The sequence below is a fragment of the Exiguobacterium sp. s64 genome (assembly GCF_018618035.1).
GTDB lineage: Bacteria > Bacillota > Bacilli > Exiguobacteriales > Exiguobacteriaceae > Exiguobacterium > Exiguobacterium mexicanum_A.
In genome coordinates, this window is record NZ_JACSLH010000002.1 from 398,893 (window position 1) to 456,129 (window position 57,237).

A 57,237-nucleotide genomic window follows, 5' to 3' on the forward strand; every position below is an offset into this window, starting at 1 on the left:
GCGTACGAGTAACGAATGAGCGGGACCATGTCATCCCCGTGCCCGCCGAGCACGAATCCAGAGACGTCCTTCACGGAGATATTCAACTCCGCAGCGACGAACGTCCGGAACCGGGCCGTATCAAGCACACCGGATTGACCGATCACGCGCTCTTTCGGGAAGCCTGACTCTTTGAAGGCGGCATACGTCATCGCATCGACCGGGTTCGTCAAGACGATGATAATCGCATTCGGTGAGTAGCGGGCCACTTCTTTCGTGACCGCCCGCATCACTTTGGCGTTCGTCGAGACGAGGTCGTCCCGGCTCATGCCAGGCTTGCGCGCGATTCCCGCTGTGATGACGACGATATCCGAATCCGCCGTGTCGGCGTAATCCGACGTCCCCGTGATCCACGAGTCAAACCCTTGAATCGGCGCCGTCTCTTGCATATCGAGCGCTTTTCCTTTCGTCGGGTTCTCGTTCTCTTTGATATCGAGCAGCACGACGTTACCGAGTTCTTTTTGAGCCAAATACAGTGCCGTCGTGGCCCCCGTGAATCCGCTACCGATCACCGAGATTTTATTGCGACGAATCATTGTGCTCTCCCCCTTGGTTTAGCTGATGTCTTACAAGTTTTTAATTAATTCATCCGCAAACTCTGAACACTTCACTTCTGTCGCGCCGTCCATAAGGCGGGCGAAATCGTATGTGACGACTTTCGAGGCAATCGTCTTCTCCATCGAGTTGATGATGAGGTCAGCCGCTTCGTTCCAGTTCATATGACGAAGCATCATTTCACCAGACAAGATGACTGATGACGGGTTGACCTTGTCGAGGCCGGCATATTTTGGTGCCGTACCGTGTGTCGCTTCAAAGATCGCATGGCCCGTCACGTAGTTGATGTTCGCTCCTGGCGCGATCCCGATTCCGCCGACTTGGGCAGCGAGTGCATCCGAGATGTAGTCCCCGTTCAAGTTCATCGTTGCCACGACATCGAATTCACGTGGACGTGTCAAAATCTGTTGCAAGAAGATATCGGCGATCGAATCTTTTACGATGATTTTGCCTTCCGCTTCTGCTTTCGATTGAGCTTCGTTTGCAGCCGCTTCGCCTGACTCTTCTTTGATGCGGTCGTACTGTGCCCATGTGAAGACTTTGTCGCCGTATTCTTCTTCTGCGAGCTCATAACCCCAGTTTTTGAAGGCGCCTTCTGTGAACTTCATGATGTTCCCTTTATGGACGAGCGTGAGCGATTTACGGTTGTTCGCGATCGCGTACTCGAGAGCCGCGCGAACAAGGCGTTTTGTTCCTTCAGACGAGATCGGTTTGATGCCGATTCCAGACGTTTCTGGGAAACGGATTTTGTTGACGTTCATCTCTTCTTTTAAGAATGAGATCAATTTTTTCACTTCGTCGCTGCCTGACGCGTACTCAATCCCAGCGTAGATATCTTCTGTGTTCTCACGGAAAATGACCATGTCTGTATCTTCTGGGCGCTTGACCGGTGATGGGACGCCTGTGAAGTAACGGACCGGACGCAAGCACGTGTACAAGTCAAGTTCTTGACGGAGTGCTACGTTGAGTGAACGAATTCCGCCGCCGACCGGTGTCGTCAATGGACCTTTGATGGCAATCAAATATTCACGGATTTGATCAAGTGTCTCGTTTGGAAGCCATTCGCCTTTTTGGTTGAAGGCCTTCTCCCCAGCGTACACTTCCATCCATTCGATTTTCTTCTCGCCGCCGTATGCTTTTTCGACAGCCGCATCAAAGACGCGCACCGATGCGTTCCAGATGTCTGGTCCTGTGCCGTCACCGATGATAAATGGAATCGTCGGTACGTTCGGTACGTTTAATACACCGTTTTCAACTGTGATTTTTTCGTTTTGTGTCAACATAATGAATCCCCCTAAGTACATTTATGTAGGCCGACGCGAACGCCGACCTACGTCAATTGTTAGTTTACCAAAGTTTATGTCTAAATTGTGACTCGATCTTCTCGTGTCGCGTCAATTAACGCTCATTCACCGGGACGTATGACCGGTTCGTCTCGCCAACGTACTCGGCGCGCGGACGAATTAAGCGGTTGTCCGCATACTGTTCGAGAATGTGGGCGATCCAGCCCGACATGCGTGAGACGGCGAAAATCGGTGTGAACAACTCTTCATCGAGACCGAGCGCATAATAAGTCGATGCTGAATAGAAATCAACGTTCGGCTTCAATCCTTTCTCTGTCTCGACGAGGTGATCGATCTTCTCAGACATCTCGTACCATTCCGGCTCGCCGATTTGGGCCGTCAGTTGGCGGCTCATCTCTTTCAAATGTTTCGCACGCGGGTCGCCGTCCTTATAGACACGGTGACCGAAGCCCATGATTTTCTCACGACGCTCGAACTTGCCGCGAACGTAGTCTTCGACTTTGTCGACCGAACCAATCTCGTGGAGCATTTTCATGACCGCCTCATTCGCACCGCCGTGAAGCGGGCCTTTGAGCGCTCCCATCGCTGCCGTCACGCCTGAGTAAATATCAGACAACGTGGCAACGCAGACGCGGGCCGTGAACGTCGAAGCGTTCAATTCATGGTCGGCGTGAAGGATGAGTGCCTTATCAATCGTTTTCTCGGCTACCTCACTTGGTTCTTCTCCGTTCAACATGTATAGGAAATTGGCCGCATACGACAAGCCAGGTTTCGGCGCAACCGGTTGTTCGCCTTTACGAAGACGAGCGAACGCCGTTACAATCGTCGCAATTTGAGCTTGGAGACGAATCGCTTTGCGCATGTTCGCTTCTGTACTCATATCTTCAGCCTCTTCATCATAAAGCGCGAGCTGTGAAAGGGCCGTCCGAATCGTCGCCATCGCATTGGCCGATTTCGGCGCCCGTTCGAGCGTCGCGATGACTTCTTCTGGTAATTTGGCTTCTTTCACGAGCGCTTCAGAGAGCTCAGTTAATTCATCTGCTTTTGGAAGACGGTCGTTCCATAATAGGAAAACAACCTCTTCAAAAGTGGCGTGGTCCGCCAAATCGTCGATTGTGTATCCTCCGTAAGTCAATTGTCCGTCGATGATCGAACTGACTTTTGAGGCCGCTGCCACAATTCCTTCTAATCCTTTTGTCGTTGACATCAATAACTCCCCCTCAGTCTTTAAAAGTGATCGACCGCATCATACAGTCTGTTGTGTAGGGAATAAGGGCGGGAAGTCGAACACTTTCCCCAATCCGTTTCGAGCTCGCTCCACCCTGTCCTTTATCTAGTATAAACAATTTACTGAAAAAAAGAAATGTAAGCGTATCCAACCGTCAAAAAATGTCAGAACCATTTTTCTAACAGGCTAAATCCACCTAAAATCAAAGCGGCGATCCCGGCTCCAATCAGCGGTCCAACCGGCACGCCTTTCATAAAACCGACGGCTAGGATAGTGCCCGCGAGGAGTGCCGTCGTCACGACTGGGTCCACTCGCATCAGTTGAACGCCTTGGGCCGCGGCGAGCGCGACGAAGATTCCTGAGCCGAAAGCGATGATGCCGACCGGCCCTTTAATACTATTCCACAATTCCCTAAACCCGATGTCACCGGTCGCAATCGGGACGAGCACGGCAATCGTGATAATCGTCACGCCCCAATGGATGCCTTTTGAGGCGAGCGTCGGAAACAGTTGATCACCGAATCCGATTGCTTTAATAATCAATAGGACGCTGCTGGCGATGATGATCGATTGGTTATGGGCAATGACGCCGATCAACACGAGCAACAATAAAAATAAATACGCACTCATCATAGTCTCTCTTTCTGAATGGAAAAAGAACCGACTCATGAGAGAGTCGGTTCGATTGGCATTCGATTACGCGTTGTAGATTTTACCAGTAAGTGGGTCGATCGAAATCATCTGTCCGTCACGGAACGTTGATGTCGCTGATTCGACACCGACGATGACCGGTTTACGGAGTGATGGTCCGACGATACCAGCATGGCTCGTCAATCCGCCGTCTTCAGTGATGATTCCAGCCGCTTTTTCAATCGCTGGCATCATTTCTTTATCTGTGAATGGTGCGACGAGGATCATGCCGTCTTTCGCTTTCGCATTCGCTTCGTCTGCATTGTTCGCAATGACGACTTCACCGACGAGACCGCGCTCACCGATCCCGCGTCCGTTTGCGAGGGCGTGACCGACGATATGAACTTTCATCATGTTTGTCGTACCCGCAGTCGCAGCCGGAATACCTGCCGAGATGACGACGAGGTCACCATCTGTGACGAATCCAGCGTGACGAGCCGCTTCTGAAGCTTGTACCAACATCTCATCCGTGTTGTTCGGCATCGTGTCAGCGACGATCGGGTACACGCCCCAAACGAGGTTCAATTGACGTGCCACACGCTCTGACTCTGTGACCGCGATGATGTTCGCCTCTGGACGATACTTCGCTGTACGAGCAGCCGTGTAACCTGATTGTGTCGGTGTCAAGATCGCTTTTGCGTTCAAGTTGATTGCCGTGTGGGCAACCGCTTGTGAGATTGCATCCGTGACCGTGTGCTCACTGCGCTTCTGACGATCTTTGAGCAAGTTTTTGTAGTCGAGCATTTGCTCAGTACGAACAGCGATTGCTGCTTGCATTTGAACTGACTCGATTGGGTAGTCCCCTGCTGCCGTCTCACCTGAAAGCATGACCGCATCCGTACCATCGAGGATGGCGTTGGCAACGTCAGATGCTTCCGCACGTGTTGGACGCGGGTTGCGTTGCATTGAATCAAGCATTTGTGTAGCCGTGATGACCGGTTTCCCGAGGTCGTTACACTTCTTGATCAATTCTTTTTGAACTGGTGTGACTTCTTCCGTTGGGATCTCGATTCCGAGGTCACCACGAGCGACCATCAAACCGTCAGAAATCGCCAAGATTTCGTCGATATTGTCGACACCTTCTTGGTTCTCGATTTTCGGATAGATTTTGATGTGTGACGCGTTGTTGCGTTCAAGAAGTTGACGAATCTCAACGACGTCAGACGCACGGCGGACGAACGATGCCGCGATGACATCGATGTCTTGTGAAATCCCGAACTCGATGTCGGCGATGTCTTTGTCTGTAAGGGCAGGAAGGTTTACCTTGACGTTAGGCAAGTTGACACCTTTCTTCGTCTTGATAACGCCTTCGTTTTCGATGACGCAGCGAAGATCACGGTTCGGGAGCTTCTCAACGACAAGGAGACCGATGAGTCCGTCATCGAGCATGATGCGTGACCCGACTTCAACGTCTTCGTAGAGACCTTCGTACGTGACCGAGAAACGATCTTTCGTTCCGACGATTTCTTCTGTCGAGACGATGATGACTTCTTTGCCTTTTTCGAGGAGTGCTTTTCCGTCTTCAAACGTATGTGTACGGATTTCAGGACCTTTCGTGTCAAGAAGAACCGTCACGACTTTGCCGGCAGCTTTTGCTGCTTCGCGGATGTCGCGGATACGTGCGCCGTGCTCTTCATAGTCACCGTGTGAGAAGTTGAGACGGGCGACGTTCATACCGGCTTCAATCATTTCCGGAAGACGTTTCTCTGAAGCTGGTCCAATCGTACATACAATTTTCGTTCTACGCATAAATAAAAACCTCCTAGGGGATGTATTACATTTACACACAGAAAACGGGGGGTCAACCGACCTGATCCCGTCTCTGTGGAGTTCACTGGTACTCGTTAAATCGAAAGTTGGTTCGAAAGATCGATCAACTGCATATCGAGCGTGTGCTTGTTGTGGTCGAGCGCTTCGTCGATATCGAGATCTATCATCTTACCGGCACGAATACCGACGACACGTCCTGCCTTGCCTTCGAGTAAAATCTCGACAGCGTAAGCACCCATGCGGCTCGCAAGCACGCGGTCCGCAGCAGTCGGGGAACCGCCACGTTGAATGTGTCCAAGAATCGTCACGCGTGTATCTGAGTTTGTCTTCTCAGCGATCATTTTTCCGATCTCTTCCGCACTGCCGGCGCCTTCAGCGACGACGACGATCGAGTGTTTCTTACCGCGAGCCACACCATGGTTGATGCGTTCCACGATCGCACTCAAGTCTTCTGGACGTTCTGGGACAAGGATTGACTCGGCACCACCGGCAAGACCGGCATAAAGTGCGATATCACCTGCGTCACGGCCCATCACTTCAATGACATACGTCCGTTCATGCGACGACGCCGTGTCACGGATTTTGTCAATCGCGTCAAGCGCCGTGTTGAGCGCTGTGTCGAATCCGATTGTCGCATCTGTACCCGGGATATCGTTGTCGATCGTTCCCGGCAGACCAATTGTTGGGAAACCGAGTTCTGTCAACTTTTGGGCGCCACGGTATGAACCGTCTCCACCAATTACTACGAGCGCGTCGATGTCGAATTTCTTCAACTGCTCGACCGCTTTCGCACGACCCTCTTCCGTTCTAAACTCAGGGCAACGGGCCGAACGTAAGAATGTTCCTCCGCGTTGAATGATATCGCCGACCGAACCGAGGTTCAATTCGACAAGATCTCCTTCGATTAGACCTTGATAGCCGTTATACACACCGTACACTTCTAGACCTTCGAAAATTGCTTTTCGGGTCACGGCACGGACTGCAGCGTTCATTCCAGGGGCGTCTCCCCCACTTGTCAATACCGCAATACGTTTTAAATTCACGTCACTCACCTCTTATGTGTTTTAACGAAATCTGAAAATAAAATACCATGTCTGACCTTTGTTTTACAACACAAGTATGTGAAAAAAAAGCATGGGGTGTGCTCAAAATCAGTCATCTCGTGAGTGGATGAACGTGAACATGAAGCGGTTGTTAACGTTTTCACGAGCCAATTGTGCCAATTTGATGATATTTGGCGGCCCGCCCTTGCAACAACTCATTTTGAGTCCGGCCTCGCAACTCCGTCATGTGTTGTGCTAATACAGGCTTTAAGAGTGATGACTGTAATGACACATCGATGTGGGCGCCGCCGAATACCTCGGTGACGACTTCATCGACAATCCCTAGATTCAGCAAATCTTGTGCTGTGATCTTCATCGTTTCCGCTGCGCGTTCTGCAAGCTTCGCGTCTTTCCATAAGAGCGCGGCGGCGCCTTCCGGTGAAATGACCGAGTACGTGCTGTTCTCTAACATGAGCAGACGGTCACAGACACCAATCCCGAGCGCTCCGCCCGATCCGCCTTCTCCGATGACGATCGAGATAATCGGCACTTTCAACGTCGCCATCTCGAACAAGTTGCGTGCAATCGCCTCGCTTTGTCCACGCTCTTCGGCGGCTTTCCCAGGATAAGCGCCTTTCGTATCGATGAACGTGATGACAGGACGATTGAACTTTTCCGCTTGCTTCATAAAGCGAAGCGCTTTGCGATAGCCTTCTGGATGCGGCATCCCAAAGTTACGTTTCATGTTCTCTTTCGTATTACGACCTCGTTGATGGCCGATAATCGTCACCGCTTTCCCGTCGAGTGTTGCCAATCCCGTTACGATGGCAGCATCATCATAGCCGTGACGGTCACCGTGCAACTCGATGAAATCTGGAAACAGTTGGGTGATATAATCGAGCGTCGTCGGCCGTTTCGGGTTACGCGCCAGTTGCACGCGATCCCACGGTTTCATATTCCCATAAATGTCTTTTTCTAATCGATGAAGCTTTGCTTCAAGATGACGGATTTCTCGAGATAAGTCGATGCCTTTCGTCTCTGCCGTCTCGCGCAGCTTCCCGAGCTGTTCGTTTACTTCTTTGATTGGATCAAACATGATGGACCTCCCCGCCGTGTAACTCGATCATCTTTTTCAAGAACGAACGCATCTGTTCACGGTGAACGACGGCGTCCAGTTGCCCCGCTTCTAACAAGAACTCGGCAGTTTGAAAGTTGTCTGGCAATTTCTCACGAATCGTCTGTTCGATGATGCGGCGCCCGGCGAAGCCGATCAACGCCCCAGGTTCGGCGACGTTCACATCCCCGAGCATCGCGAAACTGGCTGATACGCCACCTGTCGTCGGGTGCGTCAAGTAGGCGACGTACAAGAGGCCGGCCTCGTCATGTTGTTTCAACGCAATCGACGTATTGGCCATCTGCATCAAGCTGACCATGCCTTCTTGCATGCGCGCTCCGCCTGAAGCGGTGAACAGGACGACCGGCAATCGTTCTTTCGTCGCGGTCCGGACGGCCGAGGCGATCGCTTCTCCGACATACCCCCCCATCGATCCCATACGGAAGCGGGCATCCATGACGCAGACGACGACTGGGAGCCCATCGATCGTGGCGCGGCCACAGACGATGGCTTCTTCAATCCCAGTTCGCTCCCTGTCTTTTTTCAATTTATCTTCATAATCTGGAAAATCAAGCGGGTTCTCTTTGACGATCGGTCCCGCAAATTTTTCAAACGATTGACCGTCGACCAACATGTGAATCCGCTCATCTGCACTGAGCGGGAAATGGTAGCCGCAATCACACACTTTATGATTTTCGTTTAACTGTTTCGTGTAATGCATATATTTACAGGATGGACATTTTGTCATCAAGCCTTGTGGTGCGTCAATTTTTGGTTCTCGTTGACGCAAAGGCATATATCGTTTCGGTTTCTTGAAAAAAGCAGTCATCGCTTCCCCCTCGTTCATTCCGGCATCCCCGCCTCACGCCACATCTCCAACAATCGTCTACGTTCATCTTCAGTATACAAGTCGCCCGCGTCCGTCCCGTCATAAAATCGGTTTACTTCACTCCAAATTCGAATGAACAGTTCATTCTTCAATCCGAAGATGAGATGCTGCCGGAAGGCACGGTCCGTCTCCACACTCCCCTCGAGCAACGCGATGCGTTCCGGGGTCGGTTCGACTTCCGTCAACGCCAAGCGTTCGAGCAGTCGCAACATATCGACAATGTCCGACGCCTTCGTCTGTTTCGTGACGATAAACTCTGACAAAATCTCAATATATCGATGGCGATCTTGCTCACATAAAAACGTGCCGCCGCCATGTCTCGTCTCAACGATTCCAAGGAAGCTGAGTGCCCGTAACGCTTCACGGACCGAGGCACGGCTGATGGATAGGGTCTCGGCGAGTTCCCGTTCTGACGGGAGACGGTCGCCTGGCTCGAGTGAGGCTTGGACGATCAACGTTCTAATTTTAGAAATATTTTCGTGAAATGAGGATGCGTGTTTTCCATGCATCTGACCGTTCAACTCCCTTTTTAGATGGCATTTTCTCTAAAGTGGTCAGACCAATTGATTAGATTATACCACTTTTTATGACTTGGTACTAGTTTTCGTACCGGGCAATTTCGAGTCGACCCGCTTCAACACGACATCCGTTTCACCAAACCGTTGTTTCAACGCCAAGAGCAATGACTCCGTCGGATTGACCGCATACGCCGAGGCAAGTTGCTTCACTTCCTTTGAATCCGAGAACCGACAAATAACCGGCACATCCCCTTTGGACGTATGGAGCAACTCTTCGAGGTCGGCGAACGACTCCAAACGCAGCCGGACAAAGAGCGCTTGTCCATGGAGCGGCCGGACCCGCTCGACGACGAGTTGACGCCGTCCGTCCCGTTCATTTGGATGCACCTCGAGCAAGAGGACGTTCCCGACGTAAAGCGAGCGCGAAAATTGCGCGAACACCCGTGGGAAGATGACGACCTCATCTTGCGACACACCGTCATCGACCATGACGACACCCATCTCTTCGTTCTTCTTCGTCTTGAACGTACGAATCGCGTCCACATAGACGACGATGAATCCGCGTTCGCCATGGAGCACTTCATCAATCGTCACCGTCTCGATCGAGAGCGGCGCGACCGTCGTCAATGGCGAATGGACGATCCACGTCCCGAGCGCCTCTCGTTCTTCCTCGGACCAATTCGGCTCAATCGGCGCGGATCGTTTTAATCCGAGCGCGGACAACTCATCCGGGAGCAGATGCGTCTCCGTCTCCTCGCGAAGCCGTTCGACCGCTTCAAAGGCACGTCGACGCTCACCGTGGTACATCCGATCCAACGCCCCAGCACCGAGCAGGCGTCGCAGTTTCATATGGTCTTTCGTTCCCCAGTCCATGAGTTCAAGCAGACGCTTCACATCCGTGAACTCGGCATGATGCTCAATCAACCGCTCGACATCGCGTTTCGTCAACCCTTGGACCGCCTTCAGTCCGAGGCGCACGCCGGGTCCTTCTAAAAAGGCGGCGGCTTGGCCGTGCAGAACGTCGGGCGGATAGACAGGAATTTTCCCTTTCCGCAACATGCGGACGAGCTGATTCGTCTTGTCGTACGTCACGAGGTAGAAGATCCGTTCAAAGTGCGCCTTCACATAAGCTAGACGGTAACTGATCAAACTGTAGGCGACGGCGTGGGAACGGTTGAAGCCGTAACCTGCGAACTTCTCGATCCACGAGAACACTTGCCGCATCGAGTCACTGTCGAACCGCTCCGACGAACGTTCTAAGAAGCGCGCTTTCTCGACGTCAATCGCTGCCACGTCTTTTTTAGCGATGGCGCGGCGTATCAAATCCGCCTCGGCGTATGAATACCCCGCGAGCTCCCGCAACAAGCGCATGACTTGTTCCTGATAAACGAGCACACCGTTCGTCGTTCGCATGATGTCGCCGACGACCGGATGGACCGCTTGATAAGGCATCCCATGCTTGCGCTTCGCATACGTATCGATGAACTGCATCGGCCCCGGACGATAGAGCGACATCGTGACAACGATATCCTCGAACTCGGTCGGCTTCACTTGCCGAAGCGCTTGTTTCATCCCTTCCGACTCAAATTGGAAAATCCCATCCGTGTCACCCCGGGCGAGCACGCGGAACGTCTTGGCGTCATTCAATGGGATCGTCTTCAACGAGAACAGTTCATCCGTCTCCCGAATCAACGCCTCCATCTGCCGGAGCCTCGTCAAGTTGCGCAGGCCGAGCAAATCGATTTTCAACAGACCGAGCGCTTCGAGATCCTTCATATTATATTGGGTCACTTGCTCCCCTGTCGTCGGCTGCAACGGTGTGATCGCATCAAGTGCCTCCCGGCTGAGCACAAGTCCGGCCGCATGGACCGAAGCTTGACGCGGTAACCCTTCCAACTCGGAGGCGATTTTCAAGAGCTGCGAGCGCTTTTGACTGCCGGCGAACCATTTCACTTTCGAAGGGTTGGCCAAAATCCCGGCCAGCCCGTCATCTTTTACTTGTTTGCTGGCCGCTTGTCCTTCTTCAAGCGTCAGACCGAGCGCCCGCGCGACATCCCGTAACGCCGCCTTTGCACCGAACGTGGCGAGCGTACCGATTTGGGCCGCATGGTTTTCACCATACTTCTCCAACACGTAGCGAACGACCTCATCGCGTCGTTCATCCTCGAAGTCCAAGTCGATATCCGGCATCGTGATTCGTTCCGGATTCAAAAATCGTTCGAACAAGAGACCGAACCGGACTGGGTCGACCTCGGTGATGTGAAGCGCGAAACTGACGAGCGACCCGGCCGCGGAACCACGACCCGGACCGACCTCGATCCCTTGTTCCTTCGCATAGCGAACGATATCCTCGACGATGAGGAAGTAAGAGGCGAAACCCGTCCGCGCGATGATATCGAGTTCATAGCGGGCCCGTTCAATATAATCTTCTTGGAATAGGTCGAGCGCCTTTAAGCGGTCGGCAACGAGTCGCTTCAACCGGTCGATGGCACCTTCGAATTCTGGGATGGATGTTGTCGCTTGCGGCAACCGAGTGACGGACACGAGAGATTCGAATCGGTCGAGTGCCTCGAGTTCGATCGGTTCAAACCAATCGTTCATCTCACTCGGTAGGCGGACGTATTTCCCTTTCTGGTGAACGTCTTCTTGCGAGATGAGCTCTCCTTCGCCGATGGCGACGATGGCACGATACGCCTCGAAATCTTCTGGGCGCATGTAACACGTCTCGGGGGCCGGCACGAGCTTCGTGCCGAGCTCCTCCCGCATCTCGCGGAGCTGTCTGAGCATCAACGTCTGCTCCGTCGTTTGGGGCGCCGGCAATCCGAGCCATAGTTTCTCCTCGTTCACGTAACCGAGCAGATGGTTATACAAGCGCCTGCGGTGAACTGGGTCGTTCGTCTTCCAATTCTCCGGTAAGACGACTACCGCCAGTTCGGTCGTCTCGGTCACTCCATCGGCCTGCACAAGGCGATACAGTTCCGGCAACTGCTCCTCGGTCAACGCGTAGACGAGGACAGACACGTCAAACCCGTCCATCCGCAACGTGGTCCGCAACCCGATGACAGGTTTGACCGCATAGCGTTCGCACAATCGGACGAACTGCGGCAAGCCGTATAATGCATCGTCAGCGAGCGCGACGGCCCGACTCCCTCTCTCAGCCATCAGCGCGACGTATTGTTCAAGTCGAATCGTGCTCTGCATCAAACTAAAAGCCGATCGTACATTCAAGTGGATCACAAGATCCCCCCTTTCTTTTTTTCACAATTGTCAAACTCATTCCGGCACTTGTCTGATACAATAATTATAGACAAAACTTCTCCTAAAAGGGGGTATAAACCGTATGATTATTAATCGGGGCAAAATCGCACGTGACAAGCTCGAAAATTTACAGAACGGCCAGACCGTCTTCGCCGATAGCCCGGAGATTATCGACCGACTCCGCCGCTATATCGCCGAGTATCAACTCGACGTCGTCGAGGACGTGACCGACCGCGGCACATGGTTCATCCCACAAGATCAGGACAAAAGCTGAAGAGAGCTGACCAACGGGTCAGCTCTCTTCTGTTTCGAACGTGAACGGTGCCGCGACTTCATCAAGTGCCGCAATCACTTCGTCCATCTCTTCCCATGTATCAATCGTGGCACCGGCTGCCATCGGATGGCCGCCACCGCGATAGCGTTTCGCCACTTCATTGATAACCGGCCCTTTCGAACGGATTCGCACCCGAATCTCATCTTTGTTCTCGACGAACATGACCCAGCACTTCAATCCTTCGAGTCCTGAGAAACTGTTGACGAGCAACGATGCCGCTTCCGGTGTCGCGTGGAACGTCCGCAAGACGTCCGCATCGATTTTGACGTAGCCGACACCCGCTTCTGTCACGTTGACGTTTTGAAGCACATAGCCTTGGAGTTGTAACGTCGCCAAGTTCGTCTTATACATTTGACGATACAACCGATTCGTATCGATGCCGTAGTTGATCAATTCGGCGGCGACCTCAAACGTGCGCGGCGTCGCATTGCGGAACTGGAACCGTCCCGTGTCGCCGACAATCCCGGCGAACAACAAGAATGCGGACGCCTCGTCAAGGGCAAGCCCCCAGATTCCCGCAAGTTCAGCAATCATCTCCGACGTCGAACTGACCGTCGTGTCGACGATTTGATGGGTCGCATACGCGTCCTCATCAGGGTGGTGATCGATTTTGACGACCGTCTTGCCTGTCAAGGCGTGCGGCCCATCGATTCGTTCGTGGTTAGCCGTGTCGAGCACGATGACGAGCGCGTCTTTGTACATGTCGGCTTCAACATGCTCCATCTTGCCTAAAAATTCTAAGTCGTGGACTATGCCGCCGACGACGTAAATCCGTTTTTCCGGATAAGCGACCTCTAACATCCGCTTCAACCCTAGCTGACTGCCGAGCGCGTCAGGGTCAGGACGGACGTGTCGGTGGATCATGATCGTATCCGCCGCTTCAATCAATTTCAATATCGTTGCTGCCTCTGGCCAGTGTGCCATCGCCATTCCTCGCTTTCTTGAACACTATTCTATGGTATGATGATAACAGATTACACGTCTGAAAGGGGTTTCTTCACTTGGGTCAATTAATTATGATCGGACTCATTTTGTTTTCGTTAGGTGCCTATTTCGTTTCTAAACGACGCGCCTATTTGACGAAGACACCATACCGGAAAGCGCTCTTTAACACGCAAGCGCTCATCTGGTTGAGCCTGTTCCTCGCACTTTTCGCCGTCAACCAAATGATCGGCGGCCTCGGGCTCGGCTCGACGATCGGTTGGATCGTCAGCATCGCCATGCTCGTCCTAGGGCTAGGCAATGCCGTCGTCGGGTTCATCCGGTACCGTAAAATCTATCCGCTCGCGAACGAAGAGCCGATCAAACAAGCATAAGGGCAGACAGAAACGAGCTGATGACATCATCAGCTCGTTTTTTTAGTTAACGGTCGATCAATTGCGCCGTAACGAGCGCTTTGGCAACGAGTTGCGTGCCTTGCGTCATCTCGACGTCGACTTTCCCGAACTTCCGGCCAAGGTCGAACACATTGGCCGAGACTCGGATTTGGCTCTCGATTTGAATCGGTTTCATGAAATAGACCGTGATATTCTCGACGACGAGGTCGCCTTTTTTCATATGACGCAGACTCCGGGTCGCCCCTTCGACAAGTAACGTCGTCAAGACACCTGACGACGCCGTCCCCATGTGGCTCGTCATTTGCGGCGCGACCTCGACGGTGAACGCGGTCCCGTTCGAGTTCGGATCTTCTTTCAATTGGTTCGTGATCATATTGTCGAACGTCTCGCCGACTTGCGGTTGGCGGTTGGCGAGTTGGAGCGCCTTCAAGACGTCTTGGCGGCTGATGATTCCGAGCAGACGGCCGTAGTTGTCGACAACCGGCAACATCTCGATACCTTCCCATACCATTTGATGGGCGGCATTGGTGACGCTTGTCTGAACGCCGACCGTGATTGGGCTCTTCGTCATCACTTTCTCGATTTCGGTGTCATGCGGGCGGTCAATCAAGTCTTTCGCCGTGATGACCCCGACGACTTTCATCTGTTCGTCGATGACGGGATAGCGATTATGTTTCGTCCGTTCATTGAGCTCGTGCCAACGTTTGACCGTATCGTCCACTTTTAAATAGAACGTGTCGTGGAGCGGAATGACGATATCCGATACGAGTAGAATCTCTTTTTTGATTAAACGGTCATAGATGGCACGGTTGATCATCGTCGCGACGGTGAAACTATCATAGGAAGTCGAGATGACCGGCATGTGGTATTTATCCGCCATCCGCTTCACTTCGTCGGTCGTATCGAATCCACCTGTGATCAAGACGGCACCGCCAGACTGGAGCACGAGCTCATGCGCCTTTTCCCGGTTTCCGATGATGACGAGCGAGTCGACATCGATGTAACGCATCATCGCTTCGAGCTTCATCGCCCCGATGACGAACTTCGAGAGCGTCTTATGCAGCCCGTCACGGCCGCCGAGCACTTGTCCGTCCACGATATTGACGACTTCAGCGAACGTCAGTTTTTCGATATTCTCTTTGTGCTTACGCTTGATCCGGATCGTCCCGACCCGTTCGATCGTCGACACAAATCCTAAGTTCTCTGCTTCTTTGATGGCCCGATACGCCGTTCCTTCTGATACCGCCAACTCTTTTGCGATTTGGCGGACCGAAATTTTGGACCCGACATCGAGCGACTCGATATGTGCTATGATCTGTTCATGTTTTGTTGTCATGTCACGAGTCCCTTTCCTCAATACATTTTCTGTCATCCTCAGTATACTGTATCAGTCGTTCTTCTTCAAACTGTACTACTGAAATGGTGACATTTCCTTTCCGTTTTGGAAAACGTTATAATGAGAAAGAACGCCAATGAACGAGAAGGAAGGGAAACGAGTTGAATCAACGAACCAACCATATTGCACAATCTTTGGCCACGAAAGGGTTAGACGCCGCTTTCGTCACATCGAAAGCATCGGTCTTCTACTTTTCAGGAGTATACGCCGAGGCTCATGAGCGGCTCATCGCCATTCTTGTCTTGAAGAACGGCACGACCGCGATCGTCTGTCCAGCACTTGAAAAAGGAATCGTCGAAGCGAGCGAGTGGAACGGCGATATCGTCACGTACATGGATCATGAAAACCCATGGGACAAAGTCGTCAAACTGTTCCTCGACCAACAGATCATCCCCGAGCGAATCGGAGTAGAAGGCGAGCATTTGACGTACAATCGCGCCGAGCAACTCCGCGCCGGTTTCGCGGGACTGTCAATCATCGACTTGACGGAAGAGTTGCAGGCACTTCGCATGATCAAGTCACCGGACGAGGTCCGCTTGATGAAGCGCGCCGCCGAACTCGCCGATATGGGAATCGAGGCAGGGATTCGCGCATTGCGTGAAGGCGTGACCGAGCTCGAGGTCATCGCGGAAATCGAGTATGCGATGAAGAAGCACGGCGTCCGGGAGATGTCGTTCGACACACTTGTGTTGTTCGGTGAGAATAGCGCCGACCCGCACGGTGTACCCGGCAACAATCGCTTGAAGAAAGGCGATTTCGCTTTGTTCGACCTCGGTGTCATTTGGCAAGGATACGCCTCTGACATCACTCGCACCGTCGTCTATGGAGAAGCGAGCACGAAACAACGAGAGATTTACGAGACCGTCCTCAAGGCCGAAGAAGCTGCGATCGAGATGGCGAACGTCGGGACGACGCTCGGCTCGATCGATATCGCGGCCCGTCAAGTCATCACGACGGCCGGCTACGGGGAATACTTCACGCATCGTGTCGGACACGGTATCGGCATCGAAGTACACGAATTCCCGTCAATGGCCGCCAATAACGACATGACGGCCCAAGTCGGGATGACGTTCACCGTCGAACCGGGGATTTATCTCCCTGGCGTCGGCGGCGTCCGCATCGAGGACGACATCGTCATGACCGAGAGTGGCCCGATTCTATTGACGAGTTATCCGAAAACGCTCCAAGAAATCGATTGAGTCACAAAGAAAGACCAGCCGCGCGCGGCTGGTCTTTTTCACGGTCAATAAAAGAGTCGGAACATGACGTCTCGTTGTGGCACGTCACGGCGTTCCATCGTCTCAAGGAACGAGCGTTTGTCATACGGCACGGCTTGTGGGTGAATCGAGAAGCCGGCCTCACCCCACTCGAGGATGCCGTAACGGGCCAAGTCGTCACGGGCGACACCGAGCGCTCCCGGATTGAAGTAATGTTTCAAGTCATCCCGAAACATGTGCTCCGGATGATGATGCCCGAAGCAGATGACATCCGCCTCATACGCCGCGTAAAGCGACTGCATGTTCGAAAGTGTCGCCTCGACGATGTCGTGGAACGGTTCCTCGGTGATCGGCGTCTCCCGTTTCTCGGTCGGGATATGGTAATGGATGCCGTATACGCGAGTCCCTTCGACAACACGTTCAATCGTGCGCGGCAGCTTGAAGAGCGCCTCCACATAGGCAGGTTTCAACGTACGCGCCACCCACTCATGATGCGGGCGCGTGTGTGCGTAGCTTTCGGGATGCCCTGTCCCAGCCATGAGCGACAACACGGCCTCGTCATGGTTGCCCGTAATCATGTGCACGCCGCGGTCGAGCAGTCGCGCCATCACTTCGTTCGAATCGGGTCCCATCGCAATCATGTCCCCTAAACTCCAGATTTGATCGATCCGTTGCCGGTCCAGTTCGGCAAGCACCGCATCGAGCGCTTGGACGTTGCCATGGATATCGGTCAATATGGCCAACTTCATGCAGACCCCTCCTTATTTCCGGTATTGATGGACGACGTTGACACCGCCGGTCACATCAATGACAGCACCCGTGACCATGTCAGAATCGTGAGCGAGCAAGAACAGAATCATTCGCGCGATATCTTCACCTGTCCCGTGACGGCCGACCGGTGTCTGGTCATCCGGTTCGGCCGCTTCGATTCGCATCTCTTTTTGTGCCCCGACAATATTGCCTGGATTGATCATATTGGCCGTGATGCCGTAGGCCGCCTCTTCAAGCGCGACCGATTTCGTCAAACTGACAAGTCCCGTTTTCGCTGCCGCGAACGCCGACCGGTGAATCCAGCCTGGTGCCGTCGCACTTTCCGGGAAGCCGTACGTGATGATGCGGCCGAACTGTTTCGACCGCATGCTCGGGATGGCTCGGCGCATCAACCAAAACGAGGCTGACAAGTTACCCGTGATCACCTCGTCCCATTCCTCGTCAGACAAGTCGACGAGACATTTCCGTTCAAAGATATATGGCCCGGCATTCAAGATGAGCGCATCCGGTTCTCCGAACTTGGCCACCGCCTCTTCATAGGCACTCAAGACGGCCTGGCGGTCCGTCAACGGCGTCTCGATCATATGTAACCGCTCGTGGTTCCAATCGATCGGCTTCCGTTGCAATACGCTGACGTGCCAACCTTCTTCTAACAGTCGTTCCGTCACAATGCGGCCGATCCCTTTCGCACCGGCCGTGATGACTACGTGTTTCATCGTCATCCCTCCTCTGTATCATCTTACCCGTTCCGTCTGCTCATTTCCAAACTTCAACCTGTTCAGTGAGAAAGTTGTGAATCTTTCACACATTTCTGAAAGAACCGGGCGTGAATTTAGGCAGAAGTGGTATACTATACATGTAAGCCGCACGTACATTTCAAGCGAAAGGTTGGGATTTACATGGCAATTGTCTACAAACATATTCTATCTGCCGTCGACGGCTCGAAAGAGGCGGAACGCGCATTTGAAACAGCAATCGACGTCGCCCTTCGAAACGATGGCAAGCTGTATATCGGTCACGTCATCGATACACGGACGTTCGCCACGGTCGAAGCATATGACCGGACGATTACCGAGCGTGCTGAAACGTATGCGAAGGAATTGCTCGAGGACTACGTCAATCGCGCGAAAGAACGTGGTGTCAAAGAAGTCGAGACGGTCATCGAGTACGGCTCTCCGAAAGTGACGATCGCTAAAAAAATCGCACCGAATCACGACATTGACCTCATCATCTGTGGAGCGACCGGCTTGAACGCCGTCGAACGCTTCTTCATCGGTAGCGTCTCTGAAAGCATCGTTCGCTATTCGAAGTGTGACGTTCTCATCGTCCGCCAATAACATGATTCACAAAAGGGCCATCGCAAATGCGATGGCCCTTTCGTATGCCTGATTATAATACTTTGACAGTTACTGTCTTACGACCGAAGTTGAGGGCCGCACTTTGTGAGTACATCAAGATGTCGATTTTGTTGCCTTTGATGGCGCCGCCTGTATCGGCCGCTGTGTATGTGCCCATCAACTTCCCGCCGACGTACACTTGTACTTTCTTACCGAGCGGGATGACGCGCGGATCGACAGCGACGACGTTGCGTTTTTGGGCCCGGACGTTCCAGCCTAATGCCGTCACACCTGAACACCCTTTGCAATACGGTGTGTAAGCCGATGCGTTCATCGTATATGTTTTCACACTAGCCTTCGCGACCGTCTTTTTCACGGTGCGTAAGTATTTAGTAGCGATCCAACCTGCTTTGCCTTTGTAGTTGACGCGAATCCAAGCCCCTTTTGAGCCGGTACGCTGTAATTGTTGTCCTTTGTTGATTTTGCCGATGACTTTTCCGTTGAGTGAACCTGCCGAGCGGACGTTCAATCCGTTGACTTGGCTTTGAACGTAAACTTTTGAAGATGCCTCAACTTGTTGTTGTTGTGGTAAGAGCATAGCGAGTGTCATGACCGTCAGTAGTAAGACCGTTCCAATTTTTTTGAGCATGTGGTTTGTCCTCTCCTAGTCGGTTTGTGAGTTGTAAGTTCATGGTGTCGAATCTGTGGTGCCGTATTCACTGTCACATTTCGCGTTTATTGCTGAATGTTTCGTCCAGATAACTATATGACGAAACATGACGACGTGCGTTTACAACTAAAATTCATTTAAGTGTCATCAAAGTTACGGTTAGATTACAAAACCGCCATCCTTTAAAGAAAGATGACGGTTTTAATAATAATCTTTAGTTTTTGTCATATTAATTCCCATTTAAAGGAATTAATATATCTGAACTATTACGAAAACCTGCTTTTCTTACGTCGAATGTTACAAACGAGATGGATTCATTCGGTCCATTGTCACAATCCCTTCCCTTTTCATGCGTCAAAAGCACTAAAAAAGTCCGTCTCGCAAGGTTGCGGGACGGACTTTGTAATAACTTAAACGTGTGACTCAAAGAGGTTGGCGATGCGTACGGTATCGCGTGCGATGACCAACTCTTCGTTCGTTGGGATGATGATGACTTTGACTGGTGAGTGCGGGTAGTTGATGAACAACTCTTTACCGCGTGCTCCGTTGTTGAGTGATGGATCCCAGTAGACGCCCATGAACTCAAGGCCACGAAGGATGCGCTCACGGATGACGTCAGAGTTTTCTCCGACACCAGCTGTGAAGATGATCGCATCGACACCGTTCATCTCTGCCGCATATTGACCGATATAACCGTGGATGCGGTTCGAGAAGATTTTGAGCGAGACTTCGGCACGGTGGTTGCCTTCAGCAGCAGCTTGCTCGATGTCACGCAAGTCACTCGAGATACCCGAGAGACCGTAGACGCCTGACTCTTTGTTCATGACGTTCAATACATCTTCAGCCGACTTGCCTGTCTTTTGCATCAAGAACGGGATGAGAGCCGGGTCAAGTGATCCTGAACGTGTGCCCATCGTGATTCCTTCGAGTGGCGTGAAGCCCATCGTCGTGTCAATCGAACGACCGCCGGCAACCGCTGCGATTGATGCACCGCTACCGAGGTGGCACGAGATTAAACGAAGGTCTTCAAGCGGACGACCGAGAAGCTCTGCCGCACGTTGCGTGACGTACTTGTGGCTCGTTCCGTGGAAACCGTACTTCCGGACGCCGTGCTCCGTGTAGTACTCGTACGGAAGGCTGTACAAGAAGTTCTCTTCCGGCATCGACTGGTGGAACGCCGTGTCGAAGACCGCGACTTGCGGTACGTTCGGTAAAATCGTTTGGAACGCACGAATCCCCGTTAAGTTTGGCGGGATGTGGAGCGGTCCGAGTTCGACGAACGATTCGATGTTCTTCATGACTTCATCGTCGATGACGACCGAATCCGCGTACAACTCTTTTCCGTGAAGCACACGGTGACCGACGCCTGCGATTTCATCGAACGATCGGATGATATCAAGGTCGATCAATTTTTCGAGCGAGAGCTCGACCGCTTCTTTATGTGAATGAAGCGGCGTGACGATATGGAACTTTTGTCCTTCGCCATATTTAATCGTGAAGATCGCATCTTCTTTTCCGACACGCTCGACGAGCCCGACGGCGAGTATTTTCTCAGATGGCATCTCGAGAAGCTGGAACTTTAATGACGAACTACCTGCGTTGACTGCCATAATTTTTGTCATGTCATACACCTCTTACCTTTCGATTTAAACACGAGTCTTTATCTGTTCTCTTAAAAACCGATAACTGTATCATAATGAAGATACTTGATATGGCATATGTTTTTCAAGTCTTTTGCCCAATAAAAATTATGTTGTTTTAAACCAATCGTCAATCTGTTTCACAATATTGGCAACCGCACGTACGTCCGTGAACGACGGCAATTCGACGAGGAGCGCTTGTTTCGGGCGTTTGACGCCTTCCCCGAGCTTTTGTAACATCAATAGGCTCTTCGCATATCGCTCATCTTTGAACATCGTCGTCGGGAGTTGCAGAACTCCTTTGACGACGGCCTCACGGTCCATCCACTGTTTTAATTTCCCTTCGTCATCCTGTTCAAACAAATTGTTCGGGATGACGAAGATGCCATGCGCGCCCGGTTTCAGGTGGCGCATCGCTTGTTCGATCAACAAGAAGTGGGAATAGGAATGGCCTTCCTCACGTTTTAAGGCGTAGCCTGACGCCACCTCATCGTTCGGATAGTAGCCGATCGGCAAATCGACGAGCGCTAAATCGCTCGGCTCGACGAACAACGGTGCAAGCGCGTCCTGGTGGAAATACGACACCGGTTTCCCGAGTAAGTTACTGATCGCGTAAGACAGACGTAGCATCGTCTCATCGACTTCGACGGCTTGTGCGGTGGCGTCTTTCAATTGTGTCAACACGGCATGCACGAGTGTCCCCGTCCCGCTTCCAAGTTCGAGCACGCTCGCCCCGTCTTTGACGAGCTTCGTTGCCAAGTACCCGATGAACAGGCTGACAGCGTCCGGTGTCGGTTGGTGGTTCGGCGGGAGTGTCGTCGTCTCCTCGAGCACGAGCAGACTGACGGCTTTGCGGACATCATCCGTCTTCTCTTGTTCGACATCGACCCGTTCAAATACTTCAATCAACGCCTCGAGCGGTAACAAATCAAGGTCGGTCGTCAGCTTCTTCGCCTCTTTCTTCCAATCCCGATACAATTGTTCAAATCGTTCCATCTTCGATCATCCTTTCCATACAAAACCGGCCCTCTGATGGAGAGCCGGTCGGTTCACTTCTATTAGTGTAAGCGATTCGTGGTCATTTCGCCAAGCGAATCAGTTCGCTTTATCAAACGCCTCGAGCGCCGCATCGAAATCGACCTCGTCTGTCATCTCATCCATGTACTGGACGTATTGGACCGTACCTTCTGAGTCGATGACGAACACCGAGCGTGCGAGGAGACGGAGCTCTTCCATCAACACGCCGTAAGATTTCGCGAACGATTGGTCGCGGTGGTCCGATAACATGATGACGTTATCGAGTCCCGAGGCCGCACACCAGCGACGTTGTGCGAACGGCAAGTCGTTCGACACAGTCAAGACTGTCCCTCCAAGCGTTGCCGCTTTCTCGTTGAACGCACGCGTTTGTGCATCACAGACGCCTGTATCAATCGACGGGACGACACTAATCAATTTTTTCCCTGGGTATGACGCGAGCGTCACCTCTTCAAGTGCCGTCGTGAGCGCTGTAAAGTCCGGTGCAGCATCTCCGACTTTGACCGGATTCCCTTGCAGTGTAACGGTATTGCCTTTAAATGTTGGCATCGTTTCATCCCCTTTGGTTTGATTTATACTTCTTCATCATATCGATGGTGCCGTCTCGATGACAAACTTCCTGCCTCAGACGGTCTGATTGTGATTTTCCCTATATCGAGCGTCTAAAACGCTGTATAATGAAAGAGACTCAATTGACAAAGGGGATGACATGGATGAGAAACAACGTTTATTTGTACCATCGTAACGTCAACGACTTTACTAAAGAGGTAAAGAAACTAATCGAGATCGGTGAGAAGCATGGCTTCAACGTCGTGAATCGTCCGGAAGACGCCAACATCATCGTCGCCATCGGGGGAGATGGCGCGTTCTTACAGGCCGTCCGTTATACAGGCTTCCGTCAAGACGCCATCTACGTCGGGTTCGGACGCGGATTGAATGAGTTTTATTGCGACTTCGACATACATAAGCTCGACGAAGTCGATCGTTTATTCTCAGATAACTCTGCTCGGATCGAAGCCGGGCTCGAGGTACGGAAATATCCGCTCTTATCGGCTTCAATCAATGAATCAACACCGATGCTTTGTTTGAACGAAGCTTCGATCAAATCGAGTATCATCAAATCACTCGCCATTGAGGTATACATCGACGATCTTCACTTCGAGACGTTCCGCGGCGACGGGATGGTCGTCTCGACGCCGACCGGCTCGACGGCTTATAATAAATCACTCGACGGCGCGATCGTCGACCCGCTCATCCCATGCATGCAAGTGAGCGAAATCGCTTCGGTGAACAATAACCGTTACCGTACACTCGGTTCCTCGTTCATCGTCCATGATTCACGCAAACTGTCGCTTCGCATCGTCGAAGACGGGAACGACTATCCGATCATCGGGATGGATAACGAGGCGCTCAGCCTCAAATATACCGACCGAATCGATATCGAGCTCTCTGACCAAGTCGTCAAAACGGTCAAGTTGAAAAACAACTCGTTCTGGCACAAAGTACAACGCTCATTCTTCTAAACGACAAATGGCTAGCCGTCCATTTTACTTAGACGGCTAGCCTTTTTATTATGCGTTGACGACGTCGGCCTCATACACCGGCGACCCTTCGACGACCGTCATGACGAGTCGGTTGTCGAGGATGTCGCGCCCGCGAAGTTCGAAGAAGTCTTCTTCCCACACCGTGAACGTGGCGTTATAACTTTGAATCAACAAGCCGTCACGTCCGTGCGTGCCTGTGGCGACACGCGGGGCATACGTGAAGCTACGGAGCGCTTCATACATCGACAGGCGTTCCGTCGGATTGAGCGCGCCCGACTCCTCGAACGATTGACGGGTGACGGCACCATACAGGCCTTTTCGCACATCGACCGAAGAAATCGGGGCGTCACTGCCCCCGAGGACGAGCGCTCCCGTGTCGAGCATCGATTTGAAGCGGTAGGCGTTATCGACCCGGTCGTTTCCGAGCCGGTCGAACAACAAGTTCATGTCGTCCGACAAGAAGATCGGCTGCGCATCAATCAATACCGGCAGCGCCTGGATCCGTTTCAACAATGCATCGTTCAAGAGCGAGGCATGGATGATTCGGTCCCGCGTCCCGCGCTTGGCCGGATACTTCTCGAGCAATGTGATGAACTGTTCGGCGGCGGCATCCCCGATGACGTGAGCTGCCACGTTCATACCATACGACCGCGCCTTTTTGACGAGCGCCTCGAGATGGTCTGGACGATGGACCTCGATTCCGCGCTGACCCGGTTCGTCCGTATACGGTTCCGATAAGAGTGCCGTCCGTCCCCCGAACGACCCGTCGACGAACAGTTTCATCGCCCCGAAATCGAAACGTGGTCGTTTCGCGAGCGCATCGTGACGGATTAATTGATCGACGACTTGTTCATGGACGAGCAGATGGGCGTGGAACGGGAGATCTGCTAACACGTCCTCATACGCTTGAATCGTCTCGAGCGGGTCGCCATGATAGAACAGGTCTTCCGTATGGGCGCCGACAATCCCGTGGGCGAAAAGCGAGTCGATGGCCCGGTGGAGTGAGGCGACATTTTTCTTGCGATTCCCCCCCAGTTCTTTATGGAGCAAATCGAGCGCCGCATCGTATAGCACCCCGTTCAGTTTTCCTTCCGCGTCGCGTCCGAGCTTTCCGCCTTCGATGACGGTATGGTGAATCAAGCCAAGTCGTTCCAATCCTTTCGAGTTGACGACGGCGACGTGGCGACAGACCCGCTTCAAGACGACGGGCCGGTCTGGAATGACGGCATCAATCATCTCACGCGTCGGCATCGCTCCGAGCAGACGGTCATTGAACCCTTCCGCGACGAGCCAATCGTCACTTCTGTCACTGCCGTCCTTTTGTTTCATCGACTCGAGCAGAGCTTGCAAATCCGTCGTCTCGGTCGCATCGATGCGGTCGAGCGCTTCCCCGTATCCGATCAAATGGATGTGTGAGTCGGTGAACGCCGGATAAACGCTCTTCCCTTCAAGGTTCACAATCTGTTTGATCCTTCCGGCGTATGTACGACGAAGGTGGCCTTCCTCACCTAGCTTCAGAATGCGACCGTGCTCGACATACATGGCGCGAGCCTGTTCATGCTCTTTATTCATCGTATAGATCTTTCCGTTTACCCATAGCGTTCCCATCACAAAATTCCTCCTCGATTCAAAAAAGATTGACGTCTACGTTAATTCCCGTTTACGTCAATCTTCATGCATCATTATTTTCGTAATAGCTCTTGTTGCTCCAAACCTTTTTCGACACGCTGACGAATCTCGCGGGCCGCGCCTTCATCGAAGCGCCCGAGGACGCGTTCACCGATTTCGACGGCCGTGCCGTACTCTCCGTGTAAAAACTTGTTCTCGGCGAGCGTCAAGGCGATATGGACCTCGTTGTCACGCCGGCGATAGCGGTTCGCATATTGCAGCAGCTGCTCGGCGTACGTGACTTGGCGTAAGAGCGCTTTGACCCGGTCGCGGAAGTTGTCCATCGTCTCTTCGACGTCGTGGCTGAGTCCGACGATATACGTCATATTGAACGGCGCCTTCTCGAACTGTTCGTCCAACGATTGAACGCCTTTTTGCAATTGGCGCATATCGCTCGTCAAATCCGTCGGGACGACCGGCATGGCGCTCTTCGTAAGGAGTCGGCGATGGGCCGACAATTCTTTCTTCCAAGACTCGAGCTTGTTACGAACCTCGAGCTCTTCTTTACGGAGCGAGTTCGTATTTTCGATGAAGCGTTCATGCATGGCACTAAACTGGTCGAGCGACCGTTTTGCTTCTTGCACTTTCGACTTGATCATGCTGAACGGGATCATCTGGGCGACGAGCGCCTGTTCGATATCGAGCACGTTCGCCGTGAGCGTCGCCCGCTCACGTTCAAGCTGTTCAAATTCTTCACCGACTCGAGCGTTGATCTCATAGTTGCTGACGAGTCGAGTCATCTCTTGATGGAGTCGCGCCATGACTTCGCTCGTCTGGCGGTCACGGTCTTTCACACTCGCGAATTCTTTCTTCACGTATTGGCGCGCGTCGACTTCGGTCCGGAACGCTTCGAACAACTGGTCGATGTCCGAACTGAGCTGTTGCATGTCCATCTCGAAATGATCGAAGTCGAGCTGTTCGATGCGGTCCATAAGAGCCGATCGGCGATCTTCCGCCTGCTCGATTTCTTCCATTAAACCGAGCGGTTCGAGCGCGTAGCCGTCCATTTGCATCTCTTTATGCCCCGAACGCAACTGGTTGAGCTGTTGTTTCAAGTCAACCTGCACCGTGCGGACGAACTGAGGGATGACACTGACGAGTTCACGAATCTTCGTCACTTTCTCAGACAAGACTTGGCCGGCGACATACGCCTCCGATACTTGGCCTTCTTGCTTCAACGTGATCATCTCGGTCCGTTTTGCTTCCGCTGCCGCAATCTCAGATTCGACGAGTTCATACGTCGGGCCGAACGCACTGTTTTGCGCGACGAGTGTCTTCCGGAATTGGTACAGCTCTTTCTCGTCTTTTTTGACGATATCGAGGAGCGACGAATGATGCTGATTAAACTCATCCATCTCGTCGAGCATGGCGTGTACCATCGACTCGAGCTCTTGAATCAACTGTTCCGTCGCATTCAAATCCGACTTGACTTTGAGAAAGCGATATTTGTCCAAATCTTCTTCGGCATGATAGAGCGCCTCATCGATTTGCCCGGTATGTACACTGACGAGTTCGTCCCATGACTGATGCCAACGCTCGAACTTTTCTTTCGTCTCGCCCTCCATCGGCCACTGTTTGAACTTCTGCAGTTCGGCCGGGACGCTGGCGCTGAGCACGCTTTGTTTGCGCATGTCTAAATCATCAATTTTCTGGTAAAAATTCCTTCGCACGAGCATGCTTCCCAGCATCGCCCCTAATGCGATGACAATGATTCCAATTAAAATTCCATAGATTCCGTAATCCATCTCTGTCACAACCTCCAAGCCGCTTTCGTGGACTTATGTATCTGAATGAATAAATGAAGTATTTTATGGTATAGATAATACTAATCATATTATAGAACCAATGATTTGCATAGGTTTTCCAACGGTTTAGGGAGAGAATGTTATTTTTCACATGAATCTTTTAAGAAGACAAAATAAAAAAATGCGTGTACCATAATGCTAATCAATCTTGCTTTCATTCATTAGGAGGGAATCCCATGTTCCAAACGACTACTTACTCTGGCGACTTGGCCGCCGGTTACGACCTACTAAACAAACAACTCACCGCGCTACTTGAAGGCGAGACGAACCGTGTCGCGAACCTTTCAAACGCGAGCGCGTTGCTCAACCAATTCCTCGACCGGATCAACTGGGTCGGCTTCTATTTAACAGAAGGCGAAGACGCCCTCATCCTCGGACCGTTCCAAGGTCTGCCGGCTTGTGTCCATATCGCGTTCGGTAAAGGAGTTTGCGGCACTGCGGCCTCGACGCAAGAGACGCAACTCATTGCAGACGTTCATCAATTCCCTGGCCATATCGCTTGTGATGCGGCTTCGAACTCAGAAATCGTCGTCCCGCTCGTTCGCGACGGCAAGACGATCGGTGTCCTCGATATCGACAGCCCCGAGTTCGACCGCTTCTCAGATGTCGACCGCCAAGGGCTCGAGCAATTTTGCCAGACATTACTTCGCTTCATCTGATTGACAAGCGAATCGTTTCGTCGTATACTGATTTTTGTGCATGAAATGACGATAGCAGTCATTGACAGACGTATCCACCTTTCGGGCCTCGACTGAGTCGGAGGAGCATCTCGTAGCTTCGCTATCAAGTGAAGGTGCTTGAACCTATGAAAGGGGCGTCACCCGTCTTTGACACCGTTGTTCTTTTGTGCAAAATACATGAACAACAAGGAGGAGTCCAAACATGGCTCGTTACACAGGTCCAGCTTGGAAACTCTCGCGTCGCTTAGGCATCTCGCTTAGCGAAACGGGTAAAGAATTAGCAAAACGTCCTTACGCACCAGGTCAACACGGAAATGGTCGTCGTAAAATCTCTGAATACGGTCTTCAGCTTCAAGCGAAGCAAGCACTCCGTCACATGTACGGAATCAACGAGAAGCAATTCCGTCGCATCTTCAACGATGCTGGGAAAATGCAAGGTATCCACGGCGAGAACTTCATGTTCTTGCTCGAGTCACGCCTTGACAACCTCGTTTACCGTATGGGTCTCGCTCGCACACGTCGCGGAGCGCGCCAACTCGTCAACCACGGTCACATCCAAGTTGACGGTTCACGTGTAGACATCGCGTCTTACCGTGTAAAACCAGGTCAAGTCATTTCAGTTCGCGAGAAGTCTAAAAACTTCAAAGCGATTGCTGAAGCTCTCGAAGTAGCACCAGCTACAAAAGACTACGTCACATTCGATGCTGAGAAGCTCGAAGGTACATTCGTACGTCTTCCTGAGCGCGCTGAATTGAACGACCAAATCAAAGAGCAACTCATCGTTGAGTACTACTCACGTTAATGCTTTTATCCCCTTCCCTGCCTCGGCAGGAAAGGGGATTTTTTTATTTCTTTAAAATCTGTTCACGAATCCGGCCCATCTGGGTATCGAGCGCATCCGCCATCTTCGCCGCTTCAATCAACTCGAGTTTCGACGCCTCCGGGACGACGTCCTGGTATTTATAATGAAGCTTATGCTCCGTCGCCGCCCAAAAGTCCATGGCGAGCGTGCGAATTTGAATCTCGGCTGGCACCCAGATGACGCGTTCCGCCAAATACACTTTCGTTCGGACGATGAGATGCAAGCTCCGATAGCCGCTCGGTTTCGGATGTTGGATGTAATCCTTAATCTCATCAATTTCTAAATCGTCCCGTTTTTTCAAATGATCGAGGATGGCGTAGATGTCATCACGAAAACTCGTGACGATCCGCACTCCGGCGACGTCAGATATATTGTCCCACAGCGCTTCCACTTCTAGGGGAAGCCCTTTTTGATTCATCTTCCGAATGATGGACGGCAACGTCTTCATCCTCGTCTTCACGTGTTCAATCGGCGAATAGCCGAGCCGCGTCTGCCAATCGAGGTCGATGATGCCGAGATCGCTCTCGAGTTCAGTGATTGCCATCTCGTAGTACCGGAATCGCTCCCGCCATTGATGGAACTGCTCGCCAAAAAATTCTTCGATGTCCATAACAAAGCCTCCTTGTCGTCTATACTTGCTATCGTAGCAGACCGAATCGATGTTGAGTCAGAAAAAAACGTCCATGTTCGCAACATTGGCGGACATGGACGCATGCATCAGACGTGACGGATCACGAAGTATTTTTTCTTACCGCGACGGATGATGGTGAACTCACCTAGCGTATCGGCGCGTGTCACCATTTTATCGAGCGACTGTTCCCGCTCCCCGTTCAAGTAAATCGCCCCGTTTTGAACGTCTTCACGGGCTTGACGTTTCGATGGTGCAATCTTCGCTTCGACGAGAATGTCGACAAGGTTGCGCTCGCCTTCGAGCTCGAACTGTGGCATGCCCTTGAATGCGGCATCCATGTCTTCTGGTTTGAGCGTTTTCAAGTCGCCACTAAAGAAGGCAGTCGTGATACGTTGCGCTTGATCAAGACCCGCTTCTCCATGGACGAGCTTCGTCATCTCTTCGGCGAGGCGACGTTGGGCGGCACGCTTCTCAGGTGCAGCGGCCACTTCTGCTTCGAGCGCCAAGATGTCTTCGTGCGACATGAACGTGAAGTATTTGATGAACTTGATGACGTCAGCGTCGTCGACGTTAATCCAGAACTGGTAAAACTCGTACGGTGTCGTCTTGTCGGCATCGAGCCAGACTGCACCACCCGCCGTCTTCCCGAACTTTTGACCGTCCGACTTCGTCACGAGTGGTACCGTCAACCCGAACGCCTTCTCCGAGTGACCGAAGCGGCGGATGAGTTCGAGACCGGCCGTGATGTTGCCCCACTGGTCGCTGCCCCCGACTTGAAGGCGGCAGCTCTCGTTTTCGTACAACTTCAAGAAGTCGAACGATTGTAACAGCATGTATGAGAATTCCGTGTACGAGATCCCATTCTCCAAACGCGAGTCGACCGAGTCTTTGGCGAGCATGTAACTGATTGGGAAGTGTTTGCCGATGTCGCGCAAGAAGTCGATGATCGACAACTCTCCCGTCCACTCGTAGTTGTTGCGGATTGAGATCGGGTTGTCCCCTTCGAGCGGGAGGAAGCGGCTCAATTGGTTTTTGATTCGATCCGAGAATTGTTTGACCGTGTCGAGCGTGTTGAGCGAACGCTCGTCCGAACGTCCTGACGGGTCACCGATCATGCCGGTCGCTCCACCGACGAGCGCGATGACATGGTGCCCCGCCTCTTGGAAACGTTTGAGTGTTAAAATCGGCAGCAAGTGCCCGATGTGGAGCGAGTCCGCCGTCGGGTCGAACCCGGTGTAAAGCGTCGTCGGTTTGTTCAGCTGTTCTTTCAATCCTGCTTCGTCCGTCATTTGGTTGACGAGACCTCGAAATTCTAAATCCTTCAATAATTCCATCTGTTCCACTCCTTCAATTGACATAAAAAAACGTCCCTTCTCATATGAGAAGGGACGGAGATTCCGCGGTACCACCCTAATTGCCACAGCTGTGGCCACTTGTAGCGAGAGATAACGGTCTCGACCCGGCCGAACGGCACGCTCCAAAAGTGTAATTCATCGGCTGACATTGGCTAGTTCACAGCACCCACTAGCTTTCTGGACAAGCGGTCAGTCGACTACTTCGCTTTCTTCATAGCATCTTTGTTTATGGACTATGCTTTACATTTTATAAGTTCCATTTCCAAATTGTCAACCGAGAATATGGAAACTTGCATCCGGTAGTCGATTCGGGGTAAGGTCAGGAAGGACTTGTGCTATAATCGTATATATTACTGTCAAAAATAGTTTTACACCATATTAAGGAGGCTGTCATGCTGCAAAAGATTCGAGACACATGGAACCAACCAAAGTCCTTGAAAGCCCGCCGTTATGCCAATGTATTTTACGATGTATCGTGGAACGTACTGCTCCTAACGATTATATCGGTCGTTCTCATTGGATTTTTAGGCGCCGGGATCGGAGCGGGTTATTTCGCTTCCCTCGTCAAGGATATGCCGGCACCCGCATATAAGACGATGACGTCGCAAATCAACACGTACTCATCGACTTCTGACATTTATTTTGGAAGCGGTGAACGCATCGGAAACTATACGACGGATGAAGTCCGCGTTCCCGTCGCCGTCGAGAAAGTCTCTCCGTTCGTCGTCGACGCGTTACTCGCCACAGAGGACGTCGAGTTTTACGAACACGATGGTGTCGTGCCGAAAGCGACGCTCCGTGCCATCTTACAGGAAGCGACCGGATCGGAAGACCGGACCGGCGGTTCTACGCTCACCCAACAGCTCATCAAAAACCAAATGCTGACGAACGAAGTGTCGTTCGAACGAAAAGCGAAAGAAATTTTACTCGCCCTTCGCCTCGAGAAAGCAATGAACAAAGATGAGATCTTGAACGCGTACTTGAACGTCGTCTCATTCGGACGAAACTCGATGGGACGCAACATCTCAGGGATTGAAGCAGCCGCTCGAGGTGTCTTCAATACATCGGCTGAGAAGTTGACGTTGCCACAAGCCGCTTTCCTCGCCGGGATCCCGAAAAACCCGTTCCTGTATACACCGTATTATCAAGGTGGTGTCATTAAAGAGGACGTGTCACCGGCCATCAATCGGATGAAAACAGTACTCAACCGGATGTACGTTGCTGGGAAAATCACAAAAGAAGACTATGACGCTGCATACAACTATGACATCACAAAAGACTTCATGAAGACGCAATCGAAGCCGCGTGACCGTTATCCGTATGTTATCGACTTAGCTGAACGAGAAGCGCTCGCGATTGTGACCGCACACCTTCTCAAGATAGATGGAATTAATTTGAACGACCTCGAACCGAGTGAACGAAAAGAAATCCGTTCTAGTTATGGAAACCGCGCTCACAACGCACTCCGACAAGGCGGATATAAAATTCATTTGACGCTCGATAAAGAAGTTCATGAAGCTATGCAACAACCAGCCAAAAACGCAAATAACTTTGGCCCAAATCAAAATGTGGATGGGAAAAGCTATCCAGAACAAACAGCCGGCGTCATGCTTGAAAACAAGACCGGTCGCGTCCTAGGATTCGTCGGTGGTCGTTACATTAACGGTAAAACTGAAGAGTACAACCATGCCACACAGATGAAACGCCAAATTGGATCGACAGCAAAACCGATTCTTGTCTATGCAAGTGCAATCGAGGCTGGGATGATTACACCGGCGACAACGATTATTGACGAAGAGTATTTCTACAAGTTTGATTATAGTAACCGAAAAGATCCGGTCAACAATGAAGGAAAAACGTATCGCGGCCCCGTCACTGTCCGAGATGCACTCAAACTATCGTTGAACGTTCCCGCCGTCAAAATCTACGAGGAGCGAAATCAGATGTTTGAAGATACACAACATCTTGTAGACATGGGGATCGAAGTGTCGGAAGCGAACCGTAAGGCCTCGTCGATGGCGCTAGGTGTAGGCGAGGTCAGTCCAGTTAACTTGGCTTCAACTTACGCGATGCTAGCCAATTATGGTGAACACGTAAACCCATATTTCGTAGACAAAATTGACTTCCAGGGAGAAACTATCTTCGAAGCGCAACCAGAGAAAAAACGCATCTATTCCGACCGTACCGCTTACCTTGTTGTCGACATGTTGCGTGACGTCTATACGTCCGGAACAGCGACGTACGCGAAGTCACTTTTGAACGCCCCAGGTGATTGGATGGGTAAAACCGGGACAACTCAAAAGAAACGTGATTCTTATATCGTCGGCTCAACACCAGACGTCACACTAGCCGTCTGGTCTGGTTACGATAATCAAACTCTCGAGATGACAGACAAGTATCCGTACGGTCCTTATTACCAACGGACACAACGCATCTGGTCGCAGATTGCGAACCGAGTGTACGCTGACAAGCCAGAAACATTTACAAATGCACGCTTCAACCAACCTGCTAGCGTTTCTGCGGCTGACTTCAAAGATTCTGGCTCATTCTCTGAGAAGAAGAAAGTCGAAGAGAAGAAGAAGGAAGAGGAAGCCAAGAAGAAAGCCGAAGAAGAGGCGAAGAAGAAAGAAGAAGCTGAAGAGAAGAAACAAGAGGCTGAAGAAAAACAAGAAGCTGACGCTGCTGCGAAAGAAAAGGCAGATGCTGAGGCTAAAGCGAAAGCTGAAGCGGAAGCGAAGAAAAAAGCTGAAGCCGACAAGAAGAAAGCTGAAGAAGAAGCTAAAAAGAAAGCCGAGGCTGAGAAAAAGGCTGAGGAAGATAAGAAGAAAGAAGACTCCGAAGCTGCAGACGGCGCCTAAACCGACAAGAAAGGTCGACACATCGCGTGTCGACCTTTTGTCGTTCAATCTTCCATTGTCGATAAGTCACCTGTCTCAAGGTTCAATTCCCAAGCTTTCAAGACGCGGCGCATGATCTTCCCGCTTCGTGTTTTCGGCAGCTTGTCTTTGAATTCAATCTCACGCGGGGCCGCATGGGCCGCGAGCCCTTCTTTGACGAACTTTTGAATCTCCGTCTTCAGCTCGTCTGACGGCTCATAGCCTTTACGGAGCGCGATGAACGCCTTGATAATCTCTCCACGGACCGGATCTGGTTTCCCGATGACACCGGCCTCGGCAACTGCCGGGTGCTCGACGAGACGACTCTCGACTTCGAACGGACCGACCCGTTCGCCTGCCGTCATGATGACGTCATCGACGCGGCCTTGGAACCAGAAGTAACCATCCTCGTCCATATAGGCGGAGTCGCCTGAGACGTACCAATCGCCCCAGAAATAGCTCTCATACTTGGCGTCGTTCTTCCAAATCTTCCGCATCATCGACGGCCATGGCGTCTTGAGGGCCAAGTTGCCCATCCGATGTGGCGGGAGCGGTTGACCGCGGTCGTCTAAGATGGCCGCTTCACAACCCGGGATGGCTTTCCCCATCGAACCCGGTTTGATATCCATCGTCGGATAGTTACAAATCATCATCGCACCCGTCTCTGTCATCCACCACGTATCATGAATCCGTAACCCAAACGATTCGTTCCCCCAACGAATGACTTCCGGGTTGAGCGGTTCACCGACCGAGAGGATATGGCGGAGAGACGATAGATCATATTTCTCGAACGCTTCTTCGCCGGCACCCATGAGCATCCGGAACGCCGTCGGCGCGCTGTACCAGACGGTGACCCCGAACCGTTCGATGACCGAATACCAGAACTCCGGATTGAATCGTCCCCCGACGATCACATTCGTCGCCCCGTTCAAGAACGGTGCGAAAATCCCGTAGCTCGTGCCCGTCACCCAGCCTGGGTCGGCCGTGCACCAGTAAATATCATCCGGTTGTAAGTCGAGCACCCATTTCCCGGTCATCAAGTGCTGCACCATGGCGTTATGGACATGCAGGACGCCTTTCGGCTTCCCGGTCGACCCTGACGTATAATGCAAGATCATGCCGTGCTCACGGTCAACCCATGTGATGTCGAGGTCAGTCGAAGCTTCAGCCGCCAATTTGCGATAGTCGATGATTTTTCCGGCTTCTTCTACCCCGTCGCCGACGATCAAAATCGTCTCCAAGTGTGGGAGCTGATCGACCGGGATGCGCGGCAAGAGCGCCTCGGTCGTCACGATGACTTTCGCTTCCGAGTCGAGCAGACGGTCGTGAACGGCTTGTTCCATGAACGCCTCGAACAACGGACCGACGATGGCGCCCAATTTAAGTGTGCCGAGCAAAATAAAATAAAGTTCTGGACTCCGCGGCATGAAGATGAAGACGCGGTCGCCTTTCTCCACTCCAACCGATTTCAGAACGTTTCCGGACCGATTGCTCTCTCGTTTCATATCTTCATACGTATAGCGCTCTTCTCGTTCCCCATCGAAATAGAGCAATGCCAGTTTTGTGGCCAGTTCACCTTCGGCGTGACGGTCGATCGCTTCGTACGCCATGTTGATATTCCCCGTCAAATTCCAAGAAAATAGTGCTTCTGCTTGAGTCCACTCGAACGACTGACAAGCCTCTTCATACGACGCCAATTGATGTTCCCCTGATAACGCTTTCAATTTTTCCATCGCTAAAGATTCGCCTCCCCTGTAATGAATGGTATAACCACTTTCAGTATAGTGTTAATATTGTGACAAATCAATGAATTTCCAAAATCTCCAAAAGAGCGTGAAAGAAGTAGAATGAAAGCGCTATAATAGAAGGTGGAAAAGGTGGTGACTCCATGGAAAAACAATATCATTCAAAGGTGTGGGAAACCTCACTCGGAGCCGTAATCATCGATGGACCCATCGAAAGCGATGTACTGGCGACGTATCGCCTCGATGAGGGATTGACCGCATTTCGTGAACCAGAGGACCAACATAAGGCCCTCGTTGAAATCGCTGACTTGAAAGAAGGACGCATTATCGTGGCCCGCGTCGACGATCTCGTCATCGGCTACGTGACGTATTTATATCCAGACCCGTATGAGCGTTGGAGCGAAGGGAACGACCCTTACATTCTCGAGCTCGGCGCCATCGAAGTGAGTCCGCGCTTCCGCGGTCAACGGATCGGCAAACAGCTGCTCGAAGTGTCGATGATGGATCCACATATGGACGACTTCCTGATTTTGACGACGGAATATTATTGGCACTGGGATCTAAAAGGAAGCGGACTCACCATTTGGGACTATCGGAAAGTGATGGAGAAGATGATGAACCACGGCGGGCTCGTCTTCTTCCCGACTGACGACCCGGAGATCGCCTCGCACCCGGCCAACTGTCTGATGGCACGGATCGGCAAGAACGTCCGTCAAGAGACGATTGACCACTTCGATTCACTCCGGCTGCGACGCCGGTTCATGTATGACTGAGGAGGGATCTGGATGCTGATTGAACAAATGATGAACCGTCATGTCGTGACGATTCAACCGACCAATACGATTGCCCATGCGGCCAAGCTCATGCGCGACCACAAAGTACGCCATCTCATCGTCACAAATCCGGCCCGTCAAGTCGTCGGAATCGTCGGCCAGTTCGAGATGAGCGGTGCGACGAGTGTGTTCCACCCAGAAAGCGAGAGCGCTGACTTTAAAAACCCTGTCTCGAGCATCATGCGTCAAGATGTGACGACGGCGCACCCGTACGATTTTTTCGAAGACGCGGCCGCCTTGTTTTATGAGTATCGTTTGACGTGTCTTCCGATCGTCGAACAAGGAAAGCTCGTCGGCGTGTTGACCGAGACAGATTTATTGCGATATTTCGTCCAATTGACCGGTGCACTCGAGCCGAGTTCACAAATTGAAATCTTAGTCGAGAATACGACCGGCACGCTCGAAAAAGTGACACGGCTCCTCGCCAAGACGAATGTGAATATCATCAACGTGTTCGTCCACCCGACGGCCGACCCATATAAACGGATCATCTCGTTCCGCGTGCAGACGATGAATCCGCTCCGCATCATCGAACGGTTGAAGCGTGAGGGCTTCGACGTGCTCGGTCCGGAGATGTCCCCATGAGACCGGCCTACATATTCGGCGAGAACGAGAACTCGTACCGCTTTCACGAAGATCATCCGTTCAATCCGATTCGCCTGAAGCTGACGACGTCTCTCCTCATCGCCTCAGGCAAGCTTCAGGCCTCCGAGTGTATCGTTCCTCCCCTCGCCTCTGTCGAGTCGCTGGCGCTCGTGCACGACCTCGATTATATCGAGGCGGTCCAAGCGGCCGCCGCAGGTGAGCTGTCGACGTTGAAAGCGAACAAATTTGGGCTCGGTACTGAAGACACTCCGATTTTCCCAACCATCCATGAAGGGGCGGCCCGGCTCGTCGGGGGGACGATGCACGCCCTTGACTTGGTCGCGAGCGGAAAAGTCGAGCGTGCGTTTCACGTCGGGGGCGGTCTGCATCACGGGATGAGACGAAAAGCGTCAGGTTTTTGTGTCTATAACGATGCGGCCGTCGCCATCGCTCACGTCCGTCAGACGTACGGGTCGCGTGTCTTGTACGTCGATACCGATGCCCATCACGGTGACGGCGTCCAATGGCTGTTTTATGACGATGCGGATGTGATGACCTTATCCATCCATGAGACCGGCCGCTACTTGTTTCCTGGGACAGGATCGGTCACGGAGCGTGGTAACGGGAACGGCTATGGATACAGTTGGAACGTCCCGGTCGATGCGTTCACCCAAGATGATTCCTTCCTGCGCTGTTACGAGACCGTGTTCCGGGAAGCGTGCGAGTGGTTCAAACCCGATATCATCCTGACACAGAACGGCGCCGACGCCCATGCGTTCGACCCGCTGACACACCTCGCCTCGACGATTCGGACGTTCGAACAGATTCCACAAATCGCCTCTCGACTCGCCGATGAGTACACGGAAGGTCGCCTCGTCGCCCTTGGCGGCGGCGGGTATGACTGGTATCGGACGGTGCCGCGCGCCTGGTCCCAAGTATGGGCCGGTCTGACGCGTGAGGCACCGTATCGTGGTGACATCCCGGTCGAATGGATTGAACAATGGCAGGCCAAAGCCGATCAAACGTTGCCGACGCGGTGGGATGACCATACGTACACGTTCCAACACATTCCACGAAAGCAACAAATCGAGGAGAAGAATTGGGAAGTGTCGAAACGCGCCTTTTGGCCGTTCATCTCGAACGATCGCAAATCATTATATGTCTAAAAAAATCCCCTCGCCTGCGGAGTCACTCCGCAGGCGAGGGGATTTTTATTCAGTCTTGACGTACCGAATCGCGACGTTCGATGCGGTGCGGCAAGACGACGTTTTTCTCTTCGATTTCTTCAGCGTTCAAGATTTTCGTCAAGAGACGCATGGCAACGGCACCGATGTCATACATCGGTTGGACGACCGTCGTCAATTTCGGACGAATCATCGTCGCGAGACGCGTGTTATCATGGCCGACGACTTCAAAATCGTTCGGGACCGAAAAACCGGCGTCTTGAATCGCGTGAATGACACCGAGTGCCATCTCATCCGTACCGGCGAAAATCGCTTTCGGGCAATCGTCACGTTCGAGCATCTTCTGCATCGCCTCAAGGCCTGATGCGTACGTGTAATTCCCGAGGACGACGTCACTCTCACGGAACGGGAGTCCGGCGTCGTCAAGGGCACGGCGGTAACCAGAGAATTTCTTCTCGCCATTGATTTGTTGCTCGAGTGGTCCTGTGATGAAGCCAACTTGTTTGTGGCCGTGGCCGATCAACATTTCGGTCGCATCGTACGCTGCCTGCTCGTAATCGATGTTGACCGCCGGAAGGTCATATCCTTGGTTGAGCGTCGCCGCAAGGACGATTGGCACCGGCGACTTCTTGAACTCGTTGACGAGATCTTCATGCAGACGTCCACCCATGAAGATGATGCCGTCGACTTGTTTGCCGAGCAACGTGTTCAACAAATGGATCTCTTTGTCACGGTTCGAGTCCGAGTTTCCGAGAATGATGTTGTACTTGTACATCGTCGCCACGTCTTCAATCCCACGCGCGAGGTCTGCGAAAAAGATGTTCGAGATATCAGGGACGATGACGCCGACCGTCGTCGTCTTCTTGCTGGCGAGTCCGCGGGCGACGGCGTTCGGACGATAACCAAGACGGTCGATGGCGTCCTGAACTTTCTTACGGGTCGTCGGTTTGACGTTCGGGTTTCCGTTGACGACGCGTGAGACGGTTGCCATCGACACCCCGGCTTCTCGTGCGACATCATAGATGGTTACATTATTACTATTCATTAAAACTCCTCCTACAAGCAATGATTTTCAAACGATTTTCAAAAAACGTGTCAAAAAAGGAAGACAGGTATCTGTCATCATTTTACCCTGTCTTCACGCTATATAAAACGTTTCCAATTGGAAAGCTTACTTTTTCACCAAATCAAGTTGAGGGAACTGGGCCGTAAGCCCGTCCACGAATTGATCGAATTGGTCGAAATCGAGTTGTTGCTGGGCATCCGACAAGGCAATCGCCGGATTCGGGTGCACTTCGACCATGACGCCATCGGCTCCGACCGCAAGCGCCGCCTTGGCCGCCGGCAGTAACAAATCACGTCGTCCCGTCGAATGGGTGACATCGACCATGACCGGTAAATGCGTCTCTTGCTTCAAAATCGGTACCGCCGTAATATCGAGCGTGTTGCGTGTCGCCCGCTCATACGTCCGAATCCCGCGTTCGCACAAGATGACTTGGCTATTCCCGCTCGCCATGATGTACTCCGCCGCATAGATGAACTCCTCGATTGTCGCCGCGAGACCGCGTTTCAACAAGACCGGTTTCGAGGTCTTCCCGACTTCTTTCAACAAATCGAAGTTTTGCATGTTACGCGCGCCGACTTGGATGATGTCTACATAAGGGAGTGCCGACTCGACCGCACCTGGTGTCATGATTTCCGAGATGACCCGCAAGTCGTGGCGATCCGCTGCTTGTTTCAACAGCTGCAATCCATCAAACCCAAGTCCTTGGAAATCATATGGGGAGGTTCGAGGCTTATACGCCCCGCCGCGCAAGATTTTGACACCAGACAACGCTAACTTTTCAGCGACAGCATTCACTTGTTCGAATGATTCAACCGCACACGGTCCCGCAATCAATTGCGGACGTCCGTTACCAATCGTGACATCGTCGAGCGTGACAATCGTATCTTCGGCTTGACACTTTCGCGAGACGAGCAACGTCTTATCCCGGTCTTCTCCTTGAAGCTCGGCCGAGGCTTTGAACATTTCTTTGAACAAGTGCTGCAAGCGAGCCGTCTCGAAAGGACCAGGATTCGATGCCGCAATAAAGTCTAACATTTCTCGTTCGCGGACCGGGTCGTACCGTTCGACGCCTTGCAGACGTTTCACTTTACCGATTTCGACAGCGAGCGTGCCGCGGCGGCTGAGCAAGTCGAGCATCTCACGATTCAACTCATCCATCTCGCGACGTAAACGATTCAATTGATCTTGTGGACTCATAAATACCCTCTCATTTCTAAGCCGTTCTTTCCAGAAACCTAATTATATCGAACTTTAACCGCTTTGTCATAGGGAAATGGGCTAGCGACACAAAATCAACAAAAAAAGCGTCCGGATGGTCCGGACGCTCGATGCATTACTTGTTGCCGTTTTTAAGATCGTTTTTCAAGTCCTTTAATTCTTGTTTCGACTCATCGTCGAGCAAGTCTTTTACAGGGGCTTCGAAATCCGATTCATAGTCTTCTGACTGATCACGGCTGCTTGATGCTTCTTGTTTGTTCGCTGCCGATTTGTTTGTGTTTGCTTTGTTCGCGTTCGGCTTGCTTTCTGATGACTTCGGTTTATCAGATGAGGCATCCGTTTTAGCGTCTGCTTTCGATGAATCGTTTGAGTCGTTCGATTTTTTTGTTTCGCTCGACTGATCTTCTGAAGCGCGGTCGAGCTGTTCTTTCACTTCAGCTTCTGCCTCGGCTACGAGTTGATCGGCTTTCTCCATTGCTTCTTCGATTGACAACTCGTCTTCGTCGACTTGTTGCTTCAATTCGGCTGCTTCACGGGCCTTGTCTTTGACGAGGTTCAAGACAGGCGCTGCTTTATCGCTCGCCACTTTGATCCATTCACCAACGACCGGCTCTGCTTTCTCACGTACTTCTTTCGATTTGACCGTCAATCGCTCACGCGACGTCGCCGTCTTCTCGTCTAAATACGTACGCACTTCACGACCACTCTTCGGTGATGTGAGGAGTGCCACGGCCGCGCCGATTACGCCGCCAAGAACGACACCTGCCAAAAATCCACCGCTCGGTTGTTGTTCGTTGTTATATGTTTTGTTCTTGTCGTATGTCATCGTTACTTCCTCCTTGTGATGGTTATGATTTGATTGTGTCGTCTGTCGCAATCACCCCTGGTGAGACCGTTGTCGGTTCTTGTTCTTGTTTCCGGTCTCGACGTCCGCGACGACGTGATGGTCGTTCGTCAGAAGAGGTCTCTGTTTTATTTTTCTTAAATAATTCTACAGCGACAGATCCCCATCGTACCGCTTGGGCGATCTGTTCTTTATTTTCGTCTGCTGCCACGTGAACAGAAGAAGAAACCGTCCGTACCGACTCCGTCACTTCGTTGAGCGACGTGCCGAGCTCATCAAGCGCGTGAGCCACTGGTGCGAGCAATTCTGTTTTCTCTTCGACGTTATCTACAAGACGGTTCGTCTTATGTAAGAGCGCCGTCACTTCCATTGTGATTCCGTCTAATTGACGTTCTAAGTTTTCAGTCGTGTTGGCGACGCTGCCGAGTGTCCGATTGACGTTCGACAAGACACGTGCCAAGAAAAATACGAGTACGACAAATGCGAGTGCCGCGATGAGCCCTGCAATGCCTCCTAATGTGATTTCCATGCATCCATTCCTCCTGTTCGATAATGTGGTGTTTTCATTATAGCACCATTATGACTGAAAAGATTTGTCACAACCGTTTTCGCCATCCGGTCTGATTATTCCTTTACCCGTTTTTATGTTTTCGATTACACTAAAATAGAAATAAATTTAAAAAAGTTAAAGGGGTGGACGTATGAGAGATCCAAGAATCACGCAACTCGCCGACGGATTGATCAATTATTCGGTCGAATTGAAGCCAGGGGAACGCGTTCTAATCGAAAATTTTGGTGTCGAGGAGTCGCTCGTCGAAGCGCTTGTCGAGAAGGCGTACGAAGCCGGGGGGCATCCGTTCGTCTTGTTGAAAGAGAGCCGTATTTTGCGTAAGCTCTACAGCGGAGCAAGCCGAGAGCAACTTGAGCTCATGGCCGACATCGAGCGCAAACAAATGCAGGCCATGGACGCCTATATCGGACTTCGGGCCGGTGACAACATTAACGAGTTATCAGACGTTCCGGCCGAGCAACAAAAACTCGTCGGGGCCACCATCGGTAAAATGCATACCGAGGACCGCGTCAAAGGAACGAGATGGGTCGTGCTGCGTTATCCGTCCCCATCGATGGCGCAACTCGCCGGCAAATCGACCGAGGCATTTGAGGACTTCTATTTCAACGTCTGTACGCTCGATTACCGCAAGATGGACCGGGCTATGGACGCCCTCGTCACGCTCATGAACGAGACCGACCGTGTCATGATCAAAGGGCCAGGAACGGACCTCAGCTTCTCGATCAAAGATATCCCGGCCATCAAGTGTTCGGGTCAGATGAACATCCCGGACGGTGAAGTGTTCACAGCGCCGGTCAAAGACTCGATCAATGGCGTCATCACGTATAACACGCCATCTCCATATCATGGCTTCACCTTCGAGAACGTGTCGTTGACGTTCCAAGACGGAAAAATTGTCAACGCGACCGCGAACGACACCGACCGAATCAATGACGTGTTCAATACGGATGAAGGCGCACGCTACGTCGGCGAATTCGCCATCGGCGTCAACCCGTACATCCAACACCCGATGAAAGATATCTTGTTCGACGAGAAAATCGACGGCAGCTTCCACTTCACACCAGGCCAGGCGTATGACGACGCCTATAACGGGAACAACTCTTCAATCCACTGGGATCTCGTCAACATCCAACGTCCTGATTATGGCGGCGGCGAGATTTGGTTCGATGACGTATTGATTCGCAAGGACGGACGCTTTGTCGTCGACTCGCTCTTGCCTCTCAATCCAGAAAATCTAAAATAAAAAACAGGCGTGCCGATTGCGGCACGCTTGTTTTCATTACAGCTTCGTCTTTTTGCCGAGCGCTGCCGACATCATCCAAATCTCTTTCTCGAGTCGCTCGATATGAGAGACGAACGTGTCTTCGATTGCTTCGTCCCCGTCTTCGAAGTTTTCCATCGCGTCTTGCATCTCTTGACGGATCTGTTTGAAGTCACTGATCACGTCCTTGATCATTTGATCGGTATCCGCATGGCGATCCCCTTCTTGCAACGTCGAATGTTCGAGATATTCTTTCATCGTCGCATACGGTTCGCCGTCATTCATCAAGAGCCGCTCCGCCACGTCATCGTACAGTTCAGCGACGAGGTTATACAGTTCCTCCAACTTTTCATGGTACGTGAAGAAGTGAGGTCCGCTAATGTACCAGTGGTAGTTATGCAGTTTGACGAATAAGAGGCCATAGTTGGCCACCTCTTTGTTCAATGTACTCAATGCGCCTTGGCTTGCCATCCTTAACATCTCCTTTTCCAAATTCAGTCGCTAATACTATTACCGTCTTGACTTGATGTTAAACACAAAAAAAGCGAACGGCATCAGCCATTCGCTCTCGATTCACGCTTCGAGTTGGACGTGATTCTCGTATTCACGTTGGTACGTTTGAATGTCTCCGGCTCCCATGAACAGGAGAACCGCGTCTTTATGTTGACTTAAGACACTGACCCCGCCCCGCTTCAAGACGTTCGCGCCTTCGATACGCGATTGCAAGTCTTCGATCGTGACAGTACCTTCTTGTTCGCGAGCCGAACCGAAGATGTCACACAAGTACACCACGTCCGCTTCGGCTAATGCCGCAGCAAAATCATCCATGAATGACTTCAGGCGTGTATACGTGTGTGGTTGGAAGATGGCTACAACTTCACGGCCGGCGTATTTTTTACGTGCCGCTTCGACTGTCGCGCTGATTTCCCGTGGATGGTGGGCATAATCATCCACTAACACTTGGTTTCCGAGCGTCGATTCGCTGAAACGACGTTTCACGCCGTTAAACGTCTCGAGGCGGTCTTTAACCAATTCTTTCGGTAAGTTCTCATAGTCACACGTCGCGATGACGGCAAGGGCATTCAAGACGCTGTGGTTGCCATATCCCGGAATGCGGAACGTCCCATAGAAGTCGTCACGCAAGTAAACGTCAAACGTTGTTCCGTTGTCCGTCGAGTTCACGTTCTCGGCACGGAAGTCGTTATGGGCACCGAAACCGTAATAGACGATTGGCACGTTTGCTTGAATGTGTTGCAGGTTCTCATCATCGCCACAAGCGATGATGCCTTTTTTCACTTGCTTCGCCATTTCTTGGAACGCATCGATGACGTCATCGAGACCCGAGAAATAATCCGAGTGATCGAAGTCGATGTTCGTCATGATAGCGTAGTCTGGACGATAGTATAAGAAGTGACGCTTGTACTCACATGCTTCGAAGACAAAATTCTTCGAGTCTTCGACCCCTTCTCCTGTGCCATCGCCAATCAAGAACGACGTCGGCTCGATGCCGCGCATGACGTGAGCCAACAGACCTGTCGTCGATGTCTTACCATGAGATCCCGTAATGGCGACACTCGTGTAGTGGTCGGCCAATTCGCCGAGAAACTCATAGTATTTGTATATCGTCAATCCGAGCTCGCGCGCTCGAACGACTTCAGGGTGATCGTCAGCGAAGGCGTTGCCCTGTACGACGATTTGCCCTTCGGTAATATTTTCAGGATCAAACGGAAGGATTTCAATTCCTTTGCGATTCAATGCTTCTTCAGTAAAAAATGCTTTGTCAACGTCCGAACCTCGGACCTCATTGTTCATGTCATTTAAAATTTGAGCTAAAGGACTCATGCCCGTTCCTTTAATTCCGACGAAGTGATAACGGTTCATCTGTAAATAGCCCCCCTAATTCATTGCGGTCTGTTGAAAAAATGCGACAAACCTTTGTCATTATAGCAAAACTCCAGGAGTCATGCTATTACAGATTATTGTTTTTTTTCGCCAAACGACGACTCTTATACATCGCCATCCGGTCTTGCGGTGTCATCATGACATTGAGCGGAGGGCCTTCCGCTTTATACGAGACGCTCATCGCAGGCGTCAACTCTTCTTCGTCAGACACTTCAATCGGTTCATCAGTCTGTAATGTTTTCGCAACATCTTCGACAACCGGGGCCACCGTCTCAACCGGCGCATCGAGCGAAACGTCCTCTTCGGTCACGTCTTGCTTTTCTTCCCGGACGGCAATCTTCGATGATTTCAAATCGGTCGAACCCATGAACACAGAGGCGAACCCGCTCTCTACAATCGAGACTTCCCCGAGGAGCGGTTTAGTATCTTGTTCAGCTGTCTCGTCTTCAGAGAGGAGCGGGCTTTCCTCGATCGTTTCCGTGGAAATAATCGTCTCTTCGCTTGGCGTATCCGCGTGCTCGGACACCATTTCCTCAAGCGTCTCCGCTGATGGCGATTCGTCCGCTGTGACATCGAGGTCAGGCTGTGACGTCGGCGCATCATCGACGATTCGCACGGATTTGTCTACTGAATCAACTACAGCTTCATCCACTGATTCCATCACGGATTCGTCTACTGACTCCACCACCGGTTCATCTACGGAATCAATTACCGGTTCGGTCTTAGGCTCAGGCTCTTCGATTGGCGGCACCGCTTCTGACACTTCCTCTACCGGGACGGCCACTCGCTTTGCTTGGCGGATCGCTGAATCGTCACGCGTCTCCGGAGAATGTTCAGTCGGCAGAATGATTTTCGGTTTCGGTCGGGCGTATCCATAAATCGGAGATGGCACATCCGACGGTACAAATTCATCCTTCGGCCCGGGCTTCGGTGCAGGCGCACCTTTCTTCCCTTCCTGGGATAGTTCGCGTCGAATTCGGTCTGCTTGTTGTTTTAATGAACGTTCATATGCATCCATACTTGATTCCTCGCTTTTTCACTCAATCCTATTTAGCAAAAAATCGGTCGAATTTAGCGACCGATTTCAAATGCTTTCCCTACTTCATATTCGTCATCCAATACGAGAATCCCTTTTTCTTGCGGTGCATCAGGTAAGTTCAATTCTCGCGCTGAACAAATCATCCCATGTGAACTTTCACCTCGTAACTTCGATGGACGAATGATTAAACCAGACGGCATGACCGCTCCCGGTTTCGCGACGACGACTTTTTGGCCGGCCGCGACGTTCGGTGCGCCGCAGACAATCTGGACATCACCTTGATCGGTCTCAACTTGACAGATCGACAATTTGTCCGCATCCGGGTGCTTCTCAGCTTCTTTGACGTAGCCAACGACAAATTTCGGGGTGAAGTCCACGCCCGAAAGCTCGGCTTCGATATTTTGTTTACGCAAGATGACGCCGAGCGTCTCAATCAACTCGGCCGTCAACTCGACCGGCCCGTGCCAGTCGCTGACGTCAAAATAATTACTGGCATTGAAGATGTTATAGCCATTGACTTTTCCCGTCGTCGATTTGACGATGGCGACATCATCTTTCCGTTCAACGACTTGGTGGTGGCGATCGCCTTCTCTTAACAAGACCATGAGGACATCGCCGATTCCTTCACGGTTATAAAAAGCATTGATTTGCATACGTAAAAACGCCCCTTCTTTCAAACTAGACACAACTAGTTTAGCAGATTATGCGTCCGTTGGTGGGTTCTTTTTTCCGACAATGAAAATTGGTTCGAGAACGCCGTCCTCATAATGGAAAGAAAGAGCCGTCACCGGAATCCGCCCATTCGTGAAAAAGTCGAACATGAGCTGTTGCATCGCATCATAACCTTGATCGTTGCGGATGTCCGCGATGATCATCACGTCCTGGTGCGGTACCCCGACGAGCATATCGCCTTCGATACGGCGCTCCATGACCCGCAAAAACTCATCATTTAAAATCCGTGACGCTTCATACCCGTCCCGAGCAGCCAGAAAATAGAACGTATTCCCGGCCACGGTATCTTCTTTTAAATCGGTCGGCAACTTCTTGACGTTGTCCCGTGCCAATTCGTCAAGACGCGTCAAAGGCATCCCGTCCAAATGCCGCTCTTCGATCAAGCGATAGCCGTTGCCCAAATCGAGTGCATAAAAGACAGCCGTCTCAGCTGTATGTGGCGTCATCGCGAGTGCTTCCCCACGCTTCGTCTCCGTCGAGAACGAGGCCGAACGGATGACGGGATAAATGTTGACTTCATTGCCAGCGAGTGTGACCGCATCGTCGGCCGAGAGCGCTGTCTCGATGTAGTCGACGACCTCTTCAATGGCGACCTCTCCCCGAACTTTCGCTTTCGCTACGAGCGGGGCGAGACGGATGTTGACGCCGAACCGGTCCGTGGACCGCTCGATGCGCAACACCTCGTTCTCACGGTCATACGAGGTCCGGTACCCTTCCGTAAACCGGCGTTCGAGATGGCGACGTAATTCATTCCGTTCCATCTAGCTCACCCTAACCCATGAAGGAAGGCTTCGACTTGCTCAGGAGTCTTCCGTTCGCGTCCGACATAGCGGTCGACTTCTTGTCCGCCGTTGAAGGCGACAAAGCTCGGAATCCCAAAAATGTCGAGCTCTTGTGCGAGCTCCATCCAGTCGTCACGATCGACGTAGTAAAACGTCCAATCCTCGAACTTCGCTTCGATGTCTGGCATGAACGGATCGAGGAAACGGCAATCACCGCACCACGTCGCTGAAAACATCAAGATGCTCTTCCCTTGTTTTGCTTCTGTATACTCGTTCCTCGTTGTCAATTGTTTCATGTTCACCACTCCTGTTCTTTTTTCCCCATTCATGATAGCATAAGTCCGTTGTCACATTCCGCTTTCATGTTTTATGATCATCGGGAGCGAAGACTACGTGAAAAAGGTGAAGTCATGACAAAATGGACACGTGAACAGTTGAATCCAGAAATGAAACATCCGCTCGAGCAACTCGTCGGCGTCATCGGCATGCTGGCGATTCTGCGCTACGGCTACTTGTTCATCGATACGGACAAGACGCGAGGCGAGATTTTAGTATGGCTCGTCGTCGGGTTCGCCGTGATTTACATACTCGAACGGGTCGGCAAACGTCTTGTGCGCAGGCTGCCCATCATTCGAAAACGGTTTTTACTCCCCGTCTATGTCGTCTTGCTCGTCTTATTCTTGGCGAGCTTCCGCGTCCCGCGGGAAACCGTCGAGACCGTCCGAACTCTTTTCGGTTGGTGAACGAAAGAGAGCGTCCCGCTTATTCGCCGGGACGCTCTCTTTCGTGTCGCTCAATATTCGATTTTCATATCGTTCGGCCGAATCCGATTGATCCGGACCAACACTTGATAGACCGCATAACTGAGCACTGCCGGACCGACAATCAAAAAGCCGAAGACGACGATGAACATGTGCCAACTGAAGCCCATCGTCTCGAGCATGACAATCGGACCGACGAGTCCGCTTGTCCCCATCCCGGCACCAGCCGCGACGCTCTCGAGCTCGAACAACAGAATCGCGATCGGGGCGAGCACCGCCCCCGCTATCGTCGGCGGCAACAAGATCCAAGGATTCTTCACGATATTGCCGACTTGAAGCATCGAAGTACCAATCCCTTGGGCGATTGCACCGCCGATGCCATTGTCCCGATAACTCGTGATTGCAAAGCCAACCATCTGGGCGGCGCAGCCAACCGTCGCCGCGCCTGCCGCGATGCCACTCAAGCCGAGCATGAGCGCGATGGCCGCACTCGAGATCGGTGCCGTGAGCGCGAGTCCCATCAGTGTCGCGACGACGACGCCCATGAACAAAGGCTGTTGTTCCGTGCCCCACTCGATCCACGTCCCGAGCTGTGTCATGAACAAGCCGACATACTTACCGATATACGTTGCAGCCAAATAACCGACGCCAATGGTCGTGAACGGTGTGACCAAAATATCAAGTTTCGTCGATTTCGAGACGAGTTTGGATACCTCGACAGCGAGCAACGTCGCCACATAACTGCCGGCTGGCCCGAACTCGTAACCGAACGCCCCGACGACGAGCGCCGAGAACAAGATGAGCGGCGGTGCTTGAAGCGCATAGGCGATTGCAACCCCGATGGCCGGACCGGTCAAGCTGATGGCCACATCACCAATCTCGATGAGCGTCGACCCGAAACCGGACAGACTCGTTTCGAGCAATTGCCCACCCGCCGTCTTCATGATCAAGCCGATGATGAGCGTACTGAATAAGCCGAGTGCCATATAACTGAGTGCCGTCACAAAATAAAGCGACGGACTGAGCGTGATCCCTTTTTTCTTAAACATGGAAATCCCTCTTTCCTGTCTTGTCAGTCGTAAAGTTTCTGTCTTCACACTTTTATCAGTATAAGCGTTTCTCGGGAAATTTCAATATAAAAAACGCCACTACACGAGTGACGTTCTCCCTACCTTTAGCGTGAAGCTCGAAGCGTCTCCATCGTCGAACGATCGAGTCGTTTGACGAGCGCCTTGAGTAGCGCTTTCGCCGCATCATAGTCGTCCGTATGCAGAATCGAGGCGTGTGTATGGATGTAACGCGCTGCGACACCGATCACGGCCGTCGGGACCCCTTCCCCGCTCATATGGATGCGGCCTGCGTCCGTTCCACCTGGCGAGACGAAGTACTGCGTTTTGATGTTTTCATCAGACGCCGTGTCGAGTAAGAAGTCACGCATCTCTGGAGACATGACCATGACCCGGTCAAGGATTCGGATGAGCGCCCCTTCCCCGAGTTGGCCGAACTCCGTCTTATTGCCAGACGCATCGTTAGCCGGTGACGCATCGAGAACGAGCGCGACGTCCGGACGAATCATTTCGGCTGCCGTTTGCGCTCCACGGAGTCCGACTTCTTCTTGGACAGTCGCACCCGAGAACAAGATGTTCGGATGATCGGCTTTTGTCGTCTCTTCGAGCAACTCGACCGCCAGACCAACCCCATAACGGTTATCCCATGCTTTGGCCATAATCTTTTTCGGATGTTTGAGCGGCGTGAAGTCGCTTGTCGGCACAGCCGGAAGACCCGGACGGACACCCCATGACTCGGCTTCTTCTTTCGTATCGGCGCCAATGTCGATAAACATCTGTTTCATGTCCATCGGTTTACTCATTGCGTCCGGTCCGAGCAGGTGCGGAGGTGTCGATGCGACGACGCCCGGAATCAATCCATCGTTCGTCACGATATCAAACCGTTGCGCCATGAGCACTTGGCTCCACCATCCACCGAGCGGCTGTATGTATAGCATCCCGTTTTCTGTGATCCGGGTGACCATGAACGCGACTTCGTCCATATGTCCAGCGACCATGATGCGTGGTCCCGCCTCGTCCCCGACCCGTTTCCCAAAGATTGAGCCGATACCGTCCGTCATGACTTCATCGACATGCGGTGTGATTCGGTCACGAACAAACTGACGAACCTCTGATTCGAATCCAGGTGCGCCCGGAAGTTCTGTCAACGTCTTGAATAAGTCTCTCGTTTTTTGTTCCATTTCCATCCATCCCTTCAACCGTTCTTGTTTCATTATATACAGAACTTTTCGGCAGATGCGAATGGTTTTCGTTCCAATGGGGTACAGGTTTTGGTACGATGTACATGATAGCCATAGTTCAAGGGGAGGTAGTCATATGAAGAAAAGGTATTGGTTAATTGGGATCGGGGTTGCCATCGCGGCCGCACTTATGACGAAAAAAGTGTTAGATGAACGAAGCTTATCGGCCGAGGACGCGCTCGAGTACACGAAACGGGCATTCTCAGCCAAAGGTCACGTTCAAGGCGCATGGATCTCGGCATCACCTGAGATTTACACGTATGACGGACGTGAGTATGACGTCTTTAAAGGCGGCATCTCGGTTCTCGAGAACGACGAAGAGAAGACGTACCAATTTACAGTCGATTCAGAGACTGGCGCTTTACTTGAATATGCATGATGTGGGGTCGGCGATGACATTCGCCGACTTTTTTTGTTTAATCTGGGCGAAAGAGTGGAAAATTGAATATGGTACTTTTCAAACTCAAAAAGGAGTGATCCCACGTGAAGAAACTGATCGGTGAAGCAACCGAGCTCGTGTCACAAATGGTCGAAGGAATGGTCCATGCCCATCCTGAACTGTACGGTCGTGTGGAAGGTTTCAACGTCATCTGTCGTGCTGACGGGGCCAAGTCCGGAAAAGTCGGACTCGTCTCGGGTGGAGGCAGCGGTCATGAACCGGCCCACGCTGGTTATGTAGGTGACGGGATGCTCGATGCCGCTGTATGCGGTGAAGTGTTCACGTCCCCGACCCCGGACATGGTGCTCGAAGGCATCAAGGCGGCCGATGGAGGAAACGGGGTATTACTCGTCGTCAAAAACTATGCCGGTGACGTCATGAACTTCGAGCTCGCCGCCGAACTTGCGGACGCCGAAGGAATTAAAGTCGACCACGTCGTCGTCGCAGACGATGTCGCCATCTCGAACAAGGAAGACCGCCGCGGTGTTGCCGGTACCGTGTTTGTGCATAAAATCGCCGGTGCGGCCGCAGCGAGCGGGAAATCACTCGCCGAAGTGAAAGCGCTTGCGGAGAAGGTCGCGGCAAACGTTCGCTCGATGGGTATGGCTGTCGAACCTTGTTACATGCCGGTGAGCGGCAAGCCAGGTTTTGATTTGAATGAAGAAGAGATGGAAATCGGCATCGGGATTCACGGGGAGCGCGGCGTCGAACGGAAGTCGACGACGAACGTCGATGCCATCGTGGATGACCTGCTCGACCACTTGAAAAAAGAAGTGAGTCCTGGCGAAGTTGCCGTTATGGTCAACGGTATGGGCGGTACGCCCTTGTCTGAATTGTACGTGACGTATCACTTTGTCGCGAAAAAATTAGAAGATGCCGGCTACACGTTGAAACGGAAATACGTCGGCAACTATATGACATCCCTCGAGATGCACGGGTTCTCAATCACGCTCTTGCCGCTCGACGAAGAAATGACGGGTTATCTCGATGCACCGTCGGCGGCACTAGGTTTCAAACTCTAATCCAATGAATGAGGTGTTTATGCAATGTTGACGATTGATGGGTTCAAGCAAGCATTACGACACGCCCAATCCGAGATTGAGGCGAACAAGGATACACTGACCGACCTCGACCGCGCCATCGGTGACGGAGACCACGGTATCAATATGTCGCGCGGCTTTGAAGCGGTCGTCGCCGTACTCGATGACGACTATGCCAGCCTTGGCGACTTGAGCAAGAAAGTCGGGATGACGCTCATGTCGAAAGTCGGCGGCGCAGCCGGTCCACTATACGGGTCGGCATTCGTCAAGGCTGCACCTAAGTTTGGTGACGCGACTGAGGCCGATTTCACGCTCGTTAAAGAAGCGCTTCTTGAGGCGTCGACAGCGATCAAGGCGCGCGGGAAGTCAGAAGTTGGCCAGAAGACAATGGTCGATGTGTGGGAACCGTTCTTGTCTGACTTGAGCGAGGCTGACGATTTTGATGCCAAACTCGACCGCCTCGTCGGCGAGACCGAAGATATGATCGCCACGAAAGGACGGGCATCTTATTTCGGTGAAAACTCACGCGGCACGGTCGACCCTGGCGCACTCTCGAGTTCCATCGTGTTGAAAGCGATTATGAAGGAGGTTGAGTGACATCGTAGAGCTCATCATCGTATCCCATAGCGCTAAAATCGCTGAAGGGATTCAAGACTTGATGAAAGAGATGGCCCCCGCCGTTCCGATCCATTTAGCGAGCGGGCTTGAGGACGGCAGCATCGGGACAGATGTGACCCGTATCCTCGAGGCAATCGAGGCCGTCGACAAAGAAGCGCTCATCTTATCCGATATCGGTTCGGCCACAATGAACGCAGAACTCGCTGTCGATATGTATGAAGGCGATAAAACGATTCAGTTCTATGACGGTCCGATCGTCGAGAGTGCCTTCGTCGCTTCCGTCTCATCCGGTAACGGCATGGATGTCGCTCAAATCGTCGAACAATTGAAAATGGCATAAAAAAAGAGCCTCGCGGCTCTTTTTTTAACGTGGGTTATCGTTTTTCTCATAAATCGGGTTCATGAACTCGGTCGTCGAGTAGAAACGTGGAACAACCACGAACAAGATGACTACCGGGATCGCGATTAAGAGTAGCAAAATCAACACAGGCAACCAATAGACAATTTGTTGTCCGAGCATGTCGATGTTCGCATCCGCAAATTCAGTCGCGCCTTCGACTTCTGCGAGGTCAGCTGTTGCGAGGATTTTGTTGTCCGTCGCATCATAGTAATGGAACTCGGTCTTACGTGTGATGAAGATGCCGTCACGGACCGTATCAATTTCAACGACCGCCGCAATGACTTCATTGCCATTCGAATGACGGAGCGTCTCTTCTTTTACGATTTCAGCCGTTCCTTCTTTGTAGTCATAATGCGTGGCTTTCAGATCCTCTTCAAGGGCGTCCAAGAACGCCTCGTTTGCCGAGGTATTAAGTGGTGCGATTGTTAGAATGAAGATTAGTGCAAGCAGGCTTGCCCATGCTTTTTTCAACATCCCCATGTTCCCCCTTCTCTAATTCCAGTTTAGCGTCATTCCTATTGTACCAAGAAGAAAGAAAAAAGTGTGAAGAAAATGCTATTAAAATAAGAAAAAAGCGTGTCAAATTTTCGGACGGAAAGCTGCCTCCATCCGGTAAATCGGTTGTCCCATGGCGCTGAAGCGCTCTTCGTACTCGGTGCGCACGTTATCCGCCGGCTCGTTCACATGTAGATCAAGTGAAATATCTGTGAAGTACATGCCGTATTGGCTCATGCTTTCGAGCGAATATTCGAATAACCCCCGGTTATCCGTCTTGAAATGAATCTCGCCTCCGCGTGGCAACACAGCCTCGTACGTGGCGAGGAACGTTTTATACGTCAAACGACGTTTCGCATGGCGTGTCTTCGGCCATGGATCGGAGAAATTCAAATAGACGCGATCGACTTCACCGGCTTCGAAGTAGTCGACGAGTTGCTTGGCATCAACAGTCAACACGCGGACGTTTGGCATCGGTGTCTCGACGAGTTTTTGCACGATCGATACGGCGACGCTCTCGAATAACTCGATGGCGATAAAGTTGACGTCCGGGAACTGTCGGGCCATCCCTAAAATGAATTGACCTTTCCCCGAACCGACCTCGATGAAGAGCGGATTGTCGTTCTTAAATTCTGCTTTCCAGTTCCCTTTTAACGTTTCGGGATGAGTGATAAAGACGTGTTCTTGAGCTTCCATATATTCTTTGGCCCAAGGTTTGTGACGTAAACGCATGTTTTTCCAACCTTTCGTTCAAGAAATGTTCAAGTTTATGCTGACTAGCCGCTTCGTGCGAGCAGTCCCCTTGCGATTATACACGAAATCATTGTTTAATGAACATGAATCATCCTTCACAAGGAGGTTATATCGATGAGCACGTTGGATCAATTTTTAATCTTTTATGCGGCCCCGCTGACGTTTTTCGGCGCCGTCATCGCTACGTTCGTTTGGGCGTATTTCATGAAACCTGATGATGTCTAATGCATATGGAAAGGGATGGCTCACACTCGTGATCCATCCCTTTTTTCATTGTGTCCGTTCATCTGCCTCATCGAGCAGTTCACGGAGCACGGTCAATCCTTCTGCCCGGGCGATACCGTTCTGTTCCCCATACAACGTGAGAACCGTCTGGGCAATCGCATACCAGTGCATCCGGTAATGGAGCTCTGACGTGTAACGGATGCCGTAATGGCTAAACCACGTCTCCCACTCCGCCTCATCGACATAACTGTAAACGACCATCGCCAAGTCAAAGGCACGGTCGGCGATGATGGCGTCATCCCAGTCGGTCAAATACAATAGACCCGTCTCGTCCTCGATCCAGTTATTATGGTTAAGGTCCGAATGGCAGACGACAAGTTCACGTTCGTCATCAATCGGTTGATGCATAGTGAGCCAACGGACCGCTTCATCAATCGTCACATCCGCCTCGTCTTGCTCATAGGCGGCACATTGCCGAAGCAATAGCGTCGACGTGACCGGTGTATGATTCAATTGCTGCAGCATGAATAATAGCTCTTTCGAATGATGAATCTTCCCAAGCTGTGCCGCCACATCAGACCGTTTCATATCGGTTGGCGATAGCTCACGACCTTCGATGAACTGTTGGGCACTGAGGACGTCGCCGTTGAACATCCGCTTCGTCCACAGCAATTTGGGGACGATGCCTTCGGCGGAAAGAATGGCTAAAAACGGGGACGAGTTCCGTTTGACAAAGATTTTTTGTTGGCGCGTCGTCGCTACGTACGCTTCGCCTGTAATCCCGCCTGCGGAAGCCACCGTCCACTCTTCACCGAGCGCACCGATTATATCTGAATACATATTCATCACGCTCAAATCTCATTAAGAATTACAAAGATATAATCACCATATTAACACGCGATAATCGTCATTGACAACGACTCGACTTGAATCTCACGCGGATTTCGTGCAATCGGGACGAGGCTCGCCGTTTCCCCTTGCACATAAACGTTCCAGTCTCCGTCGGCATGAAACGTCACGTCACCGAACGTTCCGTTCAAATAGACACGGACGCGTTGCCACGCATCGTAGGAATGGCTCGCCGTTAACTCATAGGCAATCACGCCTGGAGGCGACGGAAGGAACTTGAATTGCTCCACGACTTTCTGCCGACTATCGTAACGGAAACACGTATGACGGCGTCGCAATTTCAACAGCGTCTTCACAAATTCGACTTCACTCTGACGCTCGTCCCGCAAATCCCAATCGAAGTGATTGATTCGGTCCGGTGCGTTGTAACTATTTTCGACCCCTTGTTTCGTCCGACCAAACTCCTGGCCTGCATGGAGGAACGGGACGCCTTGCGACGTGATGACGATGGCCGTGGCGAATCGTTGCATCCGTAATCGCACCACCTCGTCCATATCCTCACACGATAAGAGCAATTTATCGTAGGTCGTGTAATTGTCATGCGCCTCGACGTAATTGATTGTATATTGCGGGCTCGGGAATCGTCCGACGGTGACGTTCGGGATTTGAACCGCTCCCGTGATGCACTCGCGAAGCTCCCATTCCCGCCATTCGTTACCAGAGACGAAACCGCGTTCGCGGTCATTGAACGTCGACCCCTTTAACGCGTCCCGCATCATGTCATTGAAGTGCCCGATTCGAGGCATAAAGGCGGCGTTATGGGACGAGGCTTTCAACGATGGGCTGAGCGGTGTCGCCAAATCCCATCCTTCCCCGTAAATCAAGATTGAACGATCAATCTTATCAAGCGAAGCCCGGACTTGATTCATCGTCTCGACATCATGGATTCCCATCAAGTCGAACCGGAAGCCGTCAACGTGATACGCCTCGGCAAAGAAAGTCACACAATCGACAATCATCCGCCGCATCATGTACCGTTCCGAGGCCGTGTCATTCCCAACCCCAGTCCCGTTCGCGACCGTCCCGTCATGTTCATAACGGAAATAGTAGTAAGGGACGAGCGCTTCGAGCGAGGATTGTTCACGGATAAAGACATGGTTCATGACGACATCGACGACGACCCGCATCCCGTGACGATGCAGTTCCTCGACCATATGAGCATATTCTAGAATTCTCGATAACGGCTCGGCTGGGTCTGAGGCGTAACTCCCTTCTAATCCGAACCAATGAATCGGGTCGTATCCCCAATTGTATGGGATCCGGGTCGCCTCATCGACGCTGCCGAAGTCATGGACAGGCAACAGTTGCAGATGGGTGACCCCGAGTTCTTTCAAATAATCGAAGCCGGCACTGTTTTCGCCGCTCGTTCTCACTCCGGTCTCGACGATGCTACCATACAAACCTCGCATCTGACTCATCGAGGACGGATGGCTCGTGAAGTCCCTGATGTTCAGTTCATAGATGACCGCATCGGTCGCTTTCCGAAGCGGCGGCCGTTCCGTCGGCGTGACATCGGCGGCGACATGCGCCTCGACATCGATCAATACGCCAAATTCGCCATTCAGGCTGACGGCTTTCGCGTAAGGATCGACGACCTCGTTCGTTTCGACCGGCGTCTTGACGTACAGTCGATAATAGTGACCTTCATAAAACCGAGGCACGTCGGCATGCCAGACACCACGGCTCTCTTTAGACATACGAAACCGCTCGATTTCACGGTGTGTCGTCGAGTCATGGATGACGAGCCAAATCGAGAACGCGACGGGAGACCAAACGTATGCCTCGATCGAGTGTTCGGAAAAAGTGAGGCCGAGCGGTCCGTCATAGGCATAACGGCGTTCGAACTCGTCCGTATGCACGATTTCACGTGGCACGACGACAATCGTTTTATGTCCGGGGTGAAATACAGTATAGACCGCTTCAAGCGTGACCGGTCGCGCCAATCGGATATCTCGCTCAATC

General features: G+C 51.9%; 57 protein-coding genes and 1 other annotated feature (2 of these 58 cut by a window edge). Of the genes, 18 read left to right on the forward strand and 39 right to left on the reverse strand.

Translation table 11 applies throughout. The features are described 5' to 3' along the window. The 10 genes from mdh to dnaE all read right to left on the reverse strand — a co-directional run. Nucleotides 1-575, reverse strand: partial view of a malate dehydrogenase gene (gene mdh, locus KNP64_RS05625; RefSeq protein ID WP_138859196.1) — the 5' portion only. It extends 361 nt beyond the left edge of the window; the window shows 575 of its 936 coding nt (coding positions 1-575); its start codon is at nt 573-575; its stop codon lies off the left edge, out of view. A gap of 30 nt (nt 576-605) precedes the next feature. After that, nucleotides 606-1,874, reverse strand: a complete 1,269-nt coding sequence (gene icd, locus KNP64_RS05630) for an NADP-dependent isocitrate dehydrogenase (protein ID WP_214792096.1) — start codon at nt 1,872-1,874, stop codon at nt 606-608. A 118-nt stretch (nt 1,875-1,992) separates the two neighbouring features. After that, nucleotides 1,993-3,105, reverse strand: coding sequence for a citrate synthase (gene citZ, locus KNP64_RS05635; RefSeq protein ID WP_034778221.1), 1,113 nt, complete (start codon nt 3,103-3,105; stop codon nt 1,993-1,995). A 185-nt stretch (nt 3,106-3,290) separates the two neighbouring features. Next, a complete protein-coding gene (locus KNP64_RS05640) occupies nt 3,291-3,755 on the reverse strand; it encodes a DUF441 domain-containing protein (RefSeq protein WP_214711711.1) in 465 nt (154 codons plus the stop codon). A 66-nt stretch (nt 3,756-3,821) separates the two neighbouring features. Further along, on the reverse strand, nt 3,822-5,564 hold the full coding sequence (gene pyk, locus KNP64_RS05645) for a pyruvate kinase (protein WP_138859194.1): 1,743 nt from the start codon (nt 5,562-5,564) through the stop codon (nt 3,822-3,824). Between the two features lie 95 nt (nt 5,565-5,659). Then, a complete protein-coding gene (gene pfkA / locus KNP64_RS05650; protein WP_214706362.1) occupies nt 5,660-6,628 on the reverse strand; it encodes a 6-phosphofructokinase in 969 nt (322 codons plus the stop codon). Nucleotides 6,629-6,788: 160 nt separating this feature from the next. Beyond that, on the reverse strand, nt 6,789-7,724 hold the full coding sequence (locus KNP64_RS05655; protein ID WP_138859193.1) for an acetyl-CoA carboxylase carboxyltransferase subunit alpha: 936 nt from the start codon (nt 7,722-7,724) through the stop codon (nt 6,789-6,791). Beyond that, nucleotides 7,717-8,571 (reverse strand): acetyl-CoA carboxylase, carboxyltransferase subunit beta, encoded by an 855-nt coding sequence (gene accD, locus KNP64_RS05660; protein ID WP_214763251.1) that lies wholly within the window; start codon nt 8,569-8,571, stop codon nt 7,717-7,719. Before accD ends, KNP64_RS05655 begins: the two co-directional genes overlap by 8 nt. Before the next feature lie 14 nt (nt 8,572-8,585). Further along, entirely contained in the window at nt 8,586-9,140 is a 555-nt protein-coding gene (locus KNP64_RS05665) for a FadR/GntR family transcriptional regulator (protein WP_034778231.1), read from the reverse strand. A 75-nt stretch (nt 9,141-9,215) separates the two neighbouring features. Then, on the reverse strand, nt 9,216-12,386 hold the full coding sequence (dnaE, locus tag KNP64_RS05670) for a DNA polymerase III subunit alpha (protein ID WP_214763252.1): 3,171 nt from the start codon (nt 12,384-12,386) through the stop codon (nt 9,216-9,218). A gap of 103 nt (nt 12,387-12,489) precedes the next feature. Between dnaE and KNP64_RS05675 the strand changes: the two genes are divergently transcribed. Continuing rightward, nucleotides 12,490-12,681 (forward strand): YtzJ family protein, encoded by a 192-nt coding sequence (locus KNP64_RS05675; protein WP_034778236.1) that lies wholly within the window; start codon nt 12,490-12,492, stop codon nt 12,679-12,681. A gap of 18 nt (nt 12,682-12,699) precedes the next feature. On the opposite strand, the gene KNP64_RS05680 is transcribed toward KNP64_RS05675, so the two are convergent. Further along, nucleotides 12,700-13,665 carry a DHH family phosphoesterase gene (locus KNP64_RS05680; protein ID WP_214791838.1) on the reverse strand — a complete coding sequence of 322 codons (966 nt, stop codon included), beginning with the start codon at nt 13,663-13,665 and terminating at the stop codon, nt 12,700-12,702. A 77-nt stretch (nt 13,666-13,742) separates the two neighbouring features. Here KNP64_RS05680 and KNP64_RS05685 point away from each other — a divergent pair, with 77 nt between their 5' ends. After that, on the forward strand, nt 13,743-14,057 hold the full coding sequence (locus KNP64_RS05685; protein WP_233004412.1) for a YtpI family protein: 315 nt from the start codon (nt 13,743-13,745) through the stop codon (nt 14,055-14,057). Between the two features lie 46 nt (nt 14,058-14,103). On the opposite strand, the gene KNP64_RS05690 is transcribed toward KNP64_RS05685, so the two are convergent. Beyond that, a complete protein-coding gene (locus KNP64_RS05690) occupies nt 14,104-15,414 on the reverse strand; it encodes a DRTGG domain-containing protein (protein WP_034778238.1) in 1,311 nt (436 codons plus the stop codon). A 161-nt stretch (nt 15,415-15,575) separates the two neighbouring features. Between KNP64_RS05690 and KNP64_RS05695 the strand changes: the two genes are divergently transcribed. Then, the gene (locus KNP64_RS05695) at nt 15,576-16,673 is read left to right on the forward strand and encodes a M24 family metallopeptidase (protein WP_214791836.1); all 1,098 of its coding nucleotides are present in this window, start codon (nt 15,576-15,578) and stop codon (nt 16,671-16,673) included. A 44-nt stretch (nt 16,674-16,717) separates the two neighbouring features. On the opposite strand, the gene KNP64_RS05700 is transcribed toward KNP64_RS05695, so the two are convergent. Further along, on the reverse strand, nt 16,718-17,440 hold the full coding sequence (locus KNP64_RS05700) for a metallophosphoesterase family protein (RefSeq protein ID WP_214791834.1): 723 nt from the start codon (nt 17,438-17,440) through the stop codon (nt 16,718-16,720). 12 nt (nt 17,441-17,452) lie between these two features. Beyond that, a complete protein-coding gene (locus KNP64_RS05705) occupies nt 17,453-18,178 on the reverse strand; it encodes an SDR family oxidoreductase (RefSeq protein ID WP_138859187.1) in 726 nt (241 codons plus the stop codon). A 183-nt stretch (nt 18,179-18,361) separates the two neighbouring features. On the opposite strand from KNP64_RS05705, the gene KNP64_RS05710 reads away from it, so the two are divergent. Further along, the gene (locus KNP64_RS05710; RefSeq protein WP_021065608.1) at nt 18,362-18,799 is read left to right on the forward strand and encodes a universal stress protein; all 438 of its coding nucleotides are present in this window, start codon (nt 18,362-18,364) and stop codon (nt 18,797-18,799) included. Between the two features lie 52 nt (nt 18,800-18,851). Here KNP64_RS05710 and KNP64_RS05715 read toward each other — a convergent pair whose 3' ends face one another. From KNP64_RS05715 to tpx, 4 genes are all read right to left on the reverse strand, one after another. Then, nucleotides 18,852-19,448, reverse strand: coding sequence for a 3D domain-containing protein (locus KNP64_RS05715; protein ID WP_034778247.1), 597 nt, complete (start codon nt 19,446-19,448; stop codon nt 18,852-18,854). A 431-nt stretch (nt 19,449-19,879) separates the two neighbouring features. After that, on the reverse strand, nt 19,880-21,091 hold the full coding sequence (locus tag KNP64_RS05720; RefSeq protein WP_214763255.1) for an acetate kinase: 1,212 nt from the start codon (nt 21,089-21,091) through the stop codon (nt 19,880-19,882). A 126-nt stretch (nt 21,092-21,217) separates the two neighbouring features. After that, entirely contained in the window at nt 21,218-22,105 is an 888-nt protein-coding gene (locus tag KNP64_RS05725) for a class I SAM-dependent methyltransferase (RefSeq protein WP_034778248.1), read from the reverse strand. A 99-nt stretch (nt 22,106-22,204) separates the two neighbouring features. Further along, nucleotides 22,205-22,693: a thiol peroxidase gene (gene tpx, locus KNP64_RS05730; protein WP_131471299.1), complete on the reverse strand. Its 489-nt coding sequence runs from the start codon at nt 22,691-22,693 to the stop codon at nt 22,205-22,207. A 155-nt stretch (nt 22,694-22,848) separates the two neighbouring features. Here tpx and KNP64_RS05735 point away from each other — a divergent pair, with 155 nt between their 5' ends. After that, a complete protein-coding gene (locus KNP64_RS05735; RefSeq protein ID WP_034778250.1) occupies nt 22,849-23,667 on the forward strand; it encodes an NAD kinase in 819 nt (272 codons plus the stop codon). A 48-nt stretch (nt 23,668-23,715) separates the two neighbouring features. On the opposite strand, the gene KNP64_RS05740 is transcribed toward KNP64_RS05735, so the two are convergent. Both KNP64_RS05740 and ezrA read right to left on the reverse strand, forming a co-directional pair. Then, nucleotides 23,716-25,296 (reverse strand): amidohydrolase, encoded by a 1,581-nt coding sequence (locus KNP64_RS05740; RefSeq protein ID WP_214791832.1) that lies wholly within the window; start codon nt 25,294-25,296, stop codon nt 23,716-23,718. Between the two features lie 74 nt (nt 25,297-25,370). After that, a complete protein-coding gene (ezrA, locus tag KNP64_RS05745; protein WP_214706414.1) occupies nt 25,371-27,101 on the reverse strand; it encodes a septation ring formation regulator EzrA in 1,731 nt (576 codons plus the stop codon). Between the two features lie 236 nt (nt 27,102-27,337). Here ezrA and KNP64_RS05750 point away from each other — a divergent pair, with 236 nt between their 5' ends. Both KNP64_RS05750 and rpsD read left to right on the forward strand, forming a co-directional pair. Further along, nucleotides 27,338-27,820 (forward strand): GAF domain-containing protein, encoded by a 483-nt coding sequence (locus KNP64_RS05750; RefSeq protein ID WP_214791830.1) that lies wholly within the window; start codon nt 27,338-27,340, stop codon nt 27,818-27,820. A 223-nt stretch (nt 27,821-28,043) separates the two neighbouring features. Further along, nucleotides 28,044-28,643 carry a 30S ribosomal protein S4 gene (gene rpsD / locus KNP64_RS05755; protein WP_029595169.1) on the forward strand — a complete coding sequence of 200 codons (600 nt, stop codon included), beginning with the start codon at nt 28,044-28,046 and terminating at the stop codon, nt 28,641-28,643. A 43-nt stretch (nt 28,644-28,686) separates the two neighbouring features. Here rpsD and KNP64_RS05760 read toward each other — a convergent pair whose 3' ends face one another. Together KNP64_RS05760 and tyrS are read right to left on the reverse strand one after the other, a co-directional pair. Further along, nucleotides 28,687-29,313 (reverse strand): GTP pyrophosphokinase, encoded by a 627-nt coding sequence (locus KNP64_RS05760; RefSeq protein ID WP_214717543.1) that lies wholly within the window; start codon nt 29,311-29,313, stop codon nt 28,687-28,689. 107 nt (nt 29,314-29,420) lie between these two features. Beyond that, the gene (tyrS, locus tag KNP64_RS05765) at nt 29,421-30,668 is read right to left on the reverse strand and encodes a tyrosine--tRNA ligase (protein ID WP_214791829.1); all 1,248 of its coding nucleotides are present in this window, start codon (nt 30,666-30,668) and stop codon (nt 29,421-29,423) included. Between the two features lie 47 nt (nt 30,669-30,715). Beyond that, nucleotides 30,716-30,913 (reverse strand) — a binding site (T-box leader). 168 nt (nt 30,914-31,081) lie between these two features. Here tyrS and KNP64_RS05770 point away from each other — a divergent pair. Then, nucleotides 31,082-33,547, forward strand: coding sequence for a transglycosylase domain-containing protein (locus KNP64_RS05770; RefSeq protein ID WP_214791826.1), 2,466 nt, complete (start codon nt 31,082-31,084; stop codon nt 33,545-33,547). 44 nt (nt 33,548-33,591) lie between these two features. Here the strand turns inward: KNP64_RS05770 and acsA are convergent, their stop codons facing one another. Then, on the reverse strand, nt 33,592-35,298 hold the full coding sequence (acsA, locus tag KNP64_RS05775; RefSeq protein WP_214763261.1) for an acetate--CoA ligase: 1,707 nt from the start codon (nt 35,296-35,298) through the stop codon (nt 33,592-33,594). 155 nt (nt 35,299-35,453) lie between these two features. Here acsA and KNP64_RS05780 point away from each other — a divergent pair, with 155 nt between their 5' ends. Genes KNP64_RS05780 through KNP64_RS05790 form a run of 3 tightly spaced genes read left to right on the forward strand, consistent with a single transcriptional unit; the run spans nt 35,454 to nt 37,894 of the window. Then, nucleotides 35,454-36,083, forward strand: a complete 630-nt coding sequence (locus tag KNP64_RS05780) for a GNAT family N-acetyltransferase (RefSeq protein ID WP_214763262.1) — start codon at nt 35,454-35,456, stop codon at nt 36,081-36,083. A gap of 12 nt (nt 36,084-36,095) precedes the next feature. Then, complete coding sequence (locus KNP64_RS05785; protein WP_138859175.1) at nt 36,096-36,728, forward strand: acetoin utilization AcuB family protein; 633 nt, start codon at nt 36,096-36,098, stop codon at nt 36,726-36,728. After that, nucleotides 36,725-37,894, forward strand: a complete 1,170-nt coding sequence (locus tag KNP64_RS05790; RefSeq protein ID WP_214791824.1) for an acetoin utilization protein AcuC — start codon at nt 36,725-36,727, stop codon at nt 37,892-37,894. Before KNP64_RS05785 ends, KNP64_RS05790 begins: the two co-directional genes overlap by 4 nt. A gap of 49 nt (nt 37,895-37,943) precedes the next feature. Here the strand turns inward: KNP64_RS05790 and ccpA are convergent, their stop codons facing one another. From ccpA to KNP64_RS05810, 4 genes are all read right to left on the reverse strand, one after another. Next, nucleotides 37,944-38,957 (reverse strand): catabolite control protein A, encoded by a 1,014-nt coding sequence (gene ccpA, locus KNP64_RS05795; RefSeq protein ID WP_034778263.1) that lies wholly within the window; start codon nt 38,955-38,957, stop codon nt 37,944-37,946. A gap of 126 nt (nt 38,958-39,083) precedes the next feature. Further along, on the reverse strand, nt 39,084-40,175 hold the full coding sequence (locus tag KNP64_RS05800; protein WP_214763264.1) for a bifunctional 3-deoxy-7-phosphoheptulonate synthase/chorismate mutase: 1,092 nt from the start codon (nt 40,173-40,175) through the stop codon (nt 39,084-39,086). Nucleotides 40,176-40,311: 136 nt separating this feature from the next. Further along, nucleotides 40,312-41,022: a YtxH domain-containing protein gene (locus KNP64_RS05805; RefSeq protein ID WP_034778265.1), complete on the reverse strand. Its 711-nt coding sequence runs from the start codon at nt 41,020-41,022 to the stop codon at nt 40,312-40,314. A gap of 22 nt (nt 41,023-41,044) precedes the next feature. After that, nucleotides 41,045-41,569, reverse strand: a complete 525-nt coding sequence (locus KNP64_RS05810; protein WP_138859172.1) for a DUF948 domain-containing protein — start codon at nt 41,567-41,569, stop codon at nt 41,045-41,047. 172 nt (nt 41,570-41,741) lie between these two features. Between KNP64_RS05810 and KNP64_RS05815 the strand changes: the two genes are divergently transcribed. After that, on the forward strand, nt 41,742-42,854 hold the full coding sequence (locus KNP64_RS05815; protein ID WP_214763265.1) for an aminopeptidase: 1,113 nt from the start codon (nt 41,742-41,744) through the stop codon (nt 42,852-42,854). 36 nt (nt 42,855-42,890) lie between these two features. On the opposite strand, the gene KNP64_RS05820 is transcribed toward KNP64_RS05815, so the two are convergent. The 6 genes from KNP64_RS05820 to KNP64_RS05845 form a co-directional block, all read right to left on the reverse strand. Next, the gene (locus tag KNP64_RS05820) at nt 42,891-43,343 is read right to left on the reverse strand and encodes a Dps family protein (protein WP_034778268.1); all 453 of its coding nucleotides are present in this window, start codon (nt 43,341-43,343) and stop codon (nt 42,891-42,893) included. Nucleotides 43,344-43,445: 102 nt separating this feature from the next. Continuing rightward, a complete protein-coding gene (gene murC / locus KNP64_RS05825) occupies nt 43,446-44,753 on the reverse strand; it encodes a UDP-N-acetylmuramate--L-alanine ligase (protein WP_214711755.1) in 1,308 nt (435 codons plus the stop codon). Nucleotides 44,754-44,841: 88 nt separating this feature from the next. Beyond that, a complete protein-coding gene (locus KNP64_RS05830) occupies nt 44,842-45,792 on the reverse strand; it encodes a hypothetical protein (protein WP_214791822.1) in 951 nt (316 codons plus the stop codon). Between the two features lie 53 nt (nt 45,793-45,845). Further along, the gene (gene ytpR, locus KNP64_RS05835) at nt 45,846-46,466 is read right to left on the reverse strand and encodes a YtpR family tRNA-binding protein (protein WP_138859168.1); all 621 of its coding nucleotides are present in this window, start codon (nt 46,464-46,466) and stop codon (nt 45,846-45,848) included. A 48-nt stretch (nt 46,467-46,514) separates the two neighbouring features. After that, a complete protein-coding gene (locus KNP64_RS05840) occupies nt 46,515-47,306 on the reverse strand; it encodes a DUF1444 family protein (RefSeq protein WP_138859167.1) in 792 nt (263 codons plus the stop codon). A gap of 5 nt (nt 47,307-47,311) precedes the next feature. Continuing rightward, nucleotides 47,312-47,623: a thioredoxin family protein gene (locus tag KNP64_RS05845; RefSeq protein WP_214791820.1), complete on the reverse strand. Its 312-nt coding sequence runs from the start codon at nt 47,621-47,623 to the stop codon at nt 47,312-47,314. A gap of 114 nt (nt 47,624-47,737) precedes the next feature. On the opposite strand from KNP64_RS05845, the gene KNP64_RS05850 reads away from it, so the two are divergent. Then, nucleotides 47,738-48,070, forward strand: a complete 333-nt coding sequence (locus KNP64_RS05850; protein WP_138859166.1) for a hypothetical protein — start codon at nt 47,738-47,740, stop codon at nt 48,068-48,070. Between the two features lie 50 nt (nt 48,071-48,120). Here KNP64_RS05850 and KNP64_RS05855 read toward each other — a convergent pair whose 3' ends face one another. Together KNP64_RS05855 and KNP64_RS05860 are read right to left on the reverse strand one after the other, a co-directional pair. Continuing rightward, the gene (locus tag KNP64_RS05855) at nt 48,121-49,137 is read right to left on the reverse strand and encodes a PTS sugar transporter subunit IIC (protein WP_214706447.1); all 1,017 of its coding nucleotides are present in this window, start codon (nt 49,135-49,137) and stop codon (nt 48,121-48,123) included. Nucleotides 49,138-49,262: 125 nt separating this feature from the next. Further along, entirely contained in the window at nt 49,263-50,336 is a 1,074-nt protein-coding gene (locus tag KNP64_RS05860; RefSeq protein WP_034778279.1) for a M42 family metallopeptidase, read from the reverse strand. Between the two features lie 136 nt (nt 50,337-50,472). Between KNP64_RS05860 and KNP64_RS05865 the strand changes: the two genes are divergently transcribed. The 4 genes from KNP64_RS05865 to dhaM all read left to right on the forward strand — a co-directional run bounded on the left by KNP64_RS05865 (nt 50,473) and on the right by dhaM (nt 52,833). Next, nucleotides 50,473-50,775 (forward strand): PepSY domain-containing protein, encoded by a 303-nt coding sequence (locus KNP64_RS05865; protein WP_214706457.1) that lies wholly within the window; start codon nt 50,473-50,475, stop codon nt 50,773-50,775. Nucleotides 50,776-50,879: 104 nt separating this feature from the next. Then, nucleotides 50,880-51,857 (forward strand): dihydroxyacetone kinase subunit DhaK, encoded by a 978-nt coding sequence (gene dhaK / locus KNP64_RS05870; protein ID WP_138859164.1) that lies wholly within the window; start codon nt 50,880-50,882, stop codon nt 51,855-51,857. A 24-nt stretch (nt 51,858-51,881) separates the two neighbouring features. Next, nucleotides 51,882-52,472, forward strand: coding sequence for a dihydroxyacetone kinase subunit DhaL (dhaL, locus tag KNP64_RS05875; RefSeq protein WP_138859163.1), 591 nt, complete (start codon nt 51,882-51,884; stop codon nt 52,470-52,472). Then, nucleotides 52,465-52,833 (forward strand): dihydroxyacetone kinase phosphoryl donor subunit DhaM, encoded by a 369-nt coding sequence (dhaM, locus tag KNP64_RS05880; protein WP_256440833.1) that lies wholly within the window; start codon nt 52,465-52,467, stop codon nt 52,831-52,833. The genes dhaL and dhaM overlap by 8 nt, the downstream gene beginning before the upstream one ends. A 24-nt stretch (nt 52,834-52,857) precedes the next feature. Here the strand turns inward: dhaM and KNP64_RS05885 are convergent, their stop codons facing one another. After that, a complete protein-coding gene (locus KNP64_RS05885) occupies nt 52,858-53,367 on the reverse strand; it encodes a hypothetical protein (protein WP_233004420.1) in 510 nt (169 codons plus the stop codon). Between the two features lie 105 nt (nt 53,368-53,472). Continuing rightward, nucleotides 53,473-54,120, reverse strand: coding sequence for a tRNA (guanosine(46)-N7)-methyltransferase TrmB (gene trmB, locus KNP64_RS05890; protein ID WP_214711765.1), 648 nt, complete (start codon nt 54,118-54,120; stop codon nt 53,473-53,475). A gap of 135 nt (nt 54,121-54,255) precedes the next feature. On the opposite strand from trmB, the gene cydS reads away from it, so the two are divergent. Further along, nucleotides 54,256-54,366 (forward strand): cytochrome bd oxidase small subunit CydS family protein, encoded by a 111-nt coding sequence (cydS, locus tag KNP64_RS14965; protein ID WP_021065570.1) that lies wholly within the window; start codon nt 54,256-54,258, stop codon nt 54,364-54,366. A 45-nt stretch (nt 54,367-54,411) separates the two neighbouring features. On the opposite strand, the gene KNP64_RS05895 is transcribed toward cydS, so the two are convergent. Together KNP64_RS05895 and pulA are read right to left on the reverse strand one after the other, a co-directional pair. Beyond that, nucleotides 54,412-55,206, reverse strand: a complete 795-nt coding sequence (locus tag KNP64_RS05895) for a phosphotransferase family protein (protein ID WP_034779996.1) — start codon at nt 55,204-55,206, stop codon at nt 54,412-54,414. A 50-nt stretch (nt 55,207-55,256) separates the two neighbouring features. Beyond that, a protein-coding gene (gene pulA, locus KNP64_RS05900; RefSeq protein WP_214791818.1) for a type I pullulanase crosses the window boundary here: on the reverse strand, nt 55,257-57,237 show its 3' portion. 185 nt of this gene lie beyond the right edge of the window; only the last 1,981 of its 2,166 coding nucleotides appear in the window; the start codon falls outside the window, past its right edge; its stop codon occupies nt 55,257-55,259.

Bases quoted from the DNA above. Each gene is read 5' to 3' on its own strand.
- KNP64_RS05830 (WP_214791822.1), bottom strand. From the start codon at position 45,792: ATGGATGCATATGAACGTTCATTAAAACAACAAGCAGACCGAATTCGA.
- KNP64_RS05675 (WP_034778236.1), top strand. From the start codon at position 12,490: ATGATTATTAATCGGGGCAAAATCGCACGTGACAAGCTCGAAAATTTA.
- ccpA (WP_034778263.1), bottom strand. From the start codon at position 38,957: ATGAATAGTAATAATGTAACCATCTATGATGTCGCACGAGAAGCCGGG.
- KNP64_RS05640 (WP_214711711.1), bottom strand. From the start codon at position 3,755: ATGAGTGCGTATTTATTTTTATTGTTGCTCGTGTTGATCGGCGTCATT.
- KNP64_RS05860 (WP_034778279.1), bottom strand. From the start codon at position 50,336: ATGGAACAAAAAACGAGAGACTTATTCAAGACGTTGACAGAACTTCCG.
- KNP64_RS05815 (WP_214763265.1), top strand. From the start codon at position 41,742: ATGAGAGATCCAAGAATCACGCAACTCGCCGACGGATTGATCAATTAT.
- KNP64_RS05655 (WP_138859193.1), bottom strand. From the start codon at position 7,724: ATGTTTGATCCAATCAAAGAAGTAAACGAACAGCTCGGGAAGCTGCGC.
- KNP64_RS05785 (WP_138859175.1), top strand. From the start codon at position 36,096: ATGCTGATTGAACAAATGATGAACCGTCATGTCGTGACGATTCAACCG.
- ytpR (WP_138859168.1), bottom strand. From the start codon at position 46,466: ATGCAAATCAATGCTTTTTATAACCGTGAAGGAATCGGCGATGTCCTC.
- tpx (WP_131471299.1), bottom strand. From the start codon at position 22,693: ATGCCAACATTTAAAGGCAATACCGTTACACTGCAAGGGAATCCGGTC.
- KNP64_RS05780 (WP_214763262.1), top strand. From the start codon at position 35,454: ATGGAAAAACAATATCATTCAAAGGTGTGGGAAACCTCACTCGGAGCC.
- KNP64_RS05720 (WP_214763255.1), bottom strand. From the start codon at position 21,091: ATGACAAAAATTATGGCAGTCAACGCAGGTAGTTCGTCATTAAAGTTC.
- citZ (WP_034778221.1), bottom strand. From the start codon at position 3,105: ATGTCAACGACAAAAGGATTAGAAGGAATTGTGGCAGCGGCCTCAAAA.
- KNP64_RS05850 (WP_138859166.1), top strand. From the start codon at position 47,738: ATGACAAAATGGACACGTGAACAGTTGAATCCAGAAATGAAACATCCG.
- KNP64_RS05760 (WP_214717543.1), bottom strand. From the start codon at position 29,313: ATGGACATCGAAGAATTTTTTGGCGAGCAGTTCCATCAATGGCGGGAG.
- KNP64_RS05770 (WP_214791826.1), top strand. From the start codon at position 31,082: ATGCTGCAAAAGATTCGAGACACATGGAACCAACCAAAGTCCTTGAAA.
- KNP64_RS05805 (WP_034778265.1), bottom strand. From the start codon at position 41,022: ATGACATACGACAAGAACAAAACATATAACAACGAACAACAACCGAGC.
- KNP64_RS05690 (WP_034778238.1), bottom strand. From the start codon at position 15,414: ATGACAACAAAACATGAACAGATCATAGCACATATCGAGTCGCTCGAT.
- trmB (WP_214711765.1), bottom strand. From the start codon at position 54,120: ATGCGTTTACGTCACAAACCTTGGGCCAAAGAATATATGGAAGCTCAA.
- KNP64_RS05735 (WP_034778250.1), top strand. From the start codon at position 22,849: ATGACATGGATGAGAAACAACGTTTATTTGTACCATCGTAACGTCAAC.
- dhaL (WP_138859163.1), top strand. From the start codon at position 51,882: ATGTTGACGATTGATGGGTTCAAGCAAGCATTACGACACGCCCAATCC.
- accD (WP_214763251.1), bottom strand. From the start codon at position 8,571: ATGACTGCTTTTTTCAAGAAACCGAAACGATATATGCCTTTGCGTCAA.
- KNP64_RS05740 (WP_214791832.1), bottom strand. From the start codon at position 25,296: ATGGGAACGCTATGGGTAAACGGAAAGATCTATACGATGAATAAAGAG.
- KNP64_RS05700 (WP_214791834.1), bottom strand. From the start codon at position 17,440: ATGAAGTTGGCCATATTGACCGATATCCATGGCAACGTCCAAGCGCTC.
- KNP64_RS05665 (WP_034778231.1), bottom strand. From the start codon at position 9,140: ATGCATGGAAAACACGCATCCTCATTTCACGAAAATATTTCTAAAATT.
- rpsD (WP_029595169.1), top strand. From the start codon at position 28,044: ATGGCTCGTTACACAGGTCCAGCTTGGAAACTCTCGCGTCGCTTAGGC.
- tyrS (WP_214791829.1), bottom strand. From the start codon at position 30,668: ATGGAATTATTGAAGGATTTAGAATTTCGAGGTCTCGTCAACCAAATG.
- acsA (WP_214763261.1), bottom strand. From the start codon at position 35,298: ATGGAAAAATTGAAAGCGTTATCAGGGGAACATCAATTGGCGTCGTAT.
- ezrA (WP_214706414.1), bottom strand. From the start codon at position 27,101: ATGGATTACGGAATCTATGGAATTTTAATTGGAATCATTGTCATCGCA.
- KNP64_RS05680 (WP_214791838.1), bottom strand. From the start codon at position 13,665: ATGGCACACTGGCCAGAGGCAGCAACGATATTGAAATTGATTGAAGCG.
- KNP64_RS05895 (WP_034779996.1), bottom strand. From the start codon at position 55,206: ATGTATTCAGATATAATCGGTGCGCTCGGTGAAGAGTGGACGGTGGCT.
- murC (WP_214711755.1), bottom strand. From the start codon at position 44,753: ATGAACCGTTATCACTTCGTCGGAATTAAAGGAACGGGCATGAGTCCT.
- KNP64_RS05800 (WP_214763264.1), bottom strand. From the start codon at position 40,175: ATGAGTCCACAAGATCAATTGAATCGTTTACGTCGCGAGATGGATGAG.
- pyk (WP_138859194.1), bottom strand. From the start codon at position 5,564: ATGCGTAGAACGAAAATTGTATGTACGATTGGACCAGCTTCAGAGAAA.
- KNP64_RS05715 (WP_034778247.1), bottom strand. From the start codon at position 19,448: ATGCTCAAAAAAATTGGAACGGTCTTACTACTGACGGTCATGACACTC.
- KNP64_RS05855 (WP_214706447.1), bottom strand. From the start codon at position 49,137: ATGTTTAAGAAAAAAGGGATCACGCTCAGTCCGTCGCTTTATTTTGTG.
- KNP64_RS05750 (WP_214791830.1), top strand. From the start codon at position 27,338: ATGTTCCAAACGACTACTTACTCTGGCGACTTGGCCGCCGGTTACGAC.
- KNP64_RS05810 (WP_138859172.1), bottom strand. From the start codon at position 41,569: ATGGAAATCACATTAGGAGGCATTGCAGGGCTCATCGCGGCACTCGCA.
- KNP64_RS05845 (WP_214791820.1), bottom strand. From the start codon at position 47,623: ATGAAACAATTGACAACGAGGAACGAGTATACAGAAGCAAAACAAGGG.
- cydS (WP_021065570.1), top strand. From the start codon at position 54,256: ATGAGCACGTTGGATCAATTTTTAATCTTTTATGCGGCCCCGCTGACG.
- KNP64_RS05840 (WP_138859167.1), bottom strand. From the start codon at position 47,306: ATGGAACGGAATGAATTACGTCGCCATCTCGAACGCCGGTTTACGGAA.
- KNP64_RS05705 (WP_138859187.1), bottom strand. From the start codon at position 18,178: ATGAAACACGTAGTCATCACGGCCGGTGCGAAAGGGATCGGCCGCATT.
- KNP64_RS05820 (WP_034778268.1), bottom strand. From the start codon at position 43,343: ATGGCAAGCCAAGGCGCATTGAGTACATTGAACAAAGAGGTGGCCAAC.
- KNP64_RS05790 (WP_214791824.1), top strand. From the start codon at position 36,725: ATGAGACCGGCCTACATATTCGGCGAGAACGAGAACTCGTACCGCTTT.
- KNP64_RS05885 (WP_233004420.1), bottom strand. From the start codon at position 53,367: ATGTTGAAAAAAGCATGGGCAAGCCTGCTTGCACTAATCTTCATTCTA.
- KNP64_RS05865 (WP_214706457.1), top strand. From the start codon at position 50,473: ATGAAGAAAAGGTATTGGTTAATTGGGATCGGGGTTGCCATCGCGGCC.
- KNP64_RS05710 (WP_021065608.1), top strand. From the start codon at position 18,362: ATGGCAATTGTCTACAAACATATTCTATCTGCCGTCGACGGCTCGAAA.
- KNP64_RS05725 (WP_034778248.1), bottom strand. From the start codon at position 22,105: ATGGAACGATTTGAACAATTGTATCGGGATTGGAAGAAAGAGGCGAAG.